The sequence below is a fragment of the Flavobacterium sp. W21_SRS_FM3 genome (assembly GCF_052113625.1).
Lineage (GTDB): Bacteria > Bacteroidota > Bacteroidia > Flavobacteriales > Flavobacteriaceae > Flavobacterium.
The window spans coordinates 115,343-173,013 of the sequence record NZ_JBGQOD010000007.1 but is presented as its reverse complement, the minus strand read 5'-3'; the positions used below and the strand labels follow the sequence as shown (position 1 = coordinate 173,013).

Below are 57,671 nucleotides of genomic sequence, written 5' to 3'. Positions count from 1 at the left end.
GTGGTTACCGTCTTCTTACTTTATATTGGATTTTTTTTAAATAACCAGACAATTCCCATAAGCTCAAATAAAATAGCAGCCCTAATGAGTTGCTATTTCTTACTATTATTTTAAACAGTAATGGTTAACTGACTACTTCTAAAGCTTTTTGAATGGCTGTATCTCCTTTAATAATTTCAAAAGTGGCTTTATTAGCTACTTGATCATCCAGTGTTTGTACTAACGTTTGTGCTACATCTGCTCTACTTATCTCTCCGTGTTTCCCTAACTTCTGTTGTAGTTCGATAGTTTTCAATTGTGACTCGTTTGTTAAAGTCCCAGGTCTTACAATACTATAATTCAAACCACTACTTTTTAGATACTCATCTGCGTTGTGTTTAGCTTTTAAATAGTCTTGCAATTGAGTGGCTTCCTCTGGTTTATCAGCTCCCATAGAACTCAACATGACAAACTTTTTGACGTTAGCTTTTTTAGATGCATCTATTAACTTCTTAGCGCCTTCCTGATCAACACCGATTACATTTTTTCCTGAAGAACCAGCTGCAAACAATACTTTATCAATTTTTCCATTAAAAACATCTGAAACATCCTTTTCTAGATCACCTAGAACAACATCAATATTTTTATCTTTAAAATGCCCCATTTGTTCTTCTTTTCTAACCATCGCTATTGGGTTAAAATATTCTGATTCTTGTAAAAGGTCTACTATTTTTTTTCCTGTGGTGCCGTTTGCACCTGCTACTAATATATTTTCCATATCTAAAATTAGGCAAACTAATAGCTAAAAACTATCCCTATCAGTGGTTTAACTTTAGTTTAGTGCTTATTAACGCTCTTTTAAGAGTTGTTTAAATGCTAATTTACTTCTAAGTTAATTAATACTGGATTCCTTATAATTTTCATTTTTACCGTTTTCTACTGTTTATAAAATTCACTATTTTTGCAGTCTAAAAATTAAACTATGTCAAATAAAAAATATAAAATTGCTGTTATCCAATTAAACCTTAACGATGTTGCCGAAAACAACCTTAAAAAATGTGTGAGTTGGGTACGTGATGCCGCGAGTCAAGGTGCCGAAGTAATCTCATTACCTGAATTGTACAGTAGTCACTATTTCTGTCAAAGTGAAGATGTTGAAAATTTCTCAATAGCAGAGCCTTTATACAGTACCTCATTTATAGCTTTTAGCGCTTTAGCCAAAGAGTTAGGAGTAGTAATCATTGTTCCTTTTTTCGAAAAAAGAATGGCAGGAATCTATCACAATAGTGCGTATATCATTGATATGGATGGATCAGAAGCAGGATTGTACCGCAAAATGCACATTCCAGATGATCCGTACTTTTATGAAAAATTCTACTTTACTCCAGGAGACTTAGGTTTTAAAACTATTCCGACGAAAAAAGGAAAGATAGGAACGTTAATTTGTTGGGATCAGTGGTATCCAGAAGCGGCTAGACTTACAGCCCTGCAAGGAGCTGAAACTTTATTCTATCCTACCGCTATTGGATGGCATCCAGGTGAAAAAGAGCAGTACGGAACTAATCAGTACGGTGCGTGGATGAATGTAATGAAAGGCCATGCGGTTGCAAATGGTGTATATGTTGCTGCAGCTAATAGAATTGGTTTAGAGAAATACCTTCCTGATACGGACGGAATCGAATTCTGGGGTGCTTCATTTATTGCAGGACCACAGGGAGAAATTTTGGCGCAAGCCTCACACGACAAAGAAGAAATCATAATGGCTGAGGTTGACTTAGACTATCAAGAAAACATTCGTCAAAACTGGCCATTCTTTAGAGACAGGCGTATCGACGCTTTTGGAGATATTACTAAAAGAGCAATAGATTAATTATGACTGAAAATAATAGAAGGTTTCCTGCAGAATGGGAAAAACAACAAGGAGTTTTGCTTTGTTTTCCACACAACGGAAAGGATTGGCCTGGAAAATACGAAGCTGTTCAATGGGCTTTTGTCGAATTCATTAAAAAAGTCGCTACTTATGAAACTGTTTTCTTAGTAGTAGCTGATGAAAAATTAAAAGAAAAGGTACTTGAAATGCTAGAAATGGCACGTGTCACTATAGAAAATGTTTCTTTTATTATTCAAAAGACAAACAGAAGCTGGATGCGTGACTCTGGTCCTATTGTGGTAAAAAATGGGGAGAAAAGAGAAGCGTTAAATTTCAATTTTAACGGTTGGGCAAAATATCAAAATTATCAGCTAGACAAGCATATTCCTGCTACAGTAGCTTCTACATTAGGTATGCCACTTACACAGGTAGAATACAAAGGAAAACCTGTTATTGTAGAAGGTGGCGCTATTGACGTCAACGGAAAAGGAACATTATTAACTTCAGAAGAATGTTTAATGCATCCTGATATTCAAGTTCGTAACCCTGGCTTTACTAAAGCGGATTATGAAGCTGTTTTTAAAGAATATCTTGGTGTCACTAATGTAATTTGGTTAGGAGATGGTGTCGCAGGAGATGACACTCATGGACATATTGATGATTTATGTCGATTTGTAAATGAAGATACTATTGTTACTATTGTAGAAACAGATCCACAAGACGCAAATTATGCTCCTTTGCAAGACAACCTGAAACGTTTACAGAATGCCAAGTTAGAAAACGGAAAATCACCCGTTATTGTAGCTTTACCGATGCCTAAAAAACTAGAGTTTGAAGATTTGAGATTACCCGCGAGTTATGCTAATTTTCTTATCTTAAATAACTGTGTTTTAGTACCAACCTTTAACGATCCTAATGATCGCAAAGCATTAAATATACTAGCCGAATGTTTCCCTGATAGAGAAGTGATAGGAATTAGTGCTATTGATTTGATTTGGGGATTAGGAACCTTACACTGCTTAAGTCAACAAATTCCAGCTTAAATTGAGCTTTAGTTGTAATAAAAAAACACCATTCGCCGCGGCGAATGGTGTTTTTTGTTTATGATAATGTGTACTTCTTATTTATCTCTTGTAAAAGGAATCTTTTGATCTGCACTGATAATCATATCAAATCCATTTTTGTCTTCATTAAATTGGAATTGTAATCCTGCTCTTTTAGATTCAAATAAATCCTTACCTATCGGCTCCACAGAAAACTGAGGGTAATTAGTAATTGCAACATTAAGGACAGAGTTTTTTTCGGTGAATGTGATTTTTATAGGTGCTTTTGCATTCGAAAAAGTTCCTAGATAACCATCTAATATCACATCTTTTTCTATAACTCCAGATCCTGCGCTCCATACATTATTAGCTTCATTGTTATCTGGTAACACGTGCTCAGGGTCTAATGTGATGCTTTCTATTTCCTCAGTAGAATCATGTTTAAATGACCATGAAGTATTTCTTTGCCAAATCTCTACTGGTAAATTGATTCGATCTACTTTACCACTTTTTAATTTTACATCTAAAATCACCGGCATAGGCATTTTTTCGAAATTTTCGACTGTAATTACAACGCCTTGTTTTGGGTCGTTTTTAACGTATTTGATTCCGTTAATCCCTTGATCAAACTGCCAGTTATACTGAAACCATCCTCTCCAGAACCAACTTAAATCTTCACCGGCGACGTTTTCGATAGTTCTAAAAAAATCATCTGGAGTGGGGTGTTTAAAAGCCCATCTTTCAACATAAGCACGGAAAGCCAAATCAAAACGTTCTGGTCCTAATACTTGCTCCCTTAAAATGATCAAACCTGAACTAGGTTTCGCGTAACATAAAAGACCTATGTTTCCTTCTTTCATGTTATCAGGGGAACTCATAATAGTCTCTAATGTAGGATTGGTATAGCGATCAGCTAATTTGTGTAAGTCTGAATCTTCGCTTTTATATTCTCCATTGTTAAAATCAACTGAACTTAATGAATTGATAAAAGTATTGAATCCTTCATCCATCCAACCAAATAAACGCTCATTCGAACCAACAATCATAGGAAACCAGTTGTGACCAAATTCATGATCAGTAACTCCCCATAAGTCTTCTCCTTTAGATTCCCATCCACAAAAAACAATTCCTGGATATTCCATTCCGCCCTCGTTACCCGCTACATTCGTTGCTGCCGGATAAGTGTATTCTAACCATCTTTTAGAATAATTTTCTATAGAGGCTTTTGTAAATTCGGTTGAACGTCCCCAAGCGCTATTTCCTGCACTTTCTACTGGATAAGCAGATAAGGCTAAAGATTTCTTACCACTTGGCAAATTGATTTTAGCTCCATCTAAAATAAACGCAGCTGATGATGCCCAAGATAAATCTCTAGCATTCTTTAATTTATAATGCCATGTTTTAGTTGCAGTAGTAGTACTAGAAGCTAAAGCTCCCACTTCCTCTTCTGTACGAATAAATACGGTACTGTCGCTCTGTTTAGCCTTGGCTAATCTGGCTTGCTCTGTAGCACTATACACCGCTGTTGGATTTAGTAACTCCCCTGAACAAACAACAATATGATTAGCAGGTGCCGTAATATTTACATCAAAATCTCCATATTCTAAGTAAAACTCTGATGCACCTAAATAAGGATTAGTGTTCCATCCGCGTACATCGTCATAAACACACATACGTGGATACCATTGTGCTATAGTAAATATTTTTCCGTTTTTAGTATCTAAAACTCCCGTACGGTCTGAACCTTCTTTAGGTGAAATATAAGAAAAATCAATTTTGATCTTCACGGTTCCTCCCTTAGCTTTTAACTCTTGAGGAAGGTAAACCTGCATTCTCGTATCAGTAATTAAAAATTTTGCGTCTATTTCTGTGCTTTTTCCATTAACTGAATTTACAATTTTAACCGATTTAATTTTATGTCCACCGTCAAAAACTTCTCCTTGTGCTCCATTGCGACTACCTGTAAGAGGTACAACAGCATTACCACGAGAATCAGCTTTGAATAAGTTTTGGTCAACATTCATCCAAACGAAATTCATTTTATCCGGGCTATTATTGGTGTACGTAATGACATCTGTCCCTGTAATTTCATTTGTTTGCGCATTTAATTTGGCTGTAAGAACATAATCAGCTCTGTTTTGCCAATATTCAGCACCAGGTTGGCCACTTGCAGATCGTGTACTTGTTCCATTTTTGGTATAAAAAAATGGTGCAAAAGCATCATGATAATTGAATTTTGATATTGGAGTGGTTGGTGCAGTTGCTTGCGACTGTTGCGCCCAAAGGGAGGAAACCCCTAATAATAAAGCCAATTGAAGAATGGCTTTGAACCTAATATTTTTCATGTGTTATTATTTTACATCCAAATTAATAAAAAATTATCGATACGAATAGTAATCTGATACTTTTAATTCTAATTTTATCAAATCTTAATTTAAGACCTGGTTTTACTTTTAATAGGAGCTGTGAAAACAAATTAAAAAAGATATTTACATTATAATTCTACAATCAAAAATCATATACTTTGACAACAACAATTGCAAATGCTACTCTGTCAGCCACAATTAAACATGCTGGAGCCGAATTGTGCTCACTGAAAAAGAAAAGTACTAACAAAGAATATATCTGGGAAGGAAATCCTGAATTTTGGGGCAAGCACTCCCCCATCCTTTTCCCTATTGTTGGTACATTAAAAGACAATACTTTTACTTACAACGATACTCCCTATCATTTGTCCAGACATGGTTTTGCAAGAGATATGGTATTTACATTAATTGACTCACAAGATGATAGCGCCACCTTTTCACTGCAGGCTAATCAGGAAACTTTAAAAGTATTTCCTTTTGAGTTTGAATTACAAATCAAATATACCCTTACCGAAAATGCTTTAGCAATTAGCTATAAAGTAAAAAATAAAGACACTAGTAAAATGGCTTTTTCTATTGGAGCTCATCCTGCTTTTTCATTGAGAGAAAATTTTGAGGATTATTCATTACAGTTTGAAAATAATGAAAAGCTGGAATACACTTTATTAGAAAACAATCTAATTTCGACTGAAACAGCGACTCTAACCACGACAGAAGGTATTGTTAACCTAAATTATCAATTGTTCGAAAAAGATGCATTAATTTTTAAATCATTAGAATCTAAATCCATTACTATTTTAGAAAACAAAAAACCTTTACTAGCGGTGGAATTTGAAGGATTTCCACATTTAGGAATTTGGACACCTAAAGACGCTCCTTTTCTTTGCATTGAACCTTGGTTTGGTTACTCCGATGCTGTAGATAGTAATGGAAATATTTTTGAAAAAGATGGAATCCAAATATTAGAATCTTCTGCTAGTTTTAATTCGAAATTCAGTATTTCCATACTGTAATGTAATATATAATCCCAAATCAAAACAGTAATTTGAGGAGGATCAAGTTTTAGAAACTATCAATTGTTAGCAGTTAGTTAAGTGGAAACAACTTGTCTTTTTCTTTTTCTGCTTGTTATTTCTGCTATATTTGTATTAGTCCACTTTATCCACTCATTAATTAAAAGCCAATAGCTACACATACGTAATTGGTTAAAAACCTTCTTATGAAAAAAATAGTATTATTGGCAGTTTTCCTTTTTGGTTTGCAATCACAAAGTCAAACGTATATAAAAGTGAATACATTTACCACTTTATTGACGATCCCAAATGTAGGTGTTGAAACAAGTATTGGTGAAAAATCGACGCTAAACTTTGATGTCTTAGCCTCTTTTTGGGGTTCAGTTAATGGGATACCTAGAGAGTTTTACACTTTTACCCCCGAGTACAGATACCATTTTAAAGCCAAAGACAACGGGTTTTATATAGGTGCGCATATTGGCGCAAGTATTTACAATTTTCAAAAATGGAATTACATAAGAACTGATTATTACGAAAAAGGAAAGGGATATTTCCTTGGTTCAACTGTAGGATATAAAGCCAAGATAAACGATAAATTTTTCTTAGATTGTTTTATCGGAGGTGGCTGGCATCAAGGGTTTTATAAAGGCTATCGTATTAGTGACGGAAGCCGTTATGAAACTGCTAAGAACTTCAACAAAAGCGGCGAGTGGTTTCCTTATAGAGGTGGAGTAATGATTTCCTATAAACTGAATTAAGATTATTTATTAAATTTATTCAAGCTTTGTACGTATAAATCTTCCACTTGCTTGCGAGCCCAGTCCGTTTTTCTTAAAAATGTAAGGCTTGATTTAATACTGGGGTTTTCATTGAAAGATTTGATTTTTACCAGTTCGCCCAAAGTATCAAACCCGTAATAGTCTACTAACTTTTCAAGAATTGTTTTTAAAGTTATTCCGTGCAATGGGTCTTTTGATTGTTGCTTTTCCATAATGCAAATTTATGCCAATTTTGTAAAAAAAATTGCTGATTCATACATTTGTTGTTACATTTGTCATCCTATGCTAAAAACTGTCAATATATTAAATAAAAGAGCTCGATTTGATTATGAAATAATCGAGAAATTCACTGCTGGAATTGTTTTGGCAGGAACCGAAATTAAATCAATTCGTTTAGGTAAAGCTAATATTACCGAAAGCTTTTGTGAGTTTAGCAACAACGAACTTTTTGCCATCAATACTTATATCGAAGAATATACTTTTGGGAACCAATTTAATCACAAAGCCCGAAGCGAAAGAAAATTACTTTTAAACAAACGCGAACTTAAAAGTTTAGAACGCAGTGTACAAGCCAAAGGACTTACAATTGTTCCTCTTAAATTGTTTACCAATGAAAAAGGAATGGCAAAACTGGAAATAGGGCTTTGTCGTGGTAAGAAGACTTATGATAAAAGGGAATCCTTGAAAGAACAAGATACTAAACGTGATCTGGACCGCATCAAGAAAGCGTACAAATAAATAGGAAAGGTTAAGTAATTAACCTTTTTTTCTGTTTCCAATGATGACAAATACTGTCAAGACTATTTACTACATAGCTTATGATGATGAATATTTTACTTAAAAATGCACGAGTAGCAAAATCTCTTAAAACTAGAGAGTTAGCACAATTATCAGCTATTGATCAAGCATTAATTAGCAAGTTTGAAACAGGCACACGCAAACCAACCAAAGATCAAATAATAAAGTTAGCATCGCTACTAGACATTGATTATGAAACCTTAATGATTGCTTGGTTGAAAGAGAAAATTCTTCATGAAATAGGACACGAAGAATTAGCACTGAAAGCTTTAAAAAAGGTAGAAGAACATTTACTGTCTTCGCAAAATGTAGCTCCAGCAAACCATTTAACTGCTTTCAAAAAGCAATTGGACATTATTGAACAGTTAAAACTTAGAACTCAGCCATTTGATGCAGTAAAAAACGAGGCTATTCTGGAACAGTTGGCATTAGAATATACGTTTGAAAGTAATCGAATGGAAGGAAATACGTTGACTTTATCAGAAACAGATTTAGTTATTAACGAAGGACAAACCATTGCGGGAAAAAGTATGCGGGAACATCTGGAAGCCATTAATCATAATGAAGCTATTGCCTATATAAAAAGCTGCGTTCAACGAAACACTTTTGTGACTAAAGATTTGCTACACTTACACCAACTGCTGCTTAGAGGAATTGCACCAAAAGAAGCTGGTAAATATAGAAACATTAGTATCAATGTAAAAGATAAAAGTTTCTGCCCTTCTGAACCAGTAGATATTCAAAAAGATATGGCGACGCTGTTTGATTGGTACGAAGGCAATAGAAGCAGTTTACATCCAATAATTTTAGCTGCAAAAATGAAACTAAAACTATTCACTATCCAGCCTTTTATCAATGGTAATGCTAAAATCTCCCGATTATTGATGAATTATATTCTGTTGCAAAATGACTTTCAAATCGTTACTATAAAAAGTGATGAAAGTAGTAAGCTGCACTATCATCAAACTTTAAAAACAAGTTTAACGACTCCAAATAAAGATGATATGATTCATTTTATACTACAGCGAGAAAAAGAAAGCTTAGAACGATTCTTGAAAGAGGGTATACTATAAATTAGATCCAAAATAGAATAATATAAACGGCTAATTTTTATCTTCTAATAGAGGAACAAAACGGAATTCTCCCAATTCGTGTTTTTCAAATTGTGTTTCGTTCTTTCTAATCAATAATGTCATTATTTGAACATCATCTCCTAACGGAATAACAAGTCTCCCTCCTATTTTTAGTTGGGCCATTAATGGCTGCGGAATAAATGGTGCGCCTGCAGTTACAATTATACTATCAAAAGGTGCAAAACCTGGCAGTCCTTTATAGCCATCCCCAAAGGTCAGGTGTTTTGGTCTTATTCCAAGTTTAGGGAGAAGACTCGATGTTTGTTTGAACAACTCATTTTGACGTTCTACACTATATACTTTAGCCCCCATTAAGTACAAAACAGCCGTTTGATAACCAGATCCTGTACCTATTTCTAAAACTTTATGATCTTTTTTGATTTCTAATAATTGGGATTGAAATGCTACTGTATAAGGTTGTGAAATAGTTTGACCTGCTCCTATAGGAAATGCCTTGTCTTGGTAGGCGTAATTTTCAAAGCTAGAATTCAAAAATAAGTGTCTAGGGATTTTTTTTATCGCATCTAAAACATTTTTGTCTGTAATTCCTTTTTCTTGTAAAACGCTTACTAATTGGTTTCGAAGTCCTTGATGTTTGGCAGTGTCTTTCAATGGTCGTAAATTATATTTTTGTAAAATTAATTAAAGAATTCTCATTTGCAACATAAACTACAATCACAATACTATAAACTTTAAAAGTAGCTGTTAGAAAGGAGGTTAAAAGAGTGTTCCTTACAAAATAGGGTTACTTTTAAAATTAAGAACTGCTTTTTTATTACTAAATGTAATCCATCAGTACTATTTTATATTGGAGTCAAGAATTAACAAAACGGCTATTTATTATAGATTTTTGAGCAGATTTAATTTACAAATGGCCTACTAATAATTGTAATATTTCCTTATTCATTCTTAGTATTAATTCCTATTTTTGTACAAATTACATCATTATGCTGAAAATTGGAGTATTAGGTGCTGGTCACTTAGGAAAAATACATTTACGACTTTTACAACAATCTGAAAAATATGAGTTAGTTGGTTTTTATGACCCTAATCAAGAAAATGCCGACAAAATCTCTAAGGAGTTTGGCTACAAACACTTTAGTACAATAGCCACTCTTATTCATGCTGTTGATGTTATCGATATTGTGACTCCTACGCTATCACATTATAAATGTGCTAAGGTGGCAATTAAATCAGGAAAGCATGTTTTTATAGAAAAACCCATTTCAAATACTATTGAAGAAGCCGATGAAATTATTGCGCTTGCTAATGAGTACAATGTAAAAGGGCAAGTGGGACATGTAGAGCGCTTTAACCCAGCATTTATTGCTACTAAGGGAATGATTGAAAATCCTATGTTTATTGAAACGCATCGCTTAGCTGAATTTAATCCGCGTGGTACTGATGTTCCTGTGGTTTTAGATTTAATGATTCACGATATTGACGTTATTCTAAGTGTGGTACAATCAAAAGTTAAAAACATTAGTGCAAGCGGTGTTTCAGTAATCAGTGATACTCCTGACATCGCTAATGCTAGAATCGAATTTGAAAATGGCTGCGTAGCTAATTTAACGGCTAGCCGAATTTCGATGAAAAACATGCGTAAAACACGTTTTTTTCAAAAAGATGCTTATATCTCAGTTGACTTCCTAGAAAAAAGATGTGAGGTTGTAAAAATGAAAGATGCACCGGAAGTTCCTGGTGACTTTGACATGATCTTGCAAAATGCTGAAGGTGTAAAAAAACAAATCTACTTCTCTAATCCTGATGTGGAGCAAAATAATGCTATTCTTGACGAATTAGAAACTTTTGCTGATGCCATAACAAATGACACAAAACCAGTTGTAACTTTAGAACAAGCAACGGAGGCGTTAAAAGTAGCATACCAAATTATTGATTGCTTTAAAAAATAAAAATACAATTCGGATTTAAAAGTTAAACGAGAAAACTTTAAAATTAAATACATACTAAATGAAAATAATTGCAGTAATAGGTGCAGGAACAATGGGTAACGGAATTGCTCACACGTTTGCACAAAGCGGGTTTACCGTAAAATTAATTGACGTATCAGAGAAATCACTAGATAAAGGAATGGCAACAATTGCCGCAAACCTTGATAGAATGGTTTCTAAAGGTACAATTACTATCGAAGACAAAGCAAAAACAATTACTAATATTATTACCTACACTGATATTAAAGACGGTGTTGTGGGGGCAGATTTAGTTGTTGAAGCGGCAACAGAAAATGTGGAATTAAAACTAAATATCTTCAAGCAATTAAACGATGCCTGTTCACACAATACAATTTTAGCAACGAACACCTCTTCTATTTCTATAACTCAAATAGGAGCTGTGGTAACGCATCCAGAACGCGTTATTGGAATGCACTTTATGAACCCAGTGCCAATTATGAAATTAGTCGAAATCATTCGTGGATACAACACTAGTGATGAAGTGACAAAAACAATTATGTCATTATCTGAAAAACTAGGGAAAACGCCCGTTGAAGTAAATGACTATCCTGGTTTTGTAGCCAATAGAATATTAATGCCAATGATTAATGAGGCGATTGAAACATTGTACAATAAAGTTGCTGGCGTTTATGAAATAGACACCGTGATGAAACTAGGTATGGGACACCCAATGGGACCTTTACAGTTAGCAGATTTCATTGGGTTAGACGTGTGTTTAGCGATACTGAATGTTATGTATGACGGCTTTAAAAACCCTAAATATGCTCCTTGTCCTTTGTTAGTCAATATGGTACGAGCTGGAAAATTAGGAGTGAAATCTGGAGAAGGTTTTTACGATTATGCTGAAAGTAAAAAAGCCGAAAAAGTTTCTAAACAATTTACATAGTTTAAATTTCCAAAAGTTAAAAGTCATTAAATATATTTCTTTTAACTTTTGGACTTTTTCTTTTAATCTATCATGGCAAAAATAATCCCTTGTAAAGCTGTTCGCCCTGCTCGAGATAAATTGTGCTTAGTGACTTGCCGTTCCTACGATGAATATCTCACTGCAGAACTAGCAGCACAATTAAACTTTAATACTTTGTCATTTTTGCAAGTTGTAAAACCAGCATACACTAATCAAGAAACAGTAACTTTAGAAAAGCGATACCGTCAAATTCATCAAAAATACCAGGATTTTAGGTTAGAAAACGTAGTAATTAAGGATACACATCCAGCAATTTACATTCATAAAATCGTTACTAAAACGCAATCTTATACTGGAACATTGTTGGAACTACTATAGAGGATTACCAAAACAATATTATTTAGAAATACGAGAAAAATTAGCTTTTCGGGTGCGGTTGTTAAAAGAATATATGAATAAAATCGCTTAGTGAAAGATCATAACGGTTTCAGCAAACAAGAAATTATTGCAGCATTAGAGACCAATTTTATTGTAACGAATAAACAGCCATAGCAACCATCCGCTAAGCAGGATTTCGGGATGTATCTTGACAATGAATTTTATCAGTTACAATTTCGTAAAGAGATGGCTAAAACCAGTACTGTTTGAGATAATTTAGACACGTAAATACTGTACACAACGGTTTTATTACCTTTACTGGCAGTTAAAGATTTACGAAATGATGAACGGATGCAATACCTTTCAGGTAAACAATCTATTTTAGACGTAAAGGAAACAAATCGATGAGGGAAAATAGGAAGTTGGCTTCATGCTTTACCCATCACATATTAATAAAATTAAGGCATTAGCAAATAATAATTTGATTATGCCACCAAAAAAGTACGTATATTGAACCTAAGTTTAGAAACGGCATTGTCGCATATGAACTATAGTTCAGTACTACTATAAAATAAATAGTGACCCTATGGCAATAGCTACTAATTTACAACACATACAAGCTACACTTCCAGATAACGTAATACTTGTTGCAGTATCTAAAACAAAACCAGTAGCTGATTTAATGGAAGCATATACTGCAGGCCAACGCATTTTTGGTGAAAACAAAATCCAAGAAATGACTGAGAAATGGGAAGAAATGCCCAAAGATATTCAGTGGCATATGATTGGTCATGTACAAACAAATAAGGTGAAGTTTATGGCACCATTTGTGCAGTTGATTCATGGAGTAGATAGCCTGAAATTATTACAAGAAATAAATAAACAAGCCGCTAAAAACAATAGAGTTATTGACTGTTTATTACAAATCCATATAGCTGAGGAAGAAACAAAATTTGGACTTGATGAAACAGAGTTGGCAACTTTATTAGCTTCTGATACATTTAGCAAAATGGAAAACATACAGATACGCGGATTAATGGGAATGGCTACCTTTACAGAAAATAAAAACCAAGTGAAGAAAGAATTCCAACACTTAAAATCCATATTTGATCAATTAAAGGCGCAGCCTATTTTGCACTCTAAATTAGATACTATTTCGATGGGGATGTCTGGTGATTACCAACTGGCAATAGAATGCGGCAGTACAATGGTGCGTGTAGGAAGTAGTATTTTTGGAGGAAGGTAATAAACATAAATTAATGATGGTTGATTCGTTATTTTTCAACTGAATGTCATCAACTTTAAATAAAATAAATTGTACGCAATATTAGACATAGAAACCACTGGAGGCCAATTTAACGAAGAAGGCATTACTGAAATTGCCATTTATAAATATGATGGTCATGAAATTGTGGATCAATTCATTAGTTTGGTTAATCCTGAAATTCCTATTCAACCCTTTGTAGTAAAACTTACGGGCATTAATAATGCTATGTTAGTACAAGCTCCCAAGTTTTACGAAGTAGCCAAACGCATTATTGAGATTACCACTGATTGTGTTGTGGTGGCTCATAATGCCGACTTTGATTACCGTATTCTGCGCACTGAATTTAGACGCTTAGGATATGATTTTAGCCTAAAAACCTTGTGTACCGTTGAGTTATCAAAAAGATTACTACCAGAACAACCATCACACAGTTTAGGAAAGTTAGTGCGCGCACTAGGAATTCCTATGGCTGATAGACATAGAGCAAGTGGTGATGCTTTGGCAACGGTAAAATTGTTTAAGATGCTTCTAGACAAGGATGTTGAAAAAGAAATCATTAAAGACTTTATCAAATTAAAAGTCGAAAAAGGGATTGCTCCGAAATTGCTGGATATCGTCAGCAGTCTACCTACAAAAACGGGTGTTTATTATATTCATAATGAAAAAGGCGACCTAATCTACATTGGTAAAAGCAAGAATATTAAAAAACGGATCAATCAGCATTTTACTGGAATAACAAACAGCGCTAAAAAAATACAAGCCGAAGTATTCACGGTGACCTATGAAGAAACGGGCAGTGAATTAGTCGCTTTATTAAAAGAAAGTCAGGAAATCAAATTGCACAGACCCCGCTACAATCGGGCGCAACGAAAAAATATATTTCAATGGGCGTTGTATCCAGAAATGGGAACAGATGGCTATTTAAAACTAAAATTACAGAAGGCAGATGGTCGTAAAAAAGAAATCACTTCTTTTACGACATTAACTGAAGGTAAAAACGTGCTCTTTAAAATAACAGAACGATATAACTTGTGCCAAAAACACACCGGCTTGTATGATACGAAAGCAGCCTGTTTTCAATACAAAATTAAAGAGTGTGATGGCGCTTGCATAGGAGAAGTTTCTACACAAGAATACAATGCAAGAGTATTAGATTTTATTAATAATAGTGAATTTGAGAGTCAAAATATGGTTATTGTAGACCGCGGTCGAACAATCAGTGAGCGCAGTGCTGTGCTAATTGAAAACGGAATCTATAAGGGTTATGCATTCTATGATTTAAATTATCAAATTAATAATATCGAAATATTAAAAAACATCCTTACTCCGATGCTTAACAATCGAGATACTAAGAATATTATTCAGGCTTATCTTCGAAAAGAGAAAAATTTCAAATTGATCAAATTTTAATACAATCCCTCCTCTGCATGCGTAAAATTAAATCACAATACGACCTCTTTAAGCAAAAAGTCCACATCATAATTTATGGGACAAGTACTAAAGCGGGTCGACTATTTGATTTAATATTATTAGGACTTATTCTTTTAAGTGTAGTTTTAGTAATGATGGAAACGGTCAATTCCTTTGATCAAAAATACCATTATGAACTTGTATTATTAGAATGGATTATTACTGCGTTCTTTACCTTGGAATATATTTTCAGAATCATATCCATAAAAAAGCCTTGGAAATATATCCTGAGCTTTTATGGCATCATCGATTTGCTGGCTATTTTACCCATGTACTTGTCCATATTTTTTGTTGGAACAAGTATCTTTAGTGTAGTACGCTCTTTAAGATTACTCCGATTATTCAAAATATTAAACCATCCACAATTTACAAATCAATCGGTTCAACTAAGAAAAGCGATTAATGCGAGTCGTGGTAAGATTGTAGTCTTCATCTATTTTGTACTTATCATCACTATAATAATAGGATCTATAATGTATGTTGTAGAAGGTAAGGAAAGTGGTTTCACCAGTATTCCTGCTGGGATATATTGGACTATAGTAACCTTAACTACAGTGGGCTATGGGGATATTTCACCGGTAACACCTTTGGGTCAATTTATTGCGTCTTTTGTAATGATTTTAGGTTATGGTATTATTGCTGTGCCTACGGGAATTGTTACCGCAGAGATCGCCAAAAGCGTGAATAAACCAACAAACAAAATTCAAAAGCCTTGTAGTGGTTGTGGCACAGAAGAACATCCTGAAAATGCTATTTATTGTCATCACTGTGGTCATCAATTACAATAATTAAAAACTCCTTTTACTTCAGGATTTTTTTACACGCGGCTAATGTTTATTATGCTATAAGCTCATTACAATAAAATAGAACTATGAGTGATACGGGAAGCAATCTCCAGCTATTCATTGCAACTCCTCCGTCTACAACTTGTCTTTCTAAATCATAAAAGGAGCTTCTAAAGGCGCTCTTTTACGACAAGAAATACTAACTTGCAGTCGTCCGGGGTTTTCATTGCTATCTGGGCTAAAAATAAATATGAAACACTTAATTACCATTATCGGACCTACAGCCATTGGCAAAACTGCTTTGAGTATTCATGTGGCAAATCATTTTAAATGTCAAATAGTTTCTTGTGACAGTAGGCAGTTTTTTAAAGAAATGACTATTGGAACTGCTGTTCCCAGTAAAGCAGAATTAGAAGCAGCTCCGCACCATTTTATTCAAAATAAATCCATATTTGAATCCTATACCGTAGGTGATTTTGAAAAAGAAGCCATTGCTATGATTGATAAATTATTTTTAGAAAATGATTATGTAGTTCTTGTGGGAGGTTCGGGGCTGTACGTAAATGCCGTATTAAAAGGCTTTGATGAATTTCCAGAAATTGATCTTTCTATTCGAGAAAGTGTAAATGCTAGTTATGAGAAACTAGGAATTGTATACCTTCAAAACCAACTAGAAAAACTAGATCCTGAATATTTCAAAACCATCACAACAGACAATCCACAAACCTTACAAAACCCGCAACGAATGATGCGATTTGTAGAAGTTTGTTTGGGATCAGGAAAACCCTACTCCTCTTTTTTAAATCAGAAACAGAACAGTCGCAACTTCACTCCCATTCTCATCGGTTTAGAAGCCGAACGAAGTGTAATGTACAATCGTATCAATCAAAGAGTAGGTATTATGTTGAATGAAGGACTGTTGAAAGAAGCAAAATCAGTCTATCCTAACAAAGCCTTAAACGCTTTACAAACGGTAGGTTATCGTGAACTATTTAGTTATTTTGATGGCGAAACATCCTTAGATTTTGCCATTGAAGAAATTAAGAAAAACACGAGACGTTTTGCTAAGCGCCAACTTACCTGGTTCAAACGCGACCAAAACACCAAATGGTTTGATTTTGAAACTCCTTATCAAACGATTTTTGACTACATAAATGCAAAAACTAAAATTTCATAATATTACCTATGCCAATAAGTCCAAACTTCACCTCTGTATTAAGCAAAGAATGGGAAATCAATTTTACACAATGCATGCCTAATGGATACTTGAAGTATACTGATTTATGCAATATTTTACAGTTAACTGCTGCCGCACACTCAGATACTGGTGGTATTAGCTTTTCTGATATGCAAGAATTCAGTCAGGCTTGGGTACTGAGCCGCATGCGAGTTGAAGTTACTGCGTTACCTAAATGGAGAGATGTGGTTACAGTAAAAACATGGATCAACACTTTAGAAAATTCACGTTCGATTAGAGCTCTTGAAATGTATGTGAACGGAAAGAAAATTGTAGGCTCCGAGACGTTTTGGGCTGTTTTTAACACTGATAAACGCCGTCCGGAAGCATTGGCGCTACCCTATGAACATTTTGAATTATATCCAGAGAAAAAAGCAACTGTTGAGGGTTTTTCTAAAATAAAAATTAGTACAGAGAAAGAACAGCTTTTTGAGAAAACGGTGTTCTTGTCTGATTTAGATATTGTGAATCATGTCAATAACGTCAAGTATCTAGAGTGGTGTATTGACTTGATGGATGATAAAGTGATACTCGATCAAAATATAAAAAGTTTTGAAATGAATTTCATTAAGGAATTATCGTTGCAAGACAGAGTAATTATTCATGAAAATGTTTCGGATGAAGCGATTATCTTTAGTATTTCTAAAGACGATAAAAACTGCTTTGCATTACAGCTGAACCTGAAATAACAACTATTATAACTGTAGCTAAAAAAAAACTTTTAATAGTTAAGATAGTACCACAAAATAAGACGGGAGTAATAACCCATAAATAAAGGCTCCGATTTCTCGAAGCCTTTTGTATATCTAGACAGTATAATTTATACTGCTTTATTTTTAACAACTAATCTAAACCCTTCACCGTGAATGTTTAAGATTTCAACATCTTCGTCCAGTTTCAGATACTTTCTTAATTTAGCGATGTAAACATCCATACTTCTTGATGTAAAGTAGTTGTCATCTCTCCAAATTTTAGTTAAAGCTAATTCTCTAGGCATTAAATCATTTTCATGAAGAATTAACATTTTCAATAACTCATTTTCTTTTGGAGACAATTTAATTGGCTCTTGGTCTTTAAAAGTAAGAAATCTCAATTTAGAATTTAGGTGAAATTTACCAATATTAAATTCAAATTGTACTTGTTCTGTCTTCACATCTGAAGATTTTCTTTGAATGATTGCCTTAATTTTCATCAACAAAACTTCAGAATCAAAAGGTTTATTCAAATAGTCATCAGCACCTGCTTTGTAACCTTTTAATACATCTTCTTTCATCGATTTTGCCGTTAAAAAAATAATAGGCACTTCGCTATTTTTTTCTCTAATTTCTTTGGCCAAAGTATAACCATCTTTGTAAGGCATCATAACATCCAAGATACATAGATCATAAGTATCCTTTTTGAATTTTTCAAAACCTTCCATTCCGTTTTTAGCCAAAACAACGTCAAAGTCATTTAGCATTAAATAATCTTTTAGTACAGCTCCAAAATTAAGGTCGTCTTCTACTAGAAGTATTTTTTTATTTATAGTTTCCATAGTTTAATTTATTAGTGGTATTTTTATTATGAAGGTACTTCCTTTTCCCTTTTCACTTTCTACATATACTTGACCATTGTGGTCCTCAACAATTCTTTTTACGTATGCTAATCCTAAACCGTGCCCTTTTACATTGTGTAAATCGCCCGTGTGCTCTCTATAGAATTTTTCAAAAACTCGCTTTTGAGCTATTTTACTCATTCCTAATCCTTTATCCTTAACTTTTATAAGAATCATGTCTTTAATATTTTCAGTAAAAACTTCAATATCAGGCACATCAGGTGAGTATTTAATTGCGTTTTCTAATACATTTACAATGACATTAGTAAAATGTACTTCATTCATTAAAACTGTTGTTCTAGCCGCATTAAAATGACTGGTAATCGTTCCCTGTCTGTCTTCAAGAATCAAATTAACATGCTCAATTGCATCATTAATTACATCAACTACATCGCTAGATTCTTTTTCAATATCGAGTTCTTTCTTTTCTAATTTTGAAATTCTCAAAACATTTTCAACCTGAGCATGCATTCGTTTGTTTTCGTCACGAATCATTTGCAGGTATTTCATCACTTTTTCCCGATCGTCTATTATCTTAGGATTTTTAATCGCATCTAATGCAAGGTTGATCGTTGCTATAGGCGTTTTAAATTCATGTGTCATATTATTAATGAAATCGGTTTTAATTTCAGAAATCTGACGTTGACGAATTAATTGATTTAAAGCACTAGAATAAGCTACAATAATGATCAATGTGAAAATGATAGAAAGAACGGTTATGCTTATTAACTCTGACAATAAGAATTTTTTCTTGTGCGGAAAACTGACTAATAACTTGTATTTTTCATTTCCTTCATTGTCAGTATATATTGGAATTGAATAGGTCAATTCTTTGTCATACTTGAAATTTGCCGATTTGACATTAGTTGCTAAACCATTGCTGTAAATCCCAAATTCAAACTTCGTTTTAACTCCTGATTGTTCTAACTCCTTTTTTATTAATTTTTGAAGTGTTTCTTTAGACACTCTTTCTTCTAATGGCATTGCAGCAGCAATATCTTTATACGAAATTTCAAATTGTACTTTATCTAATACATCTAAATTACCTGATTTCTCAATGGTTACGTCGGGAAGCAGGTTCTGCTGCAAATTAGATTTATCAACTCCGTTATTATTGTAAACTTCAGTCACCCTTTTAGAACTAAAGTTTTTAAATTTATCGTTACTAAATTTCTTATTAAATAAAGAAGATGAGATATCATAATCTTCAGAAATAATACTGTTAGAGTAAACAATGGTTTTATTCGTTTTAGTATTTCGTTGAACGTAATAAAATTCCGTTAAATCTTCTTTCTTCGGAATCTTACCTGTACTATCTTTTATACGATTATACCTATCATAAAATGTATATGCTTCTTGTTTTTGTAATTTATCCGCTACATTTCCAATAACTTGCGTTACGTGAAACTTAAACTGTTCGTCGTTATTTTTAAACGAATTGTTAAACCAATATACCTGTACAAGAATTATACCTATTAAGGATAAACTCATCAACAAAACCAGTAATCTAAAAAAAAGTTTATTCATCGGAACAAAATTAACATTTTAACAGTATGAATGATAATATATTAACCAAACATTAACATCTACTGTTCGTTTTGTTTAATCATCAAAATTTTAAGAATTTCTTCTGCTTTTATTTTGGCTGTAGCCAGATCAATATTTTCAATAATATAATCACTTTTTGAAGCGCGTTCTTCATCAGTCCATTGTGCATTGATTCGTTTTAAAACCGCTTCTCTACTCGAATTATCTCTTTTAATAACACGCTGAATTCTAGATTCTACAGGGGCTGTCACGGTAATGATACTATCACACATCTTATAACTTCCGCTTTCAAATAAAATAGCAGCTTCATAAATAACTATCTGCGCTTTTTTATGTGCTACTAACCACTGTTGAAAATGTTCTTTAACAGCGGGATGTACAATTGCATTTAAAGCACTTAATTTTTCAGGATCGTTAAACACAACTGCTGCTAACTTCTCTCTATTTAAACTATTCCCGTCAAAAACAGAATCACCAAAGTTCATTTTTAAAGCCTTAATAATAGCTTCAGACTGCATTATCTTCCTAGCTTCATCATCAGCTATATAAACAGGAACAGCTAAAGACATAAAATGTTTTGCAATTGATGTCTTGCCACTTCCTATTCCTCCGGTTAATCCTATAATTTTTGTCATGACTATGCTTTAAAAAATAATTCAGGAAATGCTGCTTGAGGTTGCTGTTTTAAAATAATTACTTTAAAAAAAGACTCCAAAAATCCTAATCCGTATCCCCAAAATTGTTTCCAAACTGCGACTACAGCTAGGTAACCTATTTTAATACTCTTGTTCTGATAAGAAGCTGTTATAAAGATGATTAAAAAATAGATGAAGTATAATTTCAATAAATAATCAAATGTAAAAACCAGTAGTAATACCGCTAAAACAAATCCAGCTATAAACAGTGAAGGAAAAAAGAATGTTAATTTGTTATGCTTTGGATACCAACTATTTAATATCGGTCGTGCTTTACCAAATTTATTCACCTGTATCGAAAACTTGTCCCAATCAATCCTTCTCTTATGATATACATACGCATTTGGGAACAGTTTGGTTTCAAAACCTAAATTCCATAACCGTATGGAAAGATCAGGGTCTTCGCCTGGATGAATATTTCCAAAGCCATTAGAGGCTTCAAATGCTTTTCTAGAAATCCCCATATTAAAACTTCTGGGTTGAAATTTATCAATTTTTTCAGAACCTCCCCTTATTCCACCAGTAGTTAAAAATGAAGTCATCGCAAAGTTGATTGCTTTTTGAATATCTGAAAAACTATCTAATGCTTTATCTGGACCTCCAAAACAATCTACATAATTCAATTGCAAAGCTTTATCAACTTCTGATAAATATTGTTTGGGAATAATACAATCAGAATCAAAGATGATAAAATAATCTCCTTTGGCTTTTCTCATTCCGTAATTTCTAGAATCGCCTGGGCCTGAATTCTCTTTGAAATAATAAGAGATTGTTAAACGGCTTGCGTATTTTTGAACAATATCTTCACAACGCAATGTAGAACCATCTTCGACAAGTACTACTTCAAAAGCAGCTGTATAATCAGACTGTACTAAACTTTCTAAAAGCTCATCCACTTCATCAGGACGATTATAAACTGGGATAATTAAAGAAAACAACATCTATTTCTATGTGGTATTAGTTAAAATATAAGGATAAATTAGGGCGCAAAGATATACTATTAAACAATATCGATAAAAAAACCATCACTAATAAAGCAATGGTTTTAAGAAATATTTTACTACAATTTCCTCTATTATTCAAACATCTCCATCACTTCCTGACTCACTCCCATATTTGAAAAACCACCATCGTGAAGTAGGTTTTGCAATGTCACCATTTTTGTCAAATCAGAGAACATAGCTACCGTATAATTAGCGCAATCTAAAGCAGTAGCATTGCCTAAAGGCGCCATCTTATCAGCAAAAGCGATAAAGCCACCAAATCCTTTCACGCCCTGCCCTGCTTTAGTAGCAGTAGGAGATTGTGAAATTGTATTTACACGCACCTTTTTATCTCTCCCAAAAAAGTAGCCAAAACTACGCGCAATAGACTCTAAATAAGCTTTATTATCTGCCATATCATTATAATCAGGAAAGACGCGTTGTGCTGCCATATAAGACAATGCCACAATACTTCCCCATTCATTCATTGCGTCTTTCTTATACAATACTTGCATCACCTTATGGAACGATACCGCAGAAACATTCCAACCTTTTTCTGTAAAATCGTAATTCTGATTAGTGTAATGATTTCCTTTTCTAACATTCACTGACATCCCGATAGAATGCAAAACAAAATCAATTTTTCCGCCAAGGATTTCGATAGCCTGATCCACTAATTTTTCTAAATCTTCTACTGAAGTAGCATCTGCTGGAATAACTTGAGCTCCTGTTTTTAACGCTAAATCTTCAATATTACCTAAACGCATTGCAGCTGGAGCATTCGTTAAAACAAAAATTCCCCCTTCTTCATGAACGCATTCAGCAGTTTTCCAAGCAATCGAATTTTCATCTAGCGCGCCAAATATGATTCCTCTTTTCCCTTTTAATAAATTGTACATAGTTCCTATTTTATAAAACAGTCAAAAATACACATTCCAACAGTGGCTTGCAATAGTCTCTCCTTCTTCATTATTAGAACCACAACAATTAGTTTCTATAAAACGAACTTGTCCCGCCATTCGTTATATTCCCGCTAAAAAAATACGGCTACAAAAGCCTTGTTTTTAAAATCGGGAGATGCCACTGCTGTCGGGGGTAAATTAGTACGTATAGGGGTTTAAGAAATCAAACATTCTAAAATATTATTCAATAGAAATTTTTAATCTATAAATTGGTTTAAGTGCTCTTTAATTACGTAGAGTCGGTTTTTAGTTAGATCACTAATACGTCCTGCCATAATATTACTTTGAATCGTTCCACCGCCAGAATATTCACTTTTAGAAACAGTTCCTATTAATTGAATTTCACTATCTCTAAATTTAATCCAATTTCTTTGTGCTATTTTTAGCTTGTCTTGATCTTTTGGATTCAACTTTTTTAGTAAAATTGTATAGTACTTATTTAATAATTTGTCGTAATCGTTATTAAGTTCAACAATTGCAGTAGTCATACCCGAGGTGGAATAATCAATACTTACCTTCTTATCTGCCAACTTTTCTGCTCTATATAAGTCTGTTTTAAAAGCAATATCAAGAGGAATATCAGCACCTTTATTCGCTTTAATTAAAGAATCTTTTAACTTAATAGTTTCTTTTTCTACCTGAGCTTTAATTTCGGCAAGTTTTGCTTTTGTAATTTCTGATTGTGCATTAGCTAAAGTCCCCGACAGTAGTAAAAGTAAAAGAAGTCTATTTTTCATTATTTATTTTTTAAAATTCATGATTTTACAACGATCTCATTGTAAAGATGTCCTATAACAAACAGTAAAACTAAGATAAGGAATCGATCTAAAACCAATGCATAAAATTATATTAAAAAAAGAAAAGCTATTTTCAATAGGTTGATTATAGGTTATTTGCGGTAATTGCTTTAATGAGATCTTTATAAAGAGGGACTGCTGGGACTGATTAAAATTGAGAACATTTAATTAAGAATTTGGGCAATAAAAACTTAATAAAAGCACAGACGAATTAAGTAGCCGTGACAGCAGCGGCATCCTTGTGGCGGCAGGCATTTATGCCGCCACAAGATATAGCGAATGGCGCGACCATAGTTTATTAAATTGGCTAATCCTGCTGCTCCCAAAAACAGAAACACCTTACTTTAATTGGTCGAAACCGCATAAAGTAAGGTGTATTATTTTGATAGATAAAAAAGTATTATTTAATACTCTCTACTCCTACCATTTCATTTGTATCTGCTTTGTAATCTACTCCGTCAAATCCAAAACCGAATAGGTTGTGAAAATCGCTTCTATACCCTTCTAAATCTCCTATTTCAGACAAGTTTTCAGTTGTAGCTTCTTGCCATAATTTAGCGATTCTCTCTTGAACATCTGGACGCATTTCCCAGTCGTCTATACGTATTCTTCCTTTTTCATCAGTAGGCACTTCTTTTCCTGAGTACAATCTATCTGCATATAAACGTTGAATTTGCTCGATACATCCTTCATGAATTCCTTCTTCTTTCATTATTTTGTATAATAAAGAAATGTACAACGGAATCACTGGAATTGCAGAACTTGCCTGAGTTACCAAAGCTTTATTTACAGAAACATAAGCTTTACCATTAATATCAGCTAAGCTATCAGTAATCGTAAAAGCAGTCGCTTCAAGATGATCTTTTGCACGGCCAATAGTCCCTTTTCTATAAACTGCCTCCGTTAAGGATGGCCCTATATAAGAATAAGCTACTGTTGTAGCTCCAGGAGCTAATAAATTATCTGCTTTTAAAGCATCAATCCACATTGCCCAGTCTTCGCCTCCCATAACTTTTACTGTATTTTCAATATCATCACCTGTACTAGGCTCTATAGATATTTCAGATACTTTTCCCGAATGGAAATCGACTGTCTTGTTTGTAAATGTATTTCCTATAGGTTTTAATACAGAACGGTGTAAAACACCCGTTTTAGGGTCTAAACGTACTGGAGAAGCTAAGCTATATACTACTAAATCAACTTGCCCTAAATCTGCTTTTATTAACGCTAATGTTTGTTGTTTTACTTCGTCAGAAAAAGCATCGCCATTGATACTTTTAGCATACAAACCTGCTTTATGTGCTTCTTTTTCGAAAGCTGCAGAATTGTACCAACCCGGAGAAGCTGTTCTACCTTCAGTAGGTGGTTTTTCAAAAAATACTCCCACTGTGGCAGCATCTGATCCAAATGCACTTGATATTCTAGAAGCTAATCCAAAACCTGTTGAAGCACCAATAACAAGTACTTTTTTGGCTCCATTAATTGCTCCCTTTGATTTAATGTATTCAATTTGATTTTTTACATTTTGCTCGCATCCATCAGGGTGTGATGTCAAACAAATAAATCCTCTCATTCTAGGTTCTATAATCATTTTGTATAGTTTATTCGGTGAATTTTATTTACTTAAGGTATTTTAATATATTGTCTTCGAAATTAGAACAAATATAATCCAAAAATCTAGTTCAGCAAGGCTTTAGCGTGATTTAGAGCGGAATCAGAGACGACAGTACCTGATAACATTTGGGCTATTTCGATGATTCGCTCCTGTTCTGACAGTAATTTCAACTCTGACTGAGTATCCTCTCCTACTGTTGATTTAAAGACTTTGAAATGAGCATTCCCTTTAGCAGCAATTTGCGGAAGATGTGTAATGGCAAAAATTTGCATTTCTTTACTCATTTCCTTCATAATCTCACCCATTTTAATGGCAATCTCTCCAGAAACTCCGGTATCAATTTCGTCAAAAATTAAAGTAGGAAGCTTAGAATATTGCGCTAGGATTGCTTTGACTGCAAGCATTATTCTCGACATCTCCCCACCAGAAGCTACTTTCTTTAAAATACCAAAATCAGTTCCTTTATTAGCCGAAAATAAAAACAGGATTTCATCCTTACCATTATGATGGTAGCTTGAGGTTTCTTTTACTTGTATATCGAAGCGAACATTAGGCATACCTAATGTATCTAAAATAGTGATCAGTTTTTGAGATAACATTGGAATTGCCTGCTCTCGATTATTATGAATCACGGAAGAGAGCTGGTCTAAATTAACCGCTTTTTCTTCAATACTTTTATTTAAGTTATCGATTTCAGTTTCAAGATTGCCCAGTTCAAAAACCGAATTTTCTAATTGTGTTTGAATAGCAATTAATTCCTCCACAGTAGTTACTTGATGCTTTTTTTGTAAATTATAAATCAGTTGTAATTTTTGACCTAATAAATCCAGCTGCTCAGGATCGTTAACTAACTTTTCAGAACAACGATTCAGCTCGTCAGTAATATCATCAAACTCAATTGCAACACTATTGATTCTTTCTAGAATGCTGCTGTAATCTGATGAAAAGGATGCTATTTTTTGTAACGAAACTTTTATTTCATTTAGATTTTGCATAACTCCTATTTGTTCTTCATTGGCTACAGCCAATGATTTATCAATAGATTCTTTTATGATTTCAACATTATTGAGTTTTTCAAACTCATCTTCTAAACTTTCTTGCTCTCCCGGTTTTAAATTAGCTTCTACTAATTCATTTAATAAGAAACTATGGTATTCCTGCTCTTTTAGAGATTCACCTTGTTTTTTTATAAGTCCGTTAAGCTTCGTTTTATCTGCCTTATAGCTTTTTAAAACCGACTGGTATTCTGGAATAACTGAAATATTATTCGCTATAGCATCAATAATATCAAATTGTACATTCTCTTCAGAAAGTTCCCTTGTTTGCTGTTGCGAGTGAATGTCTATTAAAAATACACTAAGCTCTTGCAGCAGTTGTAAGTTTACTGGACTGTCATTAATAAAAGCTCTTGATTTACCAGATGGAAGGATTTCACGTCTAATTATCGTATCCTCTTCATAATCTAAATCATTTGACTGAAAGAAAGGGAGCAAATTATATTTGGCAATATCAAAATGCACCTCAATGATGCATTTATCTTCTTTATTTTTTAGCGAGGATAGGTCGGCTCTTTTTCCTAAAACCAAACCTAAACCACCTAATATTATGGATTTACCAGCACCAGTTTCTCCAGTAATTATAGAAAAACCTTTAGAAAAATCAATGCTTAATTTTTCTATTAGCGCATAATTTTTTATAGATAGCGAAGTTATCATTTAGCTGTTTTTAAGGGTAATGAGATTTTTAATTAAAAAGAAAAAACGGAATTAATACTTGATAGTAACCCACTTATTAGAATTCAATGGAGAAACTTTGTTCAAATTATCAATTAAATCAGACACCGTTATTGAAGGTCCACCAGAAAAAATAGAAACAATCTCATCTGATTTTGCATCAAAGAATAAGCGTGTTAAAAAAGCATTGGGTTTAGCAGAATTGAGTTTGGACAAATTGGCTACCGCATCTTTAACTTTTTCTTTGGCAGTTCTTAAATCTTTAGCCATGCTATCTAAACCTTTATGGTATTCAAAAATTGTTTTTCGAATATCAGAATAGGTAGGTGACAAAATATCTGTTATCAAAAAGTACCTGTTTTGGTTGCCGTCAATTTGACTCCATCCTTTATAACCACTTTGCTGCGCTACGTTTGTAATATTTTGCGCTTTCTCAAAATTAGAATCTCCAGATTCTAAGACAAAAGTATCATCATCCATTCCAAGAATCATATAACTATAAAAGGCAACCACGGAAACCAGATTAGAATCAAAGGAATTTTCATTGAATATCAGATTTTCAAATTCAGTGTACCTAAAACTAAAATCTTTATCGTTGTAATTTAATACAGGTGAGGAATAAGATGAATTAAAAATGGGTCTTGAAGATTGCACTTGTAATGTAGCTGAAAATTGATCAGAAGTATTAGACAAGACAGTAATGTACATAGAACAATCTATCTTCTCATTCTGCTGGTAAACTTTACCATTCCAGTCTGTCTTATTAATAAATTCTGTCAAAGATTTTTCTAATGTTTTGAAAACAGTAAGATTTGAATTACTTAATTTTTGTGCATTTACAGTTACTGTACAGTTTAATTGCTGCGCATGAGCAGTCCCTAAAACTAAAAAAACAAAAATGGCAATTAATTTATTCATTAAAATAGGCTATAACTTTATTTAAAATATCATCTGCAACTGCTTCTTTAGACTTTAACTCCATAGGTTCAATATGAAAATTTTTATCAATAAAAGTAACTTTATTAGTAGGTTTACCAAAACCAGCACCTTTATCTTGTAAAGAATTTAGAACTATCAAATCTAGGTTTTTTTTCTGGATTTTACCAATTGCATTTTCAATTTCGTTTTCAGTTTCTAGCGCAAAACCAATTAGTAATTGTTTTTTCTTAATAGCTCCTAATGAAGCCAATATATCTTTGGTTTTTTCCAGTTCGATAAAAAAGTTGTCTGGAGCTTTTTTAATTTTCTGAGTCGCTACTACTTTGGGTCTATAATCTGCTACAGCTGCAGCTGCTATCGCGACATCAACATCATTAAAGTAGTTGTGACAGGCATCATACATTTCTTGTGCTGATACCACATCTATGACATTAATTAAAGCATGATCTATTGTAAACTTTGTAGGTCCAGAAACTAATATCACCGTTGCTCCTAGTTTTGCAGCACTTAAGGCAATATCATAACCCATTTTACCAGAGGAATGATTCCCTATAAAACGAACAGGGTCTATTGATTCATAAGTAGGTCCAGCAGTTATTAGTATTTTCTTTCCTTTTAAAGGCAGCTTACTTTCTAAGTCGGCTTCTAAAAAAGACACTATGTTTTCTGGTTCTGCCATTCTACCTTGACCAGATAAACCACTAGCTAATTCACCGTTTTCGGCAGGAATAATGGTATTACCAAATTGCTGTAAAGCTTTAAAACTGGCAGTTGTAGAGGGATGGATATACATGTCAAGATCCATTGCAGGCGCAACATAAACTGGACATTTTGCAGATAAGTAGGTAGCTATAAGTAAATTATCACAATTCCCATAAGCCATTTTGGACAAGGTATTCGCAGTTGCAGGAGCTACCACCATTAAATCAGCCCAAAGACCTAATTCAACATGGTTGTTCCATTGTTCGTGCTTATTCCCATCCTCACCATTACCATTAGCGTCTTCCTCTTGACTAAAAAAACTGTAGTGAACAGGATTTTTAGACAAAGTAGCTAAAGTAAGTGGTGTTATAAAATCCTTAGAAGCAGGTGTCATTATCACTTGGACATGTGCACCTGCTTTTATAAAAAGTCGTACTAAATGAGCCGTTTTATAGGCGGCAATCCCACCAGATATTCCTAGTAAAATTTTCTTTCCGCTTAAAACTGACATATAGTATTATTTAGTTGAATCTCTGTGGTAAATTTTACCGTCTAACCATTCTTGAACTGCTAATGCATGTGGCTTTGGCAATTTTTCATAGAATTTTGAAACTTCAATTTGTTCTTTGTTTTCAAAAACTTCTTCAAGACTGTCATTATATGTAGCAAATTCTTCCAATTTCTCAGTCAATTCTTTTTTTATTTCAGAGTTGATTTGGTTTGCTCTTTTAGCCATAATGGTTATTGCTTCATACACATTCCCAGTAGGTTCTTCAATAACTGTCTTATTATAAGTTATTGTATTTACTGGAGCGTTCGTCTTTTTTAAATCCATGACTTTATTTATTTAGTAAATTTTTGTAAATCTTTTTCAATGCGAGCTAACATTTCATTAGCTTTCTCTTTGTATTTTGAATCTGAATTGAATTTCATCAAATTCGTATAAGCTGTTTTAGCTACTTTTAAACGGTCTTCCATTTTAACTTCAACACTATTGATACCTAACTGGTAGGCAGAGTCAAATTTATAATACAAAGCATCCTCTTTGTATGGTGTACCAGGATAATCAGCTATGAAATTATCTAAAGCTACAATTGCAGACTTATAATCTGAGATTGTATTATATCCTTTAGCATTTTCATATACTTTTTTCTCAATTTTTTCAGACAGTACTCTTACCGTTTCATTAGCTTCCCCTAAATACTCTGAATTAGGATAAGTATCTATAAATGCTTGTAATTTATCAATTGCTTTAAAAGTATCAGTTTGATCTAAACTGTATACAGGAGACAACATTGAATAACTTTTAGCTCCTAAATAAGCAGCTTCCTGAACTTTCTCACTTCTAGGGTAACTAGACACAAAGCTTTCAAATTGATAACCTGCTAAATAATACTGTTTTGTTTTGTAGTATGATTGTGCAAACATATAAAACAATTTTTCAGCTTGAGGTTTCCCTCTATATGCTGGAGCAATTTGCTCAAAAAGTCGAATAGCTTTAGTATACTTTCCTGCATCGTACAGTTTAGTTCCCATATCAAATTTCAACCCAACATCGTCTTTCTTCAACGCTGTTTGATATTCATTACATGAACTAAAAAAAGCGATAAGAAGTAATAGAGATATAATTTTTTTCATTTTTTTGTTTTATTTAATCCATAAACTGCTCGCAGTTCACAAAAAATCATACCGAAGTTTCGGTGGCAAATTTAGTTATTAATTTAGCTACTACAAAATATTTCTTTGCTTAAAAAAAAGCAGTATTATATGGGCTTATTTATCGATATTTTTAATAAATTGTTCGATTCTTTGCTGTAAAGATTCATCTACTTGAACTAGTGGTAATCTAACGTAATTATCAGTTAAACCAAGTGCCTCAAACACTTGTTTAATTCCGGCAGGATTTCCTTGTTCAAAAATCATGTCTATACAATCTGCTAAAAGGTACTGCGACTTGAATGCTTCATCTACTTTACGATTCAGTCCTAAGCGAATCATTTCAGAAAATTCTTTTGGAAAACCTTGACCAATTACTGAAATAACTCCCGAACCTCCAGCAAGAACCATCGGTAGCGCAATCATATCATCTCCAGATATTACTAGAAAGTCTTTTGGTTTGTCTTTCAAAATTTGCATGGCTTGTACCATATCACCTGCCGCTTCTTTAATAGCAACGATGTTTTTAAAATCATTTGCTAAACGCAGTACCGTTTTAGGCAACATATTACTAGAAGTTCTTCCAGGAACATTATAAATAATCACGGGAACAGGAGAAGCTTCTGAAACAGCTTTAAAATGTTGGTATATTCCTTCTTGAGTGGGTTTATTATAAAAAGGAGAGACAGACAGTATTGCCACAAAACTGGAGAAATCTCTGGTTTTTAGTTCGTCTACAATTCTTCTAGTATCGTTACCTCCTACTCCTAAAACCAAAGGTAATCTTCCGTTGTTACATTCAACCACAGTTTTAATAACCAGTTCCTTCTCTTCCTGAGTTAAGGTTGCATTCTCTGCTGTTGTACCTAAAATTACAAGATATTCAATTCCTCCGTCTATAGAAAAGTTTACAATTCTGCAAAGCGCTTCCGTATCAATTGAAAAATCTGCTTTAAATGGAGTTACAAGAGCAACACCAGTTCCTATTAATGATTGCATGTTAAATTATATTTTATTTAATATTTTTAAGTACCTAAATAATTCGTGAGTAAAAACTTTGTGATTTTCAGCATTAGTATTGATCATCAAATCATTTAATCTTTTGTCGATAGCAGCAAATCCCACTTTGAATAATGCTTTAGACCCATGTGTAACAACTAATAAAATAGCCTTTTCCACATCATAATAACTAATTAATAAGTCAAATTCTTGGTTCATAAAGTCATTCACTGTAGGACTATTTATTTCAGAATTCCATTTTAAATGTTTAGAACTAAAACTTGCTCGTAAAGCGCTTCTATTCTTTTTAAACTTATCCTTATAAACGAGTACTGTTATATCTTCTTTTAAAATACCTTTATCAATAAGATCTTGTATCAATAATTGCGTTTCTGAAAAATAACTTTGGTCCACAAGTAGACCAACCGTCTTGACAGTTCCAGATACAGCACTGCTCTTTACATTTTGCAAACTGTTCTTTAATATTTTTTTTACCGAAAAATCTTTTATAACACTTAAAAACATACTATTTTTACTCGTTTACAAAATTAAATTAATTAAGTCATATTATAAATGGTAAATCTAAAAAAGTATAACGATGTTTTCAAACTTTTTGTTATATTCTTAACATTATTTTTCATTAGTTCTTGTGGAAATAAAATCTTAACAGTCACAAAAATTGAAGGTAAACAACTACCTATAACTGCCAATTACGAGCAAGTTGCTAGTATTGAAAACTTTATAAAACCTTATAGAGAACACATCAATAACGATTTAGATAGTATCTTAGCTTATTGTCCAGTAACACTCGATAAGAAAGCTGTAAACATGCAATCTACTATGGGCAACTTTATGTCTGATGTTGTATTGCAATTTGGAAACAAGGTTTTTCAAAAAAGAGAAAACAAAACAATCGATATTTGCCTACTCAATGAGGGAGGAATTCGTGCTATACTGCCTAAAGGAAATGTTACCGCTAGAAATGGTTTTGAAATAATGCCATTTGAAAACAACATGGTAGTTATCGCATTGCGCGGAAAATACATTCAAGATATTATAGACTATTTTATAACCCAAAAACAAGCGCATCCACTTTCGGGGCTGACTTTTACTATTGATAAAAATAAAACAGCTAAAAATATTTTAGTTCAAGGAAAACCAATAGTAAGCGACAACATTTATTATGTAGGTACAAATGATTATTTAGCTAATGGCGGGGATAATATGAACTTTTTTAGTAAGGGAGAAAAGACTTATGACTTAGATTATAAACTGAGAAATATCTTAATTGATTATTTTAAATCTGTAGATACTGTTACCGCTAAACAAGACAATAGAATTATTGTAGAATAATAAATCATTATTAAAAAAATTACGTCTTATTCCAATAGTAGAAAGACTCCTTTTATATCTTTTACCACAAATAGAAGAAGATAACAAAAGTAGGAAACGAGCGAATCGAATCGACGAGCTAAAAGATCCAAAAAGCACAAAAATGAAAAGAAGAGATTTTATAGAGAAAACGGCAGCAGGTACAGCAATGTTAGGTTTAGGTTTATCATTGAGTAGTTTTAAAACAACTGAACTTAAGAAAATTACCATTTTACACACTAATGATGTACACAGTCACATAGATCCATTTCCTGCTGATCACCCTAGAAATGCTAATATGGGTGGAGTAGCCAGAAGAGCTGCTTTAATCGAAAATATCCGAAAAGAAAATCCAAACGTTCTACTACTTGATGCAGGTGATATTTTTCAAGGAACTCCTTACTTCAACTATTATGGAGGTGAATTAGAGTTTAAGTTAATGAGTATGATGCAGTATGATTTATCAACTATAGGGAATCATGATTTTGACAATGGTATTGAAGGTTTGTATGCACAAATGCCTCATGCAAAATTTGATTTTATCTCTGCTAACTATGATTTTAAAAATACTTTAATGGACGGCTTAGTTAAACCGTACAAAGTTTTTAATAAAGGCGGAGTAAAAGTGGGTGTATTCGGAATTGGAATACAACTTGATGGTTTAGTGGATAAAAAAATGTACCAAGAAACAGTTTACAACGATCCAGTTGAAACCGCGCAAGAAATGACACGAATTTTAAAAAAGGAACTAAAATGTGATTTAATAATTTGCCTTTCCCATCTTGGATATGAATACAGGAATAATCCAGAAATTATTTCTGATGTAAAACTTGCAGCACTTACACAGGATATTGATTTGATTATTGGTGGACACACACATACCTTTTTAGACAAACCCACCGTAATGAAAAATGCGGTTGATCAAGAAGTATTAGTCAATCAAGTGGGATGCTATGGAATCAATTTAGGCCGAATAGATTTTTATCTTGACAATAAGAAAGCCAAATCATCTATAGGAAAATCAATCGTTGTTTAGCTTTTCAGCAGCGATCACAAATTTATAAAAGGAGAAACAGATCACGCTATTTAAGAACTGACTAAGTGGCCTTAAACTGGTGATTAAAAAATCTTGAAAATAAAATTTTTCTAGCAGTACGATGAAAGTTTGCACTAATGACATTATTCCAAAAACAAAAAGCCAAATACTTCTCTTGTCATAAAAAGATAGGTACTGCGATAAAATAATTCCGCTTAGGATAGAGATTAATATAATTTGAACCACCAATATCACATAACTTTTTACCAATGCACTTTCAGGAATAGAAACCAGATATAAGAAAAAGATCAAAAAAGGTATGGAAGCTAATACTGATGGAATAAAATCTTTTAATTTTATCAATTTAACAATGTAGTAAATTTGGGCAATTCGATGAAAAAAGAGAGCAATCAAAGCATAAAAAAGCAAGTCCTGTTGATTAGGTATAAAATACAACCTACCTACTAGTAAAGAAAAAATCGTTACAAAAAACAGCCATTTTTTTTCTGTAGAAGTAGACCAATATAAGACTGATAACAATACCGCCTGCACAGGCATAATCAAATACTGAATGCATGAACCCGCATAAATCTGAGTAACAACCTCAATTAATCCTATTAAAAAAAATAATAGAATTAAAACTTTCTCAGTAGCAGTTTCTTTGCTAAAAAACTTCATTTACTTTAGTTATTAGTTCGCTTCAATCATTTTCATAAATTCGGTTTCTGAAAGTATTGGAATATTCAGTTTATTTGCTTTTTCTAATTTTGCAGGCCCCATATTATCACCTGCAACGACATAATTTGTTTTGGATGAAATAGAACTTCCTACCTTACCTCCATTATCTTCAATCGCTTTTTTTAATTCGTCACGAGAATATTTTTCAAATACACCCGATACTACAAATGTTTGACCAACTAATTTAGTTGTAGCGTTTGGATTGATTTTTTCAACAATTTCAAACTGTATTCCATGTTGTTTAAGGCGTTCAATAATTTTCTTATTCTCATCATTAGCAAAGAAATCAAGTACACTTTGTGCAATGCGCTCCCCGATTTCATCCACTAAAACTAACTCCATTAATGTAGCTTGGCTTAATGCATCAATATTTTTATAATGCTTGGCTAATTTTTTAGCAACTGTCTCGCCTACAAAGCGTATTCCTAGTGCATACAAAACACTTTCAAAAGGAATTTCCTTTGATTTTTGAACACCATTTATCAAGTTTTCAGCAGATTTTTGTGCCATTCTTTCTAAAGGTAAAATATCTTCCACTGTTAATTCATACAAATCAGCGTAGTTCTGAACCAAACCGTTGTTAAAAAGCAAGGCAACTGTTTCACCACCTAGACCTTCAATATCCATGGCTTTTCTCGAAATATAATGCTGAATTCTACCTATAATTTGCGGCGGACAGCCATAGAAATTCGGACAATAATGATTGGCCTCACCATCTCCACGTACTAAGGCCGTATGGCATTCTGGACAATGTGTTATGTATTTTGTAGGTTCTGTGTTAACAGGACGTTGGCTTAAGTCTACTGCAATGATTTTGGGGATAATCTCCCCGCCTTTTTCTACAAAAACGGTATCTCCAACACGAATATCTAATTTTTCAATTTGATCAGCATTGTGTAAAGAGGCCCTTTTTACTACTGTTCCCGCTAATTGCACTGGTTCTAAGTTGGCTACAGGTGTAATCGCACCCGTTCTACCCACTTGGTAAGTTATCGAATTTAACTTCGTTGCAACTTGTTCTGATTTAAATTTGTAAGCTATAGCCCATCGCGGCGATTTAGCTGTGTAACCAAGTTCTTCCTGGTATTGGAAATTGTTTACTTTTATAACCACACCATCTGTTTCATATGGGAGCTCATGTCTATGGACATCCCAATAATCAATAAACTGAAAAACTTCCTCTAAGTTACTTGCTAATTTAGCTTCTTTAGGAACTTTAAAACCCCATTCTCTAGCTGTTTTTAGACCATCAAATTGAGAGTTGAAAGGTAATTTACTACCTATTAAAAAGTACAATAAACAATCTAATGGTCTTTTAGCCACCATAGAACTGTCTTGCAATTTTAAACTCCCTGAAGCAGTATTTCTTGGATTGGAATATGGCGTTTCTCCTATTTCAATTAATTCTTGGTTCATTTTTTCGAATCCAGCAAATGGAAGAATGATTTCTCCTCTTACATCAAATTTATCTGGATAATCTCCTTTTAGCTGTAGCGGTATAGATCGTATGGTTTTTATATTACTGGTAACATCATCACCTTGAAAACCATCTCCACGTGTTACCGCACGCTGCAATTTTCCGTTTTCATAAGTAATACTTATGGAAGCTCCATCGTATTTCAATTCACAAGTATAAGCTAATGGAACATTGCCCAAAACCTTTTGTATTCTTTTCTCCCATTCTATTAAGTCTTCTTTAGAATAAGAGTTATCAAGAGAATACATGCGGTATTCATGAGAAACTGTTTGAAAATTTTTAGTTATAGTCCCTCCCACTCTTTGCGTTGGAGAATTTTCATCAAAATATTCTGGATATTTATTTTCTAAATCTTGTAGTTGTTTTAATTTGGTATCAAATTCAAAATCAGATATTGAAGGATTATCTAAAACATAGTAATTATAATTATGAAGATTAAGTTCTTCACGCAAAGACTGTATGGTTTTTATACTATCCATAAAAATAAAATTGGCTATTTTAGTAGTTGAAAATCGCGTACTAAAATAGCCAATTAATAATAAATACTCTCATTATTAAGACTCAATAATTGAATTTATTTGCTTGTATAATTGTCCATCACTTAAGAAAGCGCCTTGTTGAATCAATGCGAAAAGAGAACTGTTACGCTCTTCAGAAAATTCTTTTCTTCCAGTCTTCATTTCAATCGTATCTGTGAACATATTATCACTAAGCCATTGTAAACCATCTTTAGTCAAGAAATCTACTTCTGGAACTAACGATTTTAAAACTATGGAGTTTACGTACGTATCAAAACTTTGAAAAAGGAAAATATGATTTTTAGAAAAATGTTCCAAATACTCCGCTCTTGATAATACACCTTCCCAAATCAAATCAGAAAAGACATCTAATTCCTGTTCAGCAACTTCTGGTTTTTCAGTTTTTATTTTGTCCCATTCAGCCTTATCAATAGCCTGAGTTGCAAGAAAATTAGTAAACTCTTGCGTTAACTCTTCAAATTGTTCTTTTGTTAATCTTGTATATTTCATCTTCTCTTTAGTATTAAAAAAATCTTTATCGAAAATATGTTTCGTTTAAGAAAGTGCAAATTTAAAACTTAAAAACAGAAAAGCCTTCTTTTGCAAGAAGGCTTTTCAAATTAATTTACCAATTAGCAATTAGAAAATGTATCTAATTCCAAATTGTGCTTGCCATCTTGATAACAAACTAGCGTCATAATTGAATGTTTTAGTCTGAGTTCCATTATAACTGTAGGTTGGTATTTTAGTAGTTTGATCTACAGAAACTCCAATTGGCTGTACTGTCGTTGGAACCTGAACTAATCCCCAATCAGAATTAAGTAAGTTTCCTATGTTCAACACATCTACACTAAACTGAATGGTATTTGTTTTATTAGAACTAGAAGATGGTTTAAAGTTATAATCTTGCATTAATTTCACATCCCATTTTCCTCTCCATGGAGCTAATGCACCATAGCGCTCAGCATATTGACCTCTTCTACCACTTAAATAATCATCTTGCCCGATAAAAGCATCAAACGCAGCTCTTTGCTGAATTATTTCAGTAGGCGTTCCAGAGAATACCATTGTAGCAATTTCATTAGTTGTAGGTACATAAATCAAATCATTTCCAAAGGCACCATCATTATTGATATCACCTCCATAAGTATAGTTGAAACGACCACCTTGTGCATATTCAAAAAATGTAGAAAATGTAGTAGCCCACTTATCATTAGTACCATATTTCCATTTTTTAGAGGCAACCCCAATAAATCGATGCGTATCCCCATATTTAGAATTAGATAAAACTGCATCATTAACGTTACCTAAAGCTGGGTTAAAAGCAAAAGCGTCACCAGTAATCTCAGCCTCTATAGAGTTTACATCTTTAGAAACTAAATAGTTGTAAGCTAAACTAGCAAACAAACCATTATCAAACGTTTTTTGTAATTTTGCAGAAGTGTTAAAAACATATCCTTTATTAGAATTAGTCATAACATAAGCACTATTTCCTCCTTTATCACCTGAGTTATAAATAGCTCTATTATCCGCACCAAGTAAAACTCCAGTAGGTTTAACTAGACCCCAGTTTTGAACATGAACTCCATTGATATCTTTATTATAAGAAACATCAACAGTAGCTATATAACTATTTTCGAATTTATGATCAACTCCTAAACTAGTTCTCCAAACTTGTGGCCATTTGAAATCCTTATCCATAATTTGAAAGAAACCATCATCAGAACCACTTACTTGATTTCCTAACCATACAAAGGGAAGTTTTCCTGTAAAGATTCCCGTACCTCCTCTAACTTGTGTCGTTTTGTCTCCTTTAACATCCCAGTTAAATCCTAATCTTGGTGACCATAATAACTTATCAGATGGTAAAGTTGTAGAAATTAACGTTTCATTTGCCCCAGTTTGTGGGTTATAATAAAGTGTACTGTTATTTCTTGAAGCACCGTTATCAGTGTCTATATATTTTTGAATTAAATCAGATGTATTAAAGTACAATGGCTGATCTACTCTTACCCCTAAAGATAATTTAAAATCATCATTAATACTCCATTCGTCTTGCATATAGAAAGCCAATTGCCCAACATTTAATTCTGCCAATTTCCATCCACCGTCAGTTCCTGGTTCAATTGAGCTCTTTGTGTCAAAAGTATTTTGAGCTGCAGCGATAGTATTAGCGTAATATCCATTACTGATATTAGTATCAAATTGCGCTAGAGTCACATCACCAAAAATATCAAAACCATAACCTGTTAAATTAAAAGAGTTTTTAAACTGATATTTTTCAAATGAAGATCCAAAAGTGAATGCATGATTTCCTGTTACATAACTTAAGTTATCTGTAATTTGTAGTACTTTCTGATCTAATGTATTATTGATAGAAAATGGTTCGTGACCTGCTATAATATAAGCTGAACCATCTTTTACGATGTTAATTGCAGGTGCAGGAGTAGAAAATGGATTTCTAAAATCATTAAAATGTGTGTATCCCGCTTGTAATTTATTAGAAACTGTTTCACTAAATTTTGAATTTAATTCCACTAAAAATGAATCTAACTTATTATTTATCTGGTAACCTGAATTTTGAAACTGCATTGTATTATTATCTGGTCCTCTACGTTTGATAGCAGTAGGGTGAGCAGGTTTGTCTTTTGATGCGTCTAAGAAGTTATAAATAACCGCTAATTTATGATCGTCATTTATATTCCAGTCAAATTTTACAATTCCTTTGTTAGAATCAGAATTGTGAGTAAAACCTTGATATGCACCTGTGTTGTATCCCAATTTTCCTAATTCAGTAGAAACATGCATTAAATCAGTAGCCAAAACTCTAGATTCATTAACGCCTAAAGTCGAATTACCGTCATTTGCAATTACATTTGAACCAAGATCGCTTCTTTTGTCAATTTCATAATTCGCAAAAAAGAATAATTTGTTTTTTACAATTGGACCACCAATACTAAAACCCGCCTGAGTTTGTTCTAGTGATGGTACAAAAATCTTCTCTCCATTAATTTTACTTCCTGTTAAATCTTGATTTCTAAAGAAAGCATAAGCAGTTCCGTGAAACTCATTCGTTCCAGATTTTGTTACTGCATTTACAGAGGCTCCAGTAAATCCAGATAAAGTAACATCATAAGGTGCCGTTGCAACTTGGATTTGATCAATTGCATCTAATGAAATAGGTTGTGAACCCGTTTGTCCACCTGGTGTAGCTGCATCTAATCCAAAAGGATTATTAAAAACCGCACCATTCAAAGAGTAACTATTATACTGATCATTTCTACCACCAAAAGAACCACCACTAGCTGAAGGCTCTAAACGAGTAAAATCATCTGCTGATCTTGAAATTGTAGGCAAAGCAGTAAGCTCTTTTCTACCAATTGTTGTTTCCGCACCAGTTCTTCCACTAGTAAAAACTTTGTTTTTTGAAGAAACAATTTTAACTTCATTCAACTGCTGACTTTCGTCTTTCAACATAGCATCAATTGAAAAAGCTTTACCTAATTCAAGGTACACTTCGTTGTAGGTTTGAGATTGAAATCCTACAAACGATATAACCACTTTGTAAGGTCCTCCTACACGCATGTTTAACATGTTAAACCTACCATCCGCATTTGTTAATGCAGAATACTTAGACCCAGTAGGGGTATGAATCGCTAAAATCGTTGCTCCCGGAAGCAATTCTGTGTCAGAACTTTTTACAGTTCCCTTTATGCTTGAAGTTGTAGTTTGACCTATTGTTAGCTGTAGACCAAAAACTAAAAACAGTAAAGTAATAAATTTTTTCATTTCTTTGAGTTTGTGTTATTTGGCGCAAAAATAAGCAAAAAAAAATCACTCCGAAGAGTGATTTTTGATGTTTTTTTAACAATTTGTTAACAAAACTGTATTATTCTGCAATAATCTCATAAGGTAATTCAACGATTACATCTCTGTGTAAACGAACACTTGCAGTGTATTTACCAGTACGTTTAACGATACCACTAGTGATGAATTTTCTATCAATTGATTGACCACCTTTAGCTAAAGCATCTGCGATGTCAATATTCGTGATTGAACCGAATAATTTTTCACCACCTGCTTTTGCAGTAATTTTAATTTCGATAGCTTTTAAGTTTTCTGCTAATGCTTGTGCATCTGCTACTACTTTAGCTTCTTTGTGCGCTCTTTGTTTTAGGTTTTCAGCCAATACTTTCTTTGCAGAAGAAGTAGCTAATTGAGCAAATCCTTGTGGAATTAAATAGTTACGACCGTATCCGTTTTTCACAGTTACTACATCGTCTTTAAATCCTAAATTCTGAACGTCTTGTTTTAAAATAAGTTCCATGTTGTTGTCCTTTATTATAGAAGTTAGGTTTCATGTTTCAGAAAACCAACAACTGAGTTTAAATATTATTTTAGTAAATCAGCCACATATGGCATTAAAGCTAAGTGACGTGCTCTTTTAACAGCTACTGACACTTTTCTTTGAAATTTCAATGAAGTTCCTGTTAAACGACGAGGAAGAATTTTTCCTTGCTCATTAACGAATTTCAATAAGAAATCAGCATCTTTATAATCGATATACTTGATACCAGATTTTTTGAAACGACAGTATTTCTTTTGTTTGTTAGTTTCTATGTTTAAAGGCGTAAGATATCTGATATCCCCGTCTTTTTTTCCTGAAGCAGATTGTTGTAATGTTGCCATAATAATTAAGCTTTTTGAGATTTAAGTTTTGCTCTTCTTCTTTCAGCCCAAGAGATAGCATGTTTGTCAAGACTTACCGTTAAAAAACGCATAACTCTTTCGTCACGTCTGAATTCAGTTTCAAAAGCGATTAAAACCTCTCCTGATACGTTATATTCAAACAAATGGTAAAATCCAGATTTTTTGTTTTGGATTTCGTAAGCCATTTTTTTAAGACCCCAGTCCTCTTTAGATACAAAAGTAGCACCTCTACTAGTAAGAAAATCTTCAAATTTGCTTACTGTTTCCTTTACCTGAACATCAGATAAAACGGGATTTAAAATGAAAACAGTTTCATAATGATTCATAAAAATTTATTTTATTGTTAATTTGGCTGCAAAAGTAAGCTTTTTATTTGAACCTCCAATACTTTTTTCAATAATATCGTTGAACTACAAAAAAACATGATAAATTATAGTTAAATATAAAAAAATAGATTAAATTTACTATTCCAAATCTTAAAATAAATATTATGAAACTAAACTGTGTCGTTGTAGATGATAGTTCTATCCAAAGAATGATCATAGCAAAGTTAGTCAATAATCATCCCAACTTACATTTAATAGGTGATTTTTCTAATGCAATTGAGGCTAAAAGTTGTATGTCTATACACAATGTAGACCTAATATTTCTCGATATAGAAATGCCTGTTATAAGTGGTTTTGACTTTCTAGATGGTTTAAAAATTAAACCTCAAATCATATTTATCACATCTAAAGCAGAATATGCAATGAAAGCTTTTGATTATGATGCTACCGATTATCTTCAAAAACCAATTGCTATTGACCGATTTAACTCTTCAGTTAAAAGAGCAATGGACATGCATTTGTTAAAAAAAGACACCAAAGAAGAAGAAGGAGAGCATATTTTTATTAAAAGCAATTTGAAAAAATTAAAAGTGTTCACTTCTAAAATTAAATGGATTGAAGCTTTTGGTGATTATGTAAGAGTAGTTACTGAAGACGATAGTAATTTAGTGCTTTCAACCATGAAGTCTTTTGAGAATGATCTATCAAAAAAGAAATTTGTAAGGGTACATAAATCGTACATTATAAATATAGATAAGGTAGAGCGCTTTAACAGTAAATTTGCTGAGATAGGTGTCACTAAAATACCTTTGAGTAGAAATAAAAAAGAAGACCTAGTAAAAGCCTTATCATTTGCATAAAAAATTACTCTAGTAAAAGTCAACGTTTACCATCACTTTGATCGCTCTATACTGAGCAACCGCATCAAAACTATTCAGCATTTTCTGAATAGTTTTTTTTGTGCCTACAATTGAAGTGTTTTGTGGCAATTTTATAATTATAGTTCGAATGTATTCATTCCTTATTCTATTAATAGCTGGTTCCTCTGGTCCTAGAACAGGTATTTGAAGATTTTGATTCATTACTTGATACAGCCAGTTAGCACCTTCTTTTAACTTCTCGAAATCCCTATGTTTAAGCGTCAGTTTTATAATCCTATAATAAGGAGGGTATTTATAGATTTGCCTGTCGTACAACTGTTCCTTGTACATTCCAGCATAATTATTAGTTGTTACCTGCTGAATAGTGTTATGATCTGGATTATAGGTCTGAATAATGACTTTCCCTTGCTTTTCTGAACGTCCTGCCCTTCCTGCAACCTGTGTCATCATCTGGAAGCTTCTTTCAAAGGCCCTAAAATCGGGATGATACAGCATATTATCCGCATTCATTATCCCTACTAAACTAACGTTATCAAAATCCAATCCTTTGGCTAACATTTGTGTACCAACCAAAATATCGATTTCTCTATTTTTAAAACTGTCAATGATTTTTTCAAACCCAAATTTACCTCGAGTCGTATCTTGATCCATTCTTCCAATTTTATTATCTGGAAAAAGCAACTCAAGCTCTTGCTGAATTTGCTCTGTACCAAAGCCTTTGGTAGTCAAATCAACACTAGAACAGCTATGACAATGTGTAGGCTTAGCTATTGCATAACCACAGTAGTGGCAGCGTAACTGGTTTTTGTGTTTATGATAGGTTAAACTTACATCACATTGTTGGCATTGCGGCACATGTCCACAAGTCATACATTCTAGTAAAGGCGAATACCCTCTTCTATTTTGAAACAAGATCACTTGCTCTCCTAAAGATACAGCGCTAGCTATGCCTTCAATTAAGGTATCACTAAAATGACCTTTCATTCTTTTTCTGAAATACTTGTCTTTTAAATCAACGAGTGCAATATCAGGCATCATTACTTTACCATAACGCTCCTTGATTTCAACAAGTCCATATTTATCAGAGACTGCATTAAAGTAAGTTTCAATACTTGGTGTCGCAGATCCTAACAATACTTTGGAATTGTAAAAATTAGCCAATACAATAGCGGTATCACGAGCATGATAACGAGGTGCAGGATCCATTTGCTTGAACGTTTGCTCGTGCTCTTCATCTACAATGATGAGTCCTAAGTCATGAAAAGGTAAAAATAAAGCCGACCTAGCTCCTATTGTTATTTGTGCTTTTTCAGAATTTTGCAATACTTGATTCCAAACTTCTACACGTTCATTATTATTGTATTTAGAATGAAAAACAGCAACTTTATCACCAAAGTGATTTCTTAACCGTCCTACAAGCTGTGTCGTTAAAGCGATCTCAGGCAATAAATAAAGTATTTGCTTTCCCGTTGCCAAGTATTCTTCAATAAGCTTACTATAAATTTCAGTTTTTCCACTTGAGGTTACACCATGTAAAAGACAAACTTCTTTAGTACTAAAATTGTCTTTGATGGCAACAAACGCTTGATTTTGAGTCTCGCTAAGGAGCAGTTCAGAATCGCTAACTTTACCGGAATAAACAACGCGGTCTTGCTGAATGAAATATTCTTCAAATATTCCTTTATCAATTAATGCTTTTACAATTGAAGAAGAGGATTGTGACTGCTCCACCAATTTTTTTACAGTTATCGGTTTAGCAACCCCTCTTTCAGCATTAGCATACGTATTACCTGAAGCTTTCAATTGGAAATAACACAAGACAACCTCTTTTTGTTTTGTAGCATTTTTTAAATCTTCCATCAAAGCTGCTAAACCTTGATTAGCCTCATATTTAGCATGTAATCGCACGTAGCGAATTAATTTAGGTTTGTAAGTGTCTTGCATTTCTTCTTCTAAAACTAAGACGTTCTTATCTATTAGCTTTTGAATAACAGGAAAAATATTTTTCTTGTTTAAAATAGCAGTGATGTCTTTAACCTTAAGGGAAGATTGGATTTGTAGCGCTTGATAGATTAAATATTCTTCATCAGATAATATGGATTCATCTATATTTCCTTCTTTTTTGGCGGTAATTAAGGTTTCGCTTTCTAACAACAATGCACTGGGCATCGCTCCTCGGTAGACATCGCCTATTGCGCACATATAATAAGAAGCAATCCATTGCCAATGTTTTATTTGAATTTCATTGACAATGGGCTTCTCATCTAAAATTTGATGAATCTCTTTGGCTTCATACAAATCAGGCTTGACTTGATGTGCATCTATTACTAATGCCGTGTAAATTTTACTTTTACCAAAAGGGACTGCTACACGCATACCTTTTTTTATATATAGGTACTCTGCTTCCGAAACGCTATAAGTAAAGGTTTTGGCAAGCGAAAGTGGTAAAATTACTTCGACAAAAAAGAGCATTTAATAAGTTCTAAGAGGTACAGAAAAAGGTATTCAGTTTATAGTTCAAATAAACACAAGTGCTTATTTCACTCGTTGCCAATATTGAGTTCTTCCAATTAATGAAAAACCAATATAACCACGTACTTTCAATTTATCTTTTTCTTCTAAAACAATAAAGCATTTGTATACTTTACCATTGTTAGGATCTAAAATTTGACCTGAATTGTATTCTTCACCATCTTTGGTCAGCCCTTTAATAACATTCAACCCAAGAATTGGTTTTCTCGCGTCGTCTCCGGGACAATTTTTACAAAGGTCCTTAGCATGTGAAGGATCAAGAATTTCTACGACTTTACCGTAAACCTTACCTGACTTCTCATAAATTTCAATAATCGATTTTGCTTTTCCTGTTTGATCATCGATTGTTTTCCATTTCCCAACAATAGATTGAGAATAAAAAACAGTAGTCATAAATAATAAAGCAATTGTTGTCATGGTTTTTTTCATAATTTTTGTTTTTTTTTTAGCCCTGATGGCAGCGGCATCCCACGCTTTTTTTTAAGCGTGGATACAGCGTACTGCAGGAAATAGCTCCTAATTTTTCTCAAACATACTATAAAATTAGCAAAACTATCTAGGTTAATTTATTAATATTTTTCTTTTTTAATTTATTTATGGTGGCATTCAACTCAAATCCTAATAATAAGATCATACAGTTAATCCAGATATAAAACATAACAATTAATAGTGTCCCTATAGAACCGTATAGTTCGTTATACTTTGAAAATCGCAATACCCAAATTCCAAAGAAATAAGAAATTGTAATGGCTAAAATTGTTGTAAATACAGAACCAATGGATATAAATGAACGTGTCTTATCATGCTTTGTACCAAATTTAAACAGTATTGAGGTAGTAATTAAAATCATTAATATTAGGAAACCATAACGCCCCATAACAATCAGTGGTATTTGATCATTTAAAAATTCACGAGCAGTTAACTTTTGAATAAAAACCTCAAAAACTACAATGATAGCTACTGTAACTATCAATAGTATTGATAATAAAACAGACATACCCACCGCAACGAAATACTGTCTAAAAAAACCTCTTTTTACTAATACGTGACGCGAGGTTTCAAATCCTCCTAAAATTGCATTTAATCCATTAGCCATTAACAAAATGGATAGCAAGAAACCCCAAGATAATAATCCAGAATGACTATTATGAATAATGTCATTGATAATGTTTGCTATAGCGTAATAGGTGTTTGGCGGTACACCATCTTCAACAAATTTTAAAAAATCTTGTTGAAATCCCTCTATAGGAATATAAGGTATTAAATTCAGAATAAAAAGGGCAAAGGGAAATAATGCCATAAAGAAACTAAAAGCAATCGCTCCAGCCCTATTTGATAATGCTCCTTCAGCAATACCGATTCCATATATTTCTAGAAGATCGTACAAGGTAAGTCCTTCTAACCATGGAAGTTCAACCTTCTTTAATGAACGTACTACCACCCGGAGTACGGGGATTTTTTCAATTCTTTCTTCTATTTCTGCAGACATTAATTAAACTTTTTCATTAGAGAAATGATTTCGAATTTAAAATAATTGGTGATCCTGTAGCTTCTTTATTACCTGCTAATTTGATGCCAAAGCTTTAAAAAGATGGTAACTGATAGCAATAATCACTTTATTAAACCGCTTTTAAGCTCAAATCCATATTGTAAATGGAATGTGTTAAAGCTCCTGAAGAAATATAATTTACCCCACAGTCAGCATATTCGCGAATTGTTTTTTCATTTATATTCCCCGATGATTCTGTTAAACATTGCGAACCTATTAGATCCACAGCCTCTTTGGTCATATTGTAATCAAAGTTATCTAACAAGATCCTATATACACCACCTGCAGCTAGTATTTCTTTAACTTCGTTCAAATCTCTTGCTTCCACAATGATTTTTAAGTCTCTATTAGTTTCTTGAAGGTAGGTTTTTGTTTTGGCTATAGCCAAAGCAATCCCACCGGCAAAATCGATATGATTGTCTTTTAACATAATCATGTCATAAAGCGCAAAACGGTGGTTCTCACCTCCTCCTATTTTCACCGCCCACTTTTCAGCGACACGAAAACCTGGTGTTGTTTTACGAGTGTCTAATATTTTAGTAGCTGTTCCTGATAATAATTGTACATAACTATTGGTCTTTGTAGCAATAGCTGACATGCGCTGCATCGAATTTAAAACCATCCGTTCTGCTTTTAAAATTGATTGTGAACTCCCAGACACATGAAACACAATATCTCCATACTGTACAGCAGCACCATCCTCAATAAAAGTGTCTACCTTTAAATTAGAATCAACATAATGAAATATCATTTTGGCAAAAGCCACTCCAGCGATAATTCCGTTGTCTTTTACTAACAGTTTAGCTTTTCCTTGTGCAGTATCTGGAATGCAAGCTAACGAACTGTGGTCACCGTCACCTACATCTTCCCGAATAGCATTTGCAATTAATAATTGTAATTCGTTTTGAAATTGAGTTTCACTAATCATTTTAAAATAAATTATATTTACTGCTAAAGTAGTCGTTTTTTTGTGGATTGAAAAACTTGTTTTGAAAAGCAAATTAATAATAGCAGTATCAGTTGACAGCCATTCTGCTAAAGCATTAAAAATAAAAACATTCCATACACGCGAGATACTAGAAAAAAAATACCTCTATTTAACATTTAAAAATAGTATAACTTGTAGTTAAAAACTTCTATCTCGAAATTTGCTACTAAAAAGTTAATAAATAGGATAGTAATGAGTACTTTTATTTTTTTAGAATGGCTTTCTTCCCTCGGAAGTAAAGCTTTGATAATGAATACCTTTCTATGTGTTTCATTTTCAAAAACTTATAATAAAACGTTTTAACCTGCCTTCAATGATGTTTCCTAAGCTTGTATTATATATTTTCTCTGCTTTATTAATGCTTACTGTAATACTGCCATTAATAAAAAAAGACTTCTGGATTTTTCGTGTATTTGATTATCCACGTTTACAAAAATTTGTTATTACCACAGCACTTCTCATCGCATGGCTCTTTTTTATAAGCGATACTGTACTGTTCGTTGATTGGTTTATCATCTGTTTTCTACTACTCACTATGATTCATCTTTTTTATGTTATTCTTCCTTTTACATTTTTAAGTAAAACGATGATTGACAGAGTAAAAGCGGCTAATAATGAAACTTTAAATTTGCTAGTTTCTAATGTGTACCAATACAATAAAAGTTATTCTAAGCTACTGGCGCTTATTAAGAAAAGAAACCCTGATGTTGTGTTCTTAGTCGAAACAGATCAAAAATGGCTTAACGCTGTAAAAGAACTTAGGCACGAATATCCTTATCATATTGAAATACCACAAGAGAACACTTATGGACTGTTATTTTATAGTAAACTGCCTTTAAAAAACCAGCAAATTAATTACTTGATTGATGACGAAATTCCATCTATAATAGCAGACATAGAATATAATAATCAGATTGTTAGAATTTATGGTTTACATCCTACTCCACCCGTACCACAAGAAAATGAATTTAGCACTGATCGAGATGCAGAGATATTAATGGTAGGGAAAATGGCCAAAGAATATCAAAAACCTTGTTTGGTTATGGGAGATATGAATGACGTGGCTTGGAGTTATACAACAAAACTATTTATAAAAACCAGTGAACTTATGGACCCTCGTAGAGGCCGAGGTATGTACAGTACTTTTAATGCTAAAAAGATATTATTTCGATGGCCACTAGATCATTACTTTTTGAGCAGCCACTTTAGATTAGTAAAGATGAAGGTAGAAAAATCCATTGATTCTGATCATTTCCCTATTAGTATTAGTCTGATTATATCAAACAAAGATGAGTCAGATAAAATGACAGCTAATGGTGAGGACAAAGCTTTAGCAGATAAAAAAATTGATGCTGGTCAAAATGGTAAACATCTATAGCAGTTCAAATAAACTAACATAGCTAATTAAGTCTTAAAGATGAAAGTTGCAACTAGCGATCTTAGCAATTGCACGTAATTTGTATTATATTAGTCTCAAACCATTATTTATGAATGAAAATATACTTTTTATTGTCCGACGTGTAAAAGAAAAATTGTGGTTTCGACCCTTAATTTTTTGTGTACTTTCCATATTAGGTGCGTTAATAGCGCAGATTGCAGACAGTACTCAGCTACACGAATTGGTACCAGAAATAAAAAATGAATCTTTAGGAGAATTACTTAGTACCATATCTGCGAGTATGTTGGTTATAGCTATTTTTGCTGTAGGATCAATGATTTCGGCATTTTCGGCAGCCAGTAATACTGCAACTCCACGTTCCTTCAAATTGATAATTGCCGATGACGTTTCTCAAAACGCACTTTCTGTTTTTATAGGTTCTTTTATTTATAGTATTGTGGCCATGGTCGCTTTAAAAAACGGTTATTATGGTAAAGCCGGACATTTTGTTTTATTTGTATTCACGCTTTTGTTTTTTGCATTAGTGATTTTAACATTTTTAAGATGGGTAGAGCGTATTTCAAAATTGGGACGACTAGGACATACTATAAAATTAGTTGAAGACGCTACAGAAAATGCTATTAAATATAGCTTACTCTCACCAGCAGTAAATACCTTAACTATAGATCCTGATCAAAAGGAAGGAACAGCTATTTATTGTAATACAACGGGATACGTACAACAAATTAACTATGGAAAATTACAAGATATTGCCGCAAAACTAAGCGCTTTTATTACCATCAACGCTATGCCAGGCACTTTTTGTACGATTGATAAACCGTTGTATTATATTAGGTTACAAAACGTGCAAGCATCAGAATCAGATTTTAAAGATTTACAAAAAGCATTTACTATGGGAGATATGCGCTATTTTGATGAAGATCCACGTTTTGGTCTTATCACATTAAGCGAAATTGCCAGCAGGGCTTTATCACCCGCCGTTAATGATCCAGGTACAGCCATACAAATTATTAGCAGTTATGTGCGTCTGTTTTCACTGTGGGCTAAACCAGCAACAGTTCAAAATGATGAAAAAAAATTCTATAATAGAATTGCTACACCTACTGTTTCAATGGAAGATTTATTTGATGATTCTTTTAGGCCTATTGCTCGCGATGGAGCGGGGAATATTGAAGTTATGATTAGACTTCAAAAAGCGTTTAAAACACTTACTACCATCGCAAATCCTGATATTCAAAAAGCCGCTTTACATCATTCTTATCAGGCTTTTGAAAGAGCCGAATTAGAAATGAAATTAGAGGCTGATCTAACTTTATTGAAAAAAGAATGTTTGTTTACTCAAAAACTATAAGGTCTCTGCAAACTCAGCCTTTAATTATTGTTGGCTTTTCCATTTTTCAAGTTTAATTAAAAATAAATTTCATGCACAGCAGCACTACATTTAGCAATTTCTATAAACAAATTAAACTCGTATTATTTGCTTTAATAATGCTATCAACATTTTATTCTATATATGGGCAGACGGACAGTATTAATAAAAAAAATGATTCTGTTAATAGTGTTATCATTACTAATTTCAATAAAAAACTAGCCATTATCGAATCTCAGAGGCTGAGTGATTCGATAAAAAAAGCCACCCTCGAAACTCAAATTTTAGCTTTAAAAACAACTGATAATCTCAAGAAAGAGGAACTTCAGCAACAATTACAAGATCTATATAATAAGGATAGTAAGCGCTTGGCTCAAAAGAAAGCACAAATTGACTTACTTCGCCTTACAGCGAAAGGATACCCAGTGCTCGGATTTTTTAATGATACCCTATTTACAATTTACAGTAAACTAGGAAGCTTTTCAGCAAAAGACAGAGCCGATGCTATTAGCAATAGAATCAAAAATTTAGCTGACCAATACCGTTTCAACGGAGACTCGATTAAAATAGTAGAAGCCGAAACGACCGTGGATTTAATGTATAAAGAAAGTATTATTATTAGTATTTCTGAAAATGACATCCTGTGGAATAACACAAATAAAAAAGCATTAGCGTCACAATATAAAGCAATTATTACCACTGCTGTAGCTAAATATAAAGATGAAACTAATGTAGCTACCTTACTTAAGGAAATAGGTTTGGCCTTATTAGTTTTAATAGTCATGGGAGTACTTATCTCTTATCTTAGAAAACTATTTTCGTGGACTGCTACCAAAATTCAGCAAGAAGAAAACAGACGCATTCATGGTATAAAAATTAGAAATTTCACATTATTTGATGCTAAGCAGCAAGTTAATGCCTTATTGAATATCAACACTTTTTTTAAATGGATCTTTATTTTATTATTGGTATATATCGCATTACCCATTCTTTTTGGAATCTTTCCTTGGACGAAAGATTTTGCAGGAACTCTATTTGGATACATCCTTAATCCGCTTAAAAAAATAGCCATTGGATTCTGGAATTATCTTCCCAATCTGATAACTATTTTGGTGATCATCTTTGTTTTCCGATATGTTTTAAAAGCTATAAGTTTTTTAAAAAATGAAATACAAAAAGGCAATCTTGAAATACCAGGTTTTTATGCTGATTGGGCTAATCCTACCTACCAAATCATTCGCGTCATTGTATTTGCCTTTATGGTTGTTGTAATTTTCCCTTATTTACCAGGTAGTGATTCTCCTGTATTTCAAGGTGTTTCTGTATTTTTAGGGTTCTTATTTACCTTTGGTTCAGCAGGGTCATTGTCTAATATTATTGCTGGACTTATCTTAACCTACATGCGTTTATTCAAAATAGGAGATCGTGTGAAAATTGGTGAAGTTGTGGGAGATGTTATCGAAAAATCGTTACTCGTCACTAGAATTAGAACTATTAAAAATGAGATTATTTCAATTCCTAATTCTACCGTAATGGGCAGTCATACGATAAACTACAGTAGTGATGCACCCGAAAAAGGACTGATTATACATTCTAAGGTGACCATTGGTTATGATGTACCATGGAAGCTCATGCATCAGGTTTTGATAGAAGCAGCAACGAAAACAGAGCTTGTACTTCCAGATCCTAAACCATTTGTACTACAAACCAGTCTCGATGATTTTTATGTGTCTTATGAAATAAATGCATATGTAAAAGAGCCTAATAAGCAAGCAATCATCTATTCTAATTTACATCAAAATATTCAAGACGTATGCAATGAAAACGGAATCGAAATCATGTCACCTCATTATCGCGCAGCTAGAGATGGTAATGCAGCTACCATCCCAGCAAGCTATTTAGCAAAAGAGTATAAAGCCCCTTCATTTAATGTAAACTTTAAAAGTATCCCTCCAGATAGTGAATAAAGACTATTAACATTTTAAATATAGTAATGTGTAGTATAAGTTCTTTTTATGTCGAAAATTAGAATTGCAATAACGCAGCATTTTTTTTAATCTTATAATCTATTATCTTTGTTCCGTTTTAGAGTAAAACCAAAGGTGCAGATTACTTCTTAACCACCAATCAACTGCAATAAATTTCCTTTAAAACGCTACTATTACGATAACTAAAACCAAATTATGAAATTATATATTGCATTGCTTTTTTCGGCTATACTTAACTTTAGCTATGCACAAACAGCAAATACCTATTTTGAAAAAATAAGAAATAATGAAGCTGAGTTGACTGCTTTTTTTTCTCAAATGCCTAAAGGTGGAGACTTACACCATCACTATAGCGGTTCCATTTATGCAGAGCCAATGCTCGAAGACGCAATCAATGAAGATTTTTATTTGAATACTGTTACCATGCAAGTGTTAAAAGAAAAACCAGCAACAGGACACTGGGAGCAATTTTCTACAATCAACAAACGTGGTGAATTATATGCTTACAAACAAAAAATCATGGAAAAATGGTCGGCTAAGGATTATAATGGCGTGAGCTATCCTTCTGATAAATTATTTTTTGAATCTTTTGACAAGTTCAGTCCAACCATTCCAGGACATTTTGGTGACGGTTTGATGGAACTTAAAAATAGAGCGATTGCAGAAAACCTAAGCTACATAGAAACACAATTATCTACCATTCCTTCTGATATTAACACAAGTGATTTAATTGAAGTTAATGCTCAATTAAGGAAACTAGCAGCAAATAGAGATGAAAAGGGAGTTAAAAAGCTTTTAGAATCACTTTATAAAACGTTCCAAAAAAGAGAAGCTAAAAAATACGCCATAGATTTCAATACTAATTTTGTTGCAAAAATGCACAACGACCTAAATATTGATGATGCTAATTTCACTATGCGTTATCAAAATTTTGTTTTGCGTTTTATGGAGCCGGTGGATTTGTTTAAGAACTTAGTTGTTGCCTTTATCTCAGCTGATTCAAGTGATTTGATGGCTGGTGTGAATGTTGTCTCACCAGAAGATGGGGAAAATTCTATGAAAGATTACTGGCTACACATGGTTATGTTTAACTATTGCCACAGCATTTTTCCAGATGTTAAATACACTTTACATGCAGGCGAGTTGACTCTAGGCTTAGTGCAACCAGAAGATCTGACTTGGCACATTAACGATGCTATCTATGTAGCTGCTGCTAACCGTATTGGTCATGGTGTAGATATGCCTTATGAGAAAAATGCTTATTCCTTATTGAAATATATGGCCAAACAACAAATTCCTATTGAAATTAATTTGGTTAGTAATGAGTTTATATTAAAGGTTAAAGAAAATCGCCATCCTATTTCTTTATACAGAGAGTTCAATGTTCCAATAATTATTAGTACAGATGATGCAGGAATTTTACGTACTAATATGACAGAGCAATATGTACTTTTAGCCACACGGTATAAAGATGTTAGTTATGCTGACATTAAGCAATATGTATACAATAGCATCAACTATAGTTTTATCAAAGAGGCTAAAGTAAAAAAGCGACTGCTAAAAGATTTGGATCTTCGATTTGAAAAATTTGAAGCTAATTTTCCTTTAAAATAAAGTCTAATGAATATTAAACTAATCGCCATTGGTAAAACAGATAATAAAGCGTTGCAAACTTTAATTGATGATTATACCAAACGCCTGTCTTTTTACATAAAATTTGATCTAGAAATTATTTCCGATATCAAAAATGTTAAAAACCTTTCTGAGAGTCAGCAAAAAGAAAAAGAGGGGGAATTAATTTTGGCTAAAATCACACCAACAGACCAACTCATTCTGTTAGATGAGAATGGGAAAAACTTCTCTAGCGTTGGTTTTTCTGATGAATTACAAAAGAAAATGAACTCAGGTGTAAAAACATTAGTATTTGTTATTGGCGGCCCGTATGGATTTTCGGAAACTGTTTATGCTAAAGCAAAAGGTAAAATATCACTTTCATTAATGACATTTTCACATCAGATGGTTCGCTTGTTTTTTATTGAACAATTGTATCGCGGATTTACCATTTTGAGAAATGAGCCATACCACCACCAATAATTTAAAAAACATCCACGATTTTAGCTACATATTTCTTTTTTTGGGAAATTTTATAATTTCTTTAGATATGAATTTCCACATCCAAAATGCATTAATAGTAATGCACTTTCAAGACAATTCTCATTAATCACTTAAATACATTCCTGATATTTAGGTGATTAACGAGAATTATTTTTTTTAATTAGAATAAACTTGCCTATATTTAATATCTGAAATGCCAATGTCTTTTAATAGATGACATTCTCATTAATGCCAAATCCTTACTGATGCTACTTACAACTTTATGACTATCTGATTAAAAACTACTCCTATGAAAAAGTATATTGTTATTTTATTTGTTTTATTGGTACAAATAATAAGTATATCTTGTGACAACTGCGATGATTCTCAACCAACTACAGCTAGTTACACCAATTTTGAAGCAAATTTAAATGGAGTGAATCAAGTTCCTAGCAATGCATCAACAGCAACGGGCACTGCTAAATTAATTTATAATAATCTGACAAATACTTTCAAAGTCACTGTTACTCATAGTTTAACAACGGTTACCGCTGGTCAAATTTATATAAGTAATGCTGATACAAATAAAACCACTATTAATACCTTTACAAATGTATCTTCGCCATTTACATACACTAGTGCTAAACTAACTCCCGAACAAAAAGCCGACTTACATTCTAATCGATATTATATCAATTTATCTAGTAGTACATTTCCTGATGGCGAAATAAGAGGACAATTAATTACAAATTAGTACACAAATTCCTGTTCACTTATTGCTTTAATTTTTAATTTTTTTAGGAGAATTTTATCTTGTAAATAGCTCTTAAAACAAAGGTTTTTATCAAAACACAACATGAACTTTGTGTTCGGTTTATCTCTTAGTACACTTAAAATTAGATTTTTAATTTCTTCTTTTTTAATACGCCTATCTCCCATTATAATCTCATTATTCTTAGTAAAGAATAATACTGCCCCTTTTGGTTTTTTCATTTGATAATATACTTTTGTAAAAGGTACAAAAGCCAAGTTTTTGCCTATACTATCAGCATAAGAAAAGTAATTTTCAGCTTTTTCGTTTTTATGCGCTTTCTCTTTTCGTTTTTTATTTTGTAATTTCATTAACTCTGGAATCACTAATCGCAGGGGAAGGCGTTTATCAATATTCAAAATCCAGTTGGTCGTAATGATACTGTTTTTCCTATTGACTTCTACTAAGGTATCTTTTCCATTCGTCCTGAAAAAAAGATAAATCGGAGAATGGTCTTGAACGTCTGCAATAATTGTTACATCTGATTTTGGTAACAGCAGATCTTCTTTATTACAACACGATATAAAAAATAAAGTGATAAGAACGATACAGTATCTCATTATTAAGAATTTAATTGGTTCCATAAGGTAACACTTTCTGCAGCTTCTTTGACATCATGAACTCGCAAAATATTGGCCCCTTTAGTCAATGCGATTGTATTTAAAAAAGTAGTTCCATTCAATGCTTCTTTTGCATTAGTATTGAGTATTTTGTAGATCATTGATTTTCTGGAAATACCTACTAAAACAGGTAACTCTAGCATTTTGAATAATGCTAATTTTTGCATAACTTCATAATTCTGTTCTGTTGTTTTGGCAAAGCCAAATCCTGGGTCAACAATCAAATCATTGATCCCAAATTTCCTTGCTTTAACTACCCTTTCTGAAAAATAGAATAACATTTCCTTTACAATATCTTTGTAGTCAGTCAGTTTTTGCATGGTCTGTGGCGTACCTCGCATGTGCATCATTATATATGGTACATTATATTTTGCAATAACTTCAAACATATTAACATCAAGATCTCCCGCCGAAATATCATTAATTAAAGCTGCTCCATTCTCTAAACATGCAGCTGCAACAGTACTTCTAAAAGTGTCTATCGATAGTAATACATCTGGAAAATGTTTGAGAATTAACTGTACCACAGGAACTATTCGCTCTAATTCTACTTGCTCAGAAACAAAATCAGCATTAGGTTTACTGGAATAAGCCCCTATATCAATAAAGGTGGCGCCATCATTGACCATTTTGTCAACTTGATTAAGTAGGTCACTTTCTTTAGTATAACTACCTCCATCAAAAAAAGAATCGGGAGTGACATTTAAAATCCCCATTACTTTTGGATGCGATAAATCAATCAGTTGTCCCTTGCAATTTATTGTCATTAATTCCTCGTTTAATTTTTCTTACTTTAAGTTTAATCTTGTTATCGCATAAAACGACTCTGTTCTTATAATTTTACCCTTCAAACGTTAAACTTTTTTAAATTTTATCCCTATTTTTGAGCAAATTTTAGACAAATATACACCAATAATGAAGAATACTTCTCAAGAATATGATTCGGTGATTGCGATATGTCGCGCACTGTTCATCAATAAAATGACAGATTACGGTAGCGCTTGGCGCATATTGAGACTGCCCTCATTAACAGATCAAATTTTTATTAAAGCACAACGCATCCGTAGTTTGCAAGAAAATGAAGTTCGAAAAGTTGATGAAGATGAAAAAGGAGAATTTATTGGTATTATCAATTATTCTATCATGGCTTTGATTCAGCTAGAGTTAGGTGTCGTAGATCAACCTGATTTAAATGTGGAGCGCGCTACTCAATTATATGATGCTAAAGTCAAAATCACCAAAGAATTGATGGAGGCTAAGAACCATGACTATGGAGAGGCTTGGCGAGAAATGCGTGTGAGTTCTTTGACTGATCTGATTCTTCAAAAATTATTACGTGTAAAGCAAATAGAAGACAATAAAGGAAAAACAATCGTTTCAGAAGGTATCGATGCAAACTATCAAGACATGATTAACTATTCCATTTTTGCCTTAATTTTAATGGGCACAAAACAATAAATTTACGTTTTAAATATGAAAAACATTATTACTCAATTCTCCAGAATATTTGTAGGCTTATTATTTATAATTTCAGGATTAATCAAACTGAATGATCCTGTAGGATTCTCGTATAAATTAGCCGAGTATTTTAGCGAACCCGTTTTTAACATGCCATTTTTAGTTCCATTTTCATTAGGACTAGCTATGTTCTTAGTTATTGTAGAGGTTGTTTTAGGGGTTATGTTACTCATTGGATATAAATCAAAATTTACGATTTGGAGTCTGCTTTTAATGATAGTTTTCTTTACATTTTTGACTTTCTATTCGGCTTACTACGATGTAGTTAAAGACTGCGGATGCTTTGGAGATGCCTTAAAATTAACGCCTTGGCAATCGTTTACTAAAGATGTGGTTTTGCTGTTCTTTATTCTAATTCTGTTCTTCAATAAGCACTTAGTACAGCCCCTGTTTGATAAAAGTATCCAAAATATAATCGCTTATGCCAGCATCGTTTTATGCATGTTTATGGGAGTTTGGGTATTAAACCATTTACCCATCATTGATTTTAGACCTTATGCTGTAGGAAATAATATTCAAAAAGGA

The 57,671-nt window shown here is 33.0% G+C and carries 56 protein-coding genes (1 of these 56 cut by a window edge); 25 read left to right on the top strand and 31 right to left on the bottom strand.

Going from position 1 to position 57,671, the window contains the following annotated elements; genetic code table 11:
- Positions 1-124: 124 nt before the first annotated feature.
- Complete coding sequence (locus tag ACEN2K_RS11910) at positions 125-757, bottom strand: SDR family oxidoreductase (RefSeq protein ID WP_441759548.1); 633 nt, start codon at positions 755-757, stop codon at positions 125-127.
- A gap of 204 nt (positions 758-961) precedes the next feature.
- Here ACEN2K_RS11910 and ACEN2K_RS11905 point away from each other — a divergent pair, with 204 nt between their 5' ends.
- Together ACEN2K_RS11905 and ACEN2K_RS11900 are read left to right on the top strand one after the other, a co-directional pair.
- A complete protein-coding gene (locus tag ACEN2K_RS11905) occupies positions 962-1,849 on the top strand; it encodes a carbon-nitrogen hydrolase (protein ID WP_441759547.1) in 888 nt (295 codons plus the stop codon).
- A 2-nt stretch (positions 1,850-1,851) separates the two neighbouring features.
- Complete coding sequence (locus ACEN2K_RS11900) at positions 1,852-2,892, top strand: agmatine deiminase family protein (protein ID WP_441759546.1); 1,041 nt, start codon at positions 1,852-1,854, stop codon at positions 2,890-2,892.
- Between the two features lie 77 nt (positions 2,893-2,969).
- On the opposite strand, the gene ACEN2K_RS11895 is transcribed toward ACEN2K_RS11900, so the two are convergent.
- Positions 2,970-5,237: a M1 family metallopeptidase gene (locus ACEN2K_RS11895; RefSeq protein WP_441759545.1), complete on the bottom strand. Its 2,268-nt coding sequence runs from the start codon at positions 5,235-5,237 to the stop codon at positions 2,970-2,972.
- A gap of 179 nt (positions 5,238-5,416) precedes the next feature.
- Here ACEN2K_RS11895 and ACEN2K_RS11890 point away from each other — a divergent pair, with 179 nt between their 5' ends.
- Together ACEN2K_RS11890 and ACEN2K_RS11885 are read left to right on the top strand one after the other, a co-directional pair.
- A complete protein-coding gene (locus tag ACEN2K_RS11890) occupies positions 5,417-6,271 on the top strand; it encodes an aldose 1-epimerase family protein (RefSeq protein ID WP_441759544.1) in 855 nt (284 codons plus the stop codon).
- Positions 6,272-6,477: 206 nt separating this feature from the next.
- Positions 6,478-7,029, top strand: a complete 552-nt coding sequence (locus ACEN2K_RS11885) for a DUF3575 domain-containing protein (RefSeq protein ID WP_441759543.1) — start codon at positions 6,478-6,480, stop codon at positions 7,027-7,029.
- A 2-nt stretch (positions 7,030-7,031) separates the two neighbouring features.
- Here ACEN2K_RS11885 and ACEN2K_RS11880 read toward each other — a convergent pair whose 3' ends face one another.
- A complete protein-coding gene (locus ACEN2K_RS11880; protein ID WP_441759542.1) occupies positions 7,032-7,262 on the bottom strand; it encodes a VF530 family DNA-binding protein in 231 nt (76 codons plus the stop codon).
- A gap of 70 nt (positions 7,263-7,332) precedes the next feature.
- Between ACEN2K_RS11880 and smpB the strand changes: the two genes are divergently transcribed.
- Both smpB and ACEN2K_RS11870 read left to right on the top strand, forming a co-directional pair.
- On the top strand, positions 7,333-7,788 hold the full coding sequence (gene smpB / locus ACEN2K_RS11875; protein ID WP_441759541.1) for an SsrA-binding protein SmpB: 456 nt from the start codon (positions 7,333-7,335) through the stop codon (positions 7,786-7,788).
- An 80-nt stretch (positions 7,789-7,868) separates the two neighbouring features.
- Positions 7,869-8,921 (top strand): Fic family protein, encoded by a 1,053-nt coding sequence (locus tag ACEN2K_RS11870; protein WP_441759540.1) that lies wholly within the window; start codon positions 7,869-7,871, stop codon positions 8,919-8,921.
- Between the two features lie 30 nt (positions 8,922-8,951).
- Here ACEN2K_RS11870 and ACEN2K_RS11865 read toward each other — a convergent pair whose 3' ends face one another.
- On the bottom strand, positions 8,952-9,593 hold the full coding sequence (locus ACEN2K_RS11865) for a protein-L-isoaspartate(D-aspartate) O-methyltransferase (RefSeq protein WP_441759539.1): 642 nt from the start codon (positions 9,591-9,593) through the stop codon (positions 8,952-8,954).
- 335 nt (positions 9,594-9,928) lie between these two features.
- Between ACEN2K_RS11865 and ACEN2K_RS11860 the strand changes: the two genes are divergently transcribed.
- The 8 genes from ACEN2K_RS11860 (at position 9,929) to ACEN2K_RS11825 (ending at position 17,687) form a co-directional block, all read left to right on the top strand.
- Positions 9,929-10,894, top strand: a complete 966-nt coding sequence (locus tag ACEN2K_RS11860) for a Gfo/Idh/MocA family protein (RefSeq protein WP_441759538.1) — start codon at positions 9,929-9,931, stop codon at positions 10,892-10,894.
- Positions 10,895-10,952: 58 nt separating this feature from the next.
- Positions 10,953-11,840 (top strand): 3-hydroxyacyl-CoA dehydrogenase family protein, encoded by an 888-nt coding sequence (locus ACEN2K_RS11855; protein WP_441759537.1) that lies wholly within the window; start codon positions 10,953-10,955, stop codon positions 11,838-11,840.
- A gap of 72 nt (positions 11,841-11,912) precedes the next feature.
- Positions 11,913-12,239, top strand: coding sequence for a DUF1015 family protein (locus ACEN2K_RS11850; RefSeq protein ID WP_441759536.1), 327 nt, complete (start codon positions 11,913-11,915; stop codon positions 12,237-12,239).
- 586 nt (positions 12,240-12,825) lie between these two features.
- Positions 12,826-13,485, top strand: coding sequence for a YggS family pyridoxal phosphate-dependent enzyme (locus ACEN2K_RS11845; RefSeq protein WP_441759535.1), 660 nt, complete (start codon positions 12,826-12,828; stop codon positions 13,483-13,485).
- Between the two features lie 69 nt (positions 13,486-13,554).
- The gene (locus tag ACEN2K_RS11840; RefSeq protein ID WP_441759534.1) at positions 13,555-14,916 is read left to right on the top strand and encodes an exonuclease domain-containing protein; all 1,362 of its coding nucleotides are present in this window, start codon (positions 13,555-13,557) and stop codon (positions 14,914-14,916) included.
- A gap of 17 nt (positions 14,917-14,933) precedes the next feature.
- Positions 14,934-15,764 (top strand): ion transporter, encoded by an 831-nt coding sequence (locus ACEN2K_RS11835; RefSeq protein WP_441759533.1) that lies wholly within the window; start codon positions 14,934-14,936, stop codon positions 15,762-15,764.
- Between the two features lie 247 nt (positions 15,765-16,011).
- Positions 16,012-16,938 carry a tRNA (adenosine(37)-N6)-dimethylallyltransferase MiaA gene (miaA, locus tag ACEN2K_RS11830; protein ID WP_441759532.1) on the top strand — a complete coding sequence of 309 codons (927 nt, stop codon included), beginning with the start codon at positions 16,012-16,014 and terminating at the stop codon, positions 16,936-16,938.
- 8 nt (positions 16,939-16,946) lie between these two features.
- A complete protein-coding gene (locus ACEN2K_RS11825) occupies positions 16,947-17,687 on the top strand; it encodes an acyl-[acyl-carrier-protein] thioesterase (RefSeq protein WP_441759531.1) in 741 nt (246 codons plus the stop codon).
- 131 nt (positions 17,688-17,818) lie between these two features.
- Here the strand turns inward: ACEN2K_RS11825 and ACEN2K_RS11820 are convergent, their stop codons facing one another.
- From ACEN2K_RS11820 to ACEN2K_RS11755, 14 genes are all read right to left on the bottom strand, one after another.
- Positions 17,819-18,532: a response regulator transcription factor gene (locus ACEN2K_RS11820; protein ID WP_441759530.1), complete on the bottom strand. Its 714-nt coding sequence runs from the start codon at positions 18,530-18,532 to the stop codon at positions 17,819-17,821.
- A 3-nt stretch (positions 18,533-18,535) separates the two neighbouring features.
- Positions 18,536-20,119, bottom strand: a complete 1,584-nt coding sequence (locus ACEN2K_RS11815; protein WP_441759529.1) for a sensor histidine kinase — start codon at positions 20,117-20,119, stop codon at positions 18,536-18,538.
- 59 nt (positions 20,120-20,178) lie between these two features.
- Positions 20,179-20,775 carry a dephospho-CoA kinase gene (coaE, locus tag ACEN2K_RS11810; protein WP_441759528.1) on the bottom strand — a complete coding sequence of 199 codons (597 nt, stop codon included), beginning with the start codon at positions 20,773-20,775 and terminating at the stop codon, positions 20,179-20,181.
- A gap of 2 nt (positions 20,776-20,777) precedes the next feature.
- A complete protein-coding gene (locus ACEN2K_RS11805) occupies positions 20,778-21,776 on the bottom strand; it encodes a glycosyltransferase (RefSeq protein WP_441759527.1) in 999 nt (332 codons plus the stop codon).
- Between the two features lie 134 nt (positions 21,777-21,910).
- Entirely contained in the window at positions 21,911-22,717 is an 807-nt protein-coding gene (locus ACEN2K_RS11800; protein ID WP_441759526.1) for an enoyl-ACP reductase FabI, read from the bottom strand.
- A gap of 260 nt (positions 22,718-22,977) precedes the next feature.
- Positions 22,978-23,517, bottom strand: coding sequence for a lysozyme inhibitor LprI family protein (locus ACEN2K_RS11795; RefSeq protein ID WP_441759525.1), 540 nt, complete (start codon positions 23,515-23,517; stop codon positions 22,978-22,980).
- Between the two features lie 460 nt (positions 23,518-23,977).
- The gene (gene fabV, locus ACEN2K_RS11790) at positions 23,978-25,168 is read right to left on the bottom strand and encodes an enoyl-ACP reductase FabV (protein WP_441759524.1); all 1,191 of its coding nucleotides are present in this window, start codon (positions 25,166-25,168) and stop codon (positions 23,978-23,980) included.
- Between the two features lie 86 nt (positions 25,169-25,254).
- On the bottom strand, positions 25,255-26,907 hold the full coding sequence (gene recN, locus ACEN2K_RS11785) for a DNA repair protein RecN (protein ID WP_441759523.1): 1,653 nt from the start codon (positions 26,905-26,907) through the stop codon (positions 25,255-25,257).
- A gap of 51 nt (positions 26,908-26,958) precedes the next feature.
- Positions 26,959-27,843, bottom strand: coding sequence for a DUF4835 family protein (locus ACEN2K_RS11780; protein WP_441759522.1), 885 nt, complete (start codon positions 27,841-27,843; stop codon positions 26,959-26,961).
- Positions 27,836-29,077 (bottom strand): bifunctional phosphopantothenoylcysteine decarboxylase/phosphopantothenate--cysteine ligase CoaBC, encoded by a 1,242-nt coding sequence (coaBC, locus tag ACEN2K_RS11775; protein ID WP_441759521.1) that lies wholly within the window; start codon positions 29,075-29,077, stop codon positions 27,836-27,838. The genes ACEN2K_RS11780 and coaBC overlap by 8 nt, the downstream gene beginning before the upstream one ends.
- Before the next feature lie 6 nt (positions 29,078-29,083).
- A complete protein-coding gene (locus tag ACEN2K_RS11770) occupies positions 29,084-29,401 on the bottom strand; it encodes a DNA-directed RNA polymerase subunit omega (protein ID WP_007138306.1) in 318 nt (105 codons plus the stop codon).
- Between the two features lie 8 nt (positions 29,402-29,409).
- Positions 29,410-30,204, bottom strand: a complete 795-nt coding sequence (locus ACEN2K_RS11765; protein WP_441759520.1) for an outer membrane protein assembly factor BamD — start codon at positions 30,202-30,204, stop codon at positions 29,410-29,412.
- A gap of 135 nt (positions 30,205-30,339) precedes the next feature.
- The gene (gene dapA / locus ACEN2K_RS11760; RefSeq protein ID WP_441759519.1) at positions 30,340-31,221 is read right to left on the bottom strand and encodes a 4-hydroxy-tetrahydrodipicolinate synthase; all 882 of its coding nucleotides are present in this window, start codon (positions 31,219-31,221) and stop codon (positions 30,340-30,342) included.
- Between the two features lie 6 nt (positions 31,222-31,227).
- Positions 31,228-31,746 (bottom strand): DUF6913 domain-containing protein, encoded by a 519-nt coding sequence (locus ACEN2K_RS11755; protein WP_441759518.1) that lies wholly within the window; start codon positions 31,744-31,746, stop codon positions 31,228-31,230.
- A 48-nt stretch (positions 31,747-31,794) separates the two neighbouring features.
- On the opposite strand from ACEN2K_RS11755, the gene ACEN2K_RS11750 reads away from it, so the two are divergent.
- Entirely contained in the window at positions 31,795-32,574 is a 780-nt protein-coding gene (locus ACEN2K_RS11750) for a 5'-nucleotidase C-terminal domain-containing protein (RefSeq protein WP_441759517.1), read from the top strand.
- Between the two features lie 142 nt (positions 32,575-32,716).
- Complete coding sequence (locus ACEN2K_RS11745) at positions 32,717-33,628, top strand: bifunctional metallophosphatase/5'-nucleotidase (RefSeq protein ID WP_441759516.1); 912 nt, start codon at positions 32,717-32,719, stop codon at positions 33,626-33,628.
- On the opposite strand, the gene ACEN2K_RS11740 is transcribed toward ACEN2K_RS11745, so the two are convergent.
- The 7 genes from ACEN2K_RS11740 to rpsF form a co-directional block, all read right to left on the bottom strand.
- A complete protein-coding gene (locus ACEN2K_RS11740) occupies positions 33,614-34,306 on the bottom strand; it encodes a hypothetical protein (RefSeq protein ID WP_441759515.1) in 693 nt (230 codons plus the stop codon). The two genes, ACEN2K_RS11745 and ACEN2K_RS11740, sit on opposite strands and share 15 nt — an antisense overlap.
- Before the next feature lie 12 nt (positions 34,307-34,318).
- A complete protein-coding gene (gene ligA, locus ACEN2K_RS11735; RefSeq protein WP_441759514.1) occupies positions 34,319-36,322 on the bottom strand; it encodes an NAD-dependent DNA ligase LigA in 2,004 nt (667 codons plus the stop codon).
- A 75-nt stretch (positions 36,323-36,397) separates the two neighbouring features.
- Positions 36,398-36,871 (bottom strand): DUF6495 family protein, encoded by a 474-nt coding sequence (locus tag ACEN2K_RS11730; RefSeq protein ID WP_441759513.1) that lies wholly within the window; start codon positions 36,869-36,871, stop codon positions 36,398-36,400.
- A gap of 129 nt (positions 36,872-37,000) precedes the next feature.
- Positions 37,001-40,150 (bottom strand): TonB-dependent receptor, encoded by a 3,150-nt coding sequence (locus ACEN2K_RS11725; RefSeq protein WP_441759512.1) that lies wholly within the window; start codon positions 40,148-40,150, stop codon positions 37,001-37,003.
- 100 nt (positions 40,151-40,250) lie between these two features.
- Positions 40,251-40,688: a 50S ribosomal protein L9 gene (rplI, locus tag ACEN2K_RS11720; protein ID WP_441759511.1), complete on the bottom strand. Its 438-nt coding sequence runs from the start codon at positions 40,686-40,688 to the stop codon at positions 40,251-40,253.
- A gap of 65 nt (positions 40,689-40,753) precedes the next feature.
- Positions 40,754-41,050: a 30S ribosomal protein S18 gene (gene rpsR / locus ACEN2K_RS11715; RefSeq protein ID WP_026709514.1), complete on the bottom strand. Its 297-nt coding sequence runs from the start codon at positions 41,048-41,050 to the stop codon at positions 40,754-40,756.
- Positions 41,051-41,055: 5 nt separating this feature from the next.
- Entirely contained in the window at positions 41,056-41,397 is a 342-nt protein-coding gene (gene rpsF / locus ACEN2K_RS11710; RefSeq protein ID WP_074723697.1) for a 30S ribosomal protein S6, read from the bottom strand.
- Positions 41,398-41,561: 164 nt separating this feature from the next.
- On the opposite strand from rpsF, the gene ACEN2K_RS11705 reads away from it, so the two are divergent.
- A complete protein-coding gene (locus ACEN2K_RS11705) occupies positions 41,562-42,257 on the top strand; it encodes a LytR/AlgR family response regulator transcription factor (RefSeq protein WP_441759510.1) in 696 nt (231 codons plus the stop codon).
- Positions 42,258-42,266: 9 nt separating this feature from the next.
- On the opposite strand, the gene priA is transcribed toward ACEN2K_RS11705, so the two are convergent.
- The 4 genes from priA to nadC form a co-directional block, all read right to left on the bottom strand.
- Positions 42,267-44,750, bottom strand: coding sequence for a replication restart helicase PriA (gene priA / locus ACEN2K_RS11700; protein ID WP_441759509.1), 2,484 nt, complete (start codon positions 44,748-44,750; stop codon positions 42,267-42,269).
- 63 nt (positions 44,751-44,813) lie between these two features.
- Positions 44,814-45,239, bottom strand: coding sequence for a DUF2147 domain-containing protein (locus tag ACEN2K_RS11695; RefSeq protein ID WP_441759508.1), 426 nt, complete (start codon positions 45,237-45,239; stop codon positions 44,814-44,816).
- Between the two features lie 127 nt (positions 45,240-45,366).
- Positions 45,367-46,299 carry a YihY/virulence factor BrkB family protein gene (locus ACEN2K_RS11690; protein ID WP_441759507.1) on the bottom strand — a complete coding sequence of 311 codons (933 nt, stop codon included), beginning with the start codon at positions 46,297-46,299 and terminating at the stop codon, positions 45,367-45,369.
- A 130-nt stretch (positions 46,300-46,429) separates the two neighbouring features.
- Positions 46,430-47,287, bottom strand: coding sequence for a carboxylating nicotinate-nucleotide diphosphorylase (gene nadC, locus ACEN2K_RS11685; protein ID WP_441759506.1), 858 nt, complete (start codon positions 47,285-47,287; stop codon positions 46,430-46,432).
- Positions 47,288-47,660: 373 nt separating this feature from the next.
- Between nadC and ACEN2K_RS11680 the strand changes: the two genes are divergently transcribed.
- From ACEN2K_RS11680 to ACEN2K_RS11655, 6 genes are all read left to right on the top strand, one after another.
- The gene (locus ACEN2K_RS11680; protein ID WP_441759505.1) at positions 47,661-48,725 is read left to right on the top strand and encodes an endonuclease/exonuclease/phosphatase family protein; all 1,065 of its coding nucleotides are present in this window, start codon (positions 47,661-47,663) and stop codon (positions 48,723-48,725) included.
- A 109-nt stretch (positions 48,726-48,834) separates the two neighbouring features.
- The gene (locus ACEN2K_RS11675; protein ID WP_441759504.1) at positions 48,835-50,097 is read left to right on the top strand and encodes a DUF2254 domain-containing protein; all 1,263 of its coding nucleotides are present in this window, start codon (positions 48,835-48,837) and stop codon (positions 50,095-50,097) included.
- A 137-nt stretch (positions 50,098-50,234) separates the two neighbouring features.
- Complete coding sequence (locus tag ACEN2K_RS11670; RefSeq protein WP_441759503.1) at positions 50,235-52,082, top strand: mechanosensitive ion channel family protein; 1,848 nt, start codon at positions 50,235-50,237, stop codon at positions 52,080-52,082.
- A 216-nt stretch (positions 52,083-52,298) separates the two neighbouring features.
- The gene (locus ACEN2K_RS11665) at positions 52,299-53,717 is read left to right on the top strand and encodes an adenosine deaminase (RefSeq protein WP_441759502.1); all 1,419 of its coding nucleotides are present in this window, start codon (positions 52,299-52,301) and stop codon (positions 53,715-53,717) included.
- A 6-nt stretch (positions 53,718-53,723) separates the two neighbouring features.
- Positions 53,724-54,197, top strand: a complete 474-nt coding sequence (rlmH, locus tag ACEN2K_RS11660) for a 23S rRNA (pseudouridine(1915)-N(3))-methyltransferase RlmH (RefSeq protein ID WP_441759501.1) — start codon at positions 53,724-53,726, stop codon at positions 54,195-54,197.
- Positions 54,198-54,507: 310 nt separating this feature from the next.
- Positions 54,508-54,951 carry a CHRD domain-containing protein gene (locus tag ACEN2K_RS11655; RefSeq protein ID WP_441759500.1) on the top strand — a complete coding sequence of 148 codons (444 nt, stop codon included), beginning with the start codon at positions 54,508-54,510 and terminating at the stop codon, positions 54,949-54,951.
- On the opposite strand, the gene ACEN2K_RS11650 is transcribed toward ACEN2K_RS11655, so the two are convergent.
- Together ACEN2K_RS11650 and folP are read right to left on the bottom strand one after the other, a co-directional pair.
- Positions 54,948-55,568: a hypothetical protein gene (locus tag ACEN2K_RS11650; protein WP_441759499.1), complete on the bottom strand. Its 621-nt coding sequence runs from the start codon at positions 55,566-55,568 to the stop codon at positions 54,948-54,950. The two genes, ACEN2K_RS11655 and ACEN2K_RS11650, sit on opposite strands and share 4 nt — an antisense overlap.
- Before the next feature lie 2 nt (positions 55,569-55,570).
- Positions 55,571-56,395 carry a dihydropteroate synthase gene (folP, locus tag ACEN2K_RS11645; protein WP_441759498.1) on the bottom strand — a complete coding sequence of 275 codons (825 nt, stop codon included), beginning with the start codon at positions 56,393-56,395 and terminating at the stop codon, positions 55,571-55,573.
- A 148-nt stretch (positions 56,396-56,543) separates the two neighbouring features.
- Here folP and ACEN2K_RS11640 point away from each other — a divergent pair, with 148 nt between their 5' ends.
- Together ACEN2K_RS11640 and ACEN2K_RS11635 are read left to right on the top strand one after the other, a co-directional pair.
- Positions 56,544-57,086 carry a DUF1599 domain-containing protein gene (locus ACEN2K_RS11640; protein ID WP_441759497.1) on the top strand — a complete coding sequence of 181 codons (543 nt, stop codon included), beginning with the start codon at positions 56,544-56,546 and terminating at the stop codon, positions 57,084-57,086.
- Between the two features lie 15 nt (positions 57,087-57,101).
- Positions 57,102-57,671 carry the 5' portion of a BT_3928 family protein gene (locus ACEN2K_RS11635; RefSeq protein WP_441759496.1) on the top strand. 531 nt of this gene lie beyond the right edge of the window, so 570 of the gene's 1,101 nt are visible here — the first part of the coding sequence; it begins with the start codon at positions 57,102-57,104; its stop codon lies beyond the right edge, outside the window.

Bases quoted from the DNA above. Each gene is read 5' to 3' on its own strand.
- ACEN2K_RS11910 (WP_441759548.1), bottom strand. From the start codon at position 757: ATGGAAAATATATTAGTAGCAGGTGCAAACGGCACCACAGGAAAAAAA.
- ACEN2K_RS11905 (WP_441759547.1), top strand. From the start codon at position 962: ATGTCAAATAAAAAATATAAAATTGCTGTTATCCAATTAAACCTTAAC.
- ACEN2K_RS11900 (WP_441759546.1), top strand. From the start codon at position 1,852: ATGACTGAAAATAATAGAAGGTTTCCTGCAGAATGGGAAAAACAACAA.
- ACEN2K_RS11895 (WP_441759545.1), bottom strand. From the start codon at position 5,237: ATGAAAAATATTAGGTTCAAAGCCATTCTTCAATTGGCTTTATTATTA.
- ACEN2K_RS11885 (WP_441759543.1), top strand. From the start codon at position 6,478: ATGAAAAAAATAGTATTATTGGCAGTTTTCCTTTTTGGTTTGCAATCA.
- ACEN2K_RS11880 (WP_441759542.1), bottom strand. From the start codon at position 7,262: ATGGAAAAGCAACAATCAAAAGACCCATTGCACGGAATAACTTTAAAA.
- smpB (WP_441759541.1), top strand. From the start codon at position 7,333: ATGCTAAAAACTGTCAATATATTAAATAAAAGAGCTCGATTTGATTAT.
- ACEN2K_RS11870 (WP_441759540.1), top strand. From the start codon at position 7,869: ATGATGATGAATATTTTACTTAAAAATGCACGAGTAGCAAAATCTCTT.
- ACEN2K_RS11860 (WP_441759538.1), top strand. From the start codon at position 9,929: ATGCTGAAAATTGGAGTATTAGGTGCTGGTCACTTAGGAAAAATACAT.
- ACEN2K_RS11855 (WP_441759537.1), top strand. From the start codon at position 10,953: ATGAAAATAATTGCAGTAATAGGTGCAGGAACAATGGGTAACGGAATT.
- ACEN2K_RS11850 (WP_441759536.1), top strand. From the start codon at position 11,913: ATGGCAAAAATAATCCCTTGTAAAGCTGTTCGCCCTGCTCGAGATAAA.
- ACEN2K_RS11845 (WP_441759535.1), top strand. From the start codon at position 12,826: ATGGCAATAGCTACTAATTTACAACACATACAAGCTACACTTCCAGAT.
- ACEN2K_RS11835 (WP_441759533.1), top strand. From the start codon at position 14,934: ATGCGTAAAATTAAATCACAATACGACCTCTTTAAGCAAAAAGTCCAC.
- miaA (WP_441759532.1), top strand. From the start codon at position 16,012: ATGAAACACTTAATTACCATTATCGGACCTACAGCCATTGGCAAAACT.
- ACEN2K_RS11825 (WP_441759531.1), top strand. From the start codon at position 16,947: ATGCCAATAAGTCCAAACTTCACCTCTGTATTAAGCAAAGAATGGGAA.
- ACEN2K_RS11820 (WP_441759530.1), bottom strand. From the start codon at position 18,532: ATGGAAACTATAAATAAAAAAATACTTCTAGTAGAAGACGACCTTAAT.
- ACEN2K_RS11815 (WP_441759529.1), bottom strand. From the start codon at position 20,119: ATGAATAAACTTTTTTTTAGATTACTGGTTTTGTTGATGAGTTTATCC.
- coaE (WP_441759528.1), bottom strand. From the start codon at position 20,775: ATGACAAAAATTATAGGATTAACCGGAGGAATAGGAAGTGGCAAGACA.
- ACEN2K_RS11805 (WP_441759527.1), bottom strand. From the start codon at position 21,776: ATGTTGTTTTCTTTAATTATCCCAGTTTATAATCGTCCTGATGAAGTG.
- ACEN2K_RS11800 (WP_441759526.1), bottom strand. From the start codon at position 22,717: ATGTACAATTTATTAAAAGGGAAAAGAGGAATCATATTTGGCGCGCTA.
- ACEN2K_RS11795 (WP_441759525.1), bottom strand. From the start codon at position 23,517: ATGAAAAATAGACTTCTTTTACTTTTACTACTGTCGGGGACTTTAGCT.
- fabV (WP_441759524.1), bottom strand. From the start codon at position 25,168: ATGATTATAGAACCTAGAATGAGAGGATTTATTTGTTTGACATCACAC.
- recN (WP_441759523.1), bottom strand. From the start codon at position 26,907: ATGATAACTTCGCTATCTATAAAAAATTATGCGCTAATAGAAAAATTA.
- ACEN2K_RS11780 (WP_441759522.1), bottom strand. From the start codon at position 27,843: ATGAATAAATTAATTGCCATTTTTGTTTTTTTAGTTTTAGGGACTGCT.
- coaBC (WP_441759521.1), bottom strand. From the start codon at position 29,077: ATGTCAGTTTTAAGCGGAAAGAAAATTTTACTAGGAATATCTGGTGGG.
- ACEN2K_RS11770 (WP_007138306.1), bottom strand. From the start codon at position 29,401: ATGGATTTAAAAAAGACGAACGCTCCAGTAAATACAATAACTTATAAT.
- ACEN2K_RS11765 (WP_441759520.1), bottom strand. From the start codon at position 30,204: ATGAAAAAAATTATATCTCTATTACTTCTTATCGCTTTTTTTAGTTCA.
- dapA (WP_441759519.1), bottom strand. From the start codon at position 31,221: ATGCAATCATTAATAGGAACTGGTGTTGCTCTTGTAACTCCATTTAAA.
- ACEN2K_RS11755 (WP_441759518.1), bottom strand. From the start codon at position 31,746: ATGTTTTTAAGTGTTATAAAAGATTTTTCGGTAAAAAAAATATTAAAG.
- ACEN2K_RS11750 (WP_441759517.1), top strand. From the start codon at position 31,795: ATGGTAAATCTAAAAAAGTATAACGATGTTTTCAAACTTTTTGTTATA.
- ACEN2K_RS11745 (WP_441759516.1), top strand. From the start codon at position 32,717: ATGAAAAGAAGAGATTTTATAGAGAAAACGGCAGCAGGTACAGCAATG.
- ACEN2K_RS11740 (WP_441759515.1), bottom strand. From the start codon at position 34,306: ATGAAGTTTTTTAGCAAAGAAACTGCTACTGAGAAAGTTTTAATTCTA.
- ligA (WP_441759514.1), bottom strand. From the start codon at position 36,322: ATGGATAGTATAAAAACCATACAGTCTTTGCGTGAAGAACTTAATCTT.
- ACEN2K_RS11730 (WP_441759513.1), bottom strand. From the start codon at position 36,871: ATGAAATATACAAGATTAACAAAAGAACAATTTGAAGAGTTAACGCAA.
- ACEN2K_RS11725 (WP_441759512.1), bottom strand. From the start codon at position 40,150: ATGAAAAAATTTATTACTTTACTGTTTTTAGTTTTTGGTCTACAGCTA.
- rplI (WP_441759511.1), bottom strand. From the start codon at position 40,688: ATGGAACTTATTTTAAAACAAGACGTTCAGAATTTAGGATTTAAAGAC.
- rpsR (WP_026709514.1), bottom strand. From the start codon at position 41,050: ATGGCAACATTACAACAATCTGCTTCAGGAAAAAAAGACGGGGATATC.
- rpsF (WP_074723697.1), bottom strand. From the start codon at position 41,397: ATGAATCATTATGAAACTGTTTTCATTTTAAATCCCGTTTTATCTGAT.
- ACEN2K_RS11705 (WP_441759510.1), top strand. From the start codon at position 41,562: ATGAAACTAAACTGTGTCGTTGTAGATGATAGTTCTATCCAAAGAATG.
- priA (WP_441759509.1), bottom strand. From the start codon at position 44,750: ATGCTCTTTTTTGTCGAAGTAATTTTACCACTTTCGCTTGCCAAAACC.
- ACEN2K_RS11695 (WP_441759508.1), bottom strand. From the start codon at position 45,239: ATGAAAAAAACCATGACAACAATTGCTTTATTATTTATGACTACTGTT.
- ACEN2K_RS11690 (WP_441759507.1), bottom strand. From the start codon at position 46,299: ATGTCTGCAGAAATAGAAGAAAGAATTGAAAAAATCCCCGTACTCCGG.
- nadC (WP_441759506.1), bottom strand. From the start codon at position 47,287: ATGATTAGTGAAACTCAATTTCAAAACGAATTACAATTATTAATTGCA.
- ACEN2K_RS11680 (WP_441759505.1), top strand. From the start codon at position 47,661: ATGATGTTTCCTAAGCTTGTATTATATATTTTCTCTGCTTTATTAATG.
- ACEN2K_RS11675 (WP_441759504.1), top strand. From the start codon at position 48,835: ATGAATGAAAATATACTTTTTATTGTCCGACGTGTAAAAGAAAAATTG.
- ACEN2K_RS11670 (WP_441759503.1), top strand. From the start codon at position 50,235: ATGCTATCAACATTTTATTCTATATATGGGCAGACGGACAGTATTAAT.
- ACEN2K_RS11665 (WP_441759502.1), top strand. From the start codon at position 52,299: ATGAAATTATATATTGCATTGCTTTTTTCGGCTATACTTAACTTTAGC.
- rlmH (WP_441759501.1), top strand. From the start codon at position 53,724: ATGAATATTAAACTAATCGCCATTGGTAAAACAGATAATAAAGCGTTG.
- ACEN2K_RS11655 (WP_441759500.1), top strand. From the start codon at position 54,508: ATGAAAAAGTATATTGTTATTTTATTTGTTTTATTGGTACAAATAATA.
- ACEN2K_RS11650 (WP_441759499.1), bottom strand. From the start codon at position 55,568: ATGAGATACTGTATCGTTCTTATCACTTTATTTTTTATATCGTGTTGT.
- folP (WP_441759498.1), bottom strand. From the start codon at position 56,395: ATGACAATAAATTGCAAGGGACAACTGATTGATTTATCGCATCCAAAA.
- ACEN2K_RS11640 (WP_441759497.1), top strand. From the start codon at position 56,544: ATGAAGAATACTTCTCAAGAATATGATTCGGTGATTGCGATATGTCGC.